The 57,671-nt window shown below is 53.3% G+C and carries 48 protein-coding genes, 1 rRNA gene and 1 riboswitch (1 of these 50 running past the window's edge); of the genes, 37 read left to right on the forward strand and 12 right to left on the reverse strand.

Annotated elements, in window-relative coordinates; translation table 11 throughout:
• Window positions 1–185 precede the first annotated feature (185 nt).
• The 5 genes from rrf (at window position 186) to aceK (ending at window position 6,639) form a co-directional block, all read left to right on the forward strand.
• Window positions 186–301, forward strand: a 5S ribosomal RNA gene (gene rrf / locus D6C13_RS03555).
• A gap of 293 nt (window positions 302–594) precedes the next feature.
• Entirely contained in the window at window positions 595–1,524 is a 930-nt protein-coding gene (gene metA, locus D6C13_RS03560; protein WP_120131466.1) for a homoserine O-acetyltransferase MetA, read from the forward strand.
• Window positions 1,525–1,898: 374 nt separating this feature from the next.
• Window positions 1,899–3,497: a malate synthase A gene (gene aceB, locus D6C13_RS03565; RefSeq protein ID WP_120131467.1), complete on the forward strand. Its 1,599-nt coding sequence runs from the start codon at window positions 1,899–1,901 to the stop codon at window positions 3,495–3,497.
• A 40-nt stretch (window positions 3,498–3,537) separates the two neighbouring features.
• Window positions 3,538–4,860: an isocitrate lyase gene (aceA, locus tag D6C13_RS03570; RefSeq protein ID WP_120131468.1), complete on the forward strand. Its 1,323-nt coding sequence runs from the start codon at window positions 3,538–3,540 to the stop codon at window positions 4,858–4,860.
• Window positions 4,861–4,926: 66 nt separating this feature from the next.
• Window positions 4,927–6,639, forward strand: a complete 1,713-nt coding sequence (gene aceK / locus D6C13_RS03575; RefSeq protein ID WP_120131469.1) for a bifunctional isocitrate dehydrogenase kinase/phosphatase — start codon at window positions 4,927–4,929, stop codon at window positions 6,637–6,639.
• Window positions 6,640–6,685: 46 nt separating this feature from the next.
• Here the strand turns inward: aceK and iclR are convergent, their stop codons facing one another.
• Window positions 6,686–7,522, reverse strand: coding sequence for a glyoxylate bypass operon transcriptional repressor IclR (gene iclR, locus D6C13_RS03580; RefSeq protein WP_167457984.1), 837 nt, complete (start codon window positions 7,520–7,522; stop codon window positions 6,686–6,688).
• Window positions 7,523–7,793: 271 nt separating this feature from the next.
• On the opposite strand from iclR, the gene metH reads away from it, so the two are divergent.
• On the forward strand, window positions 7,794–11,477 hold the full coding sequence (gene metH / locus D6C13_RS03585) for a methionine synthase (protein ID WP_120131661.1): 3,684 nt from the start codon (window positions 7,794–7,796) through the stop codon (window positions 11,475–11,477).
• A 106-nt stretch (window positions 11,478–11,583) separates the two neighbouring features.
• On the opposite strand, the gene D6C13_RS03590 is transcribed toward metH, so the two are convergent.
• Window positions 11,584–12,294, reverse strand: coding sequence for a UTRA domain-containing protein (locus D6C13_RS03590; RefSeq protein WP_120131471.1), 711 nt, complete (start codon window positions 12,292–12,294; stop codon window positions 11,584–11,586).
• Between the two features lie 204 nt (window positions 12,295–12,498).
• Here D6C13_RS03590 and D6C13_RS03595 point away from each other — a divergent pair, with 204 nt between their 5' ends.
• From D6C13_RS03595 to D6C13_RS03625, 7 genes are all read left to right on the forward strand, one after another.
• A complete protein-coding gene (locus tag D6C13_RS03595) occupies window positions 12,499–13,557 on the forward strand; it encodes an ABC transporter substrate-binding protein (protein ID WP_120131472.1) in 1,059 nt (352 codons plus the stop codon).
• Between the two features lie 85 nt (window positions 13,558–13,642).
• A complete protein-coding gene (locus D6C13_RS03600) occupies window positions 13,643–14,440 on the forward strand; it encodes an alkaline phosphatase family protein (RefSeq protein ID WP_120131473.1) in 798 nt (265 codons plus the stop codon).
• Between the two features lie 26 nt (window positions 14,441–14,466).
• Entirely contained in the window at window positions 14,467–15,309 is an 843-nt protein-coding gene (locus D6C13_RS03605; RefSeq protein ID WP_120131474.1) for an ABC transporter permease, read from the forward strand.
• 22 nt (window positions 15,310–15,331) lie between these two features.
• Complete coding sequence (locus tag D6C13_RS03610; protein WP_113876665.1) at window positions 15,332–16,117, forward strand: ABC transporter permease; 786 nt, start codon at window positions 15,332–15,334, stop codon at window positions 16,115–16,117.
• Window positions 16,118–16,119: 2 nt separating this feature from the next.
• The gene (locus tag D6C13_RS03615; RefSeq protein ID WP_120131475.1) at window positions 16,120–17,112 is read left to right on the forward strand and encodes an ABC transporter ATP-binding protein; all 993 of its coding nucleotides are present in this window, start codon (window positions 16,120–16,122) and stop codon (window positions 17,110–17,112) included.
• Window positions 17,109–17,765 carry an HAD family hydrolase gene (locus D6C13_RS03620; RefSeq protein ID WP_120131476.1) on the forward strand — a complete coding sequence of 219 codons (657 nt, stop codon included), beginning with the start codon at window positions 17,109–17,111 and terminating at the stop codon, window positions 17,763–17,765. The genes D6C13_RS03615 and D6C13_RS03620 overlap by 4 nt, the downstream gene beginning before the upstream one ends.
• A gap of 15 nt (window positions 17,766–17,780) precedes the next feature.
• On the forward strand, window positions 17,781–19,433 hold the full coding sequence (locus tag D6C13_RS03625) for a Na/Pi cotransporter family protein (RefSeq protein ID WP_120131477.1): 1,653 nt from the start codon (window positions 17,781–17,783) through the stop codon (window positions 19,431–19,433).
• Between the two features lie 78 nt (window positions 19,434–19,511).
• Here the strand turns inward: D6C13_RS03625 and panS are convergent, their stop codons facing one another.
• Both panS and lysC read right to left on the reverse strand, forming a co-directional pair.
• Entirely contained in the window at window positions 19,512–20,429 is a 918-nt protein-coding gene (panS, locus tag D6C13_RS03630) for a ketopantoate/pantoate/pantothenate transporter PanS (RefSeq protein ID WP_120131478.1), read from the reverse strand.
• Between the two features lie 92 nt (window positions 20,430–20,521).
• Complete coding sequence (gene lysC / locus D6C13_RS03635; protein ID WP_120131662.1) at window positions 20,522–21,910, reverse strand: lysine-sensitive aspartokinase 3; 1,389 nt, start codon at window positions 21,908–21,910, stop codon at window positions 20,522–20,524.
• A gap of 110 nt (window positions 21,911–22,020) precedes the next feature.
• Window positions 22,021–22,208: riboswitch (Lysine riboswitch) on the reverse strand.
• A 228-nt stretch (window positions 22,209–22,436) separates the two neighbouring features.
• Between lysC and pgi the strand changes: the two genes are divergently transcribed.
• From pgi to ubiA, 4 genes are all read left to right on the forward strand, one after another.
• Window positions 22,437–24,083: a glucose-6-phosphate isomerase gene (gene pgi, locus D6C13_RS03640; protein ID WP_120131479.1), complete on the forward strand. Its 1,647-nt coding sequence runs from the start codon at window positions 22,437–22,439 to the stop codon at window positions 24,081–24,083.
• Between the two features lie 243 nt (window positions 24,084–24,326).
• Window positions 24,327–24,734, forward strand: coding sequence for a phosphate-starvation-inducible protein PsiE (psiE, locus tag D6C13_RS03645; protein WP_120131480.1), 408 nt, complete (start codon window positions 24,327–24,329; stop codon window positions 24,732–24,734).
• Window positions 24,735–24,823: 89 nt separating this feature from the next.
• Window positions 24,824–25,363 (forward strand): chorismate lyase, encoded by a 540-nt coding sequence (gene ubiC, locus D6C13_RS03650; RefSeq protein WP_120131481.1) that lies wholly within the window; start codon window positions 24,824–24,826, stop codon window positions 25,361–25,363.
• A gap of 41 nt (window positions 25,364–25,404) precedes the next feature.
• A complete protein-coding gene (ubiA, locus tag D6C13_RS03655; RefSeq protein ID WP_208642858.1) occupies window positions 25,405–26,271 on the forward strand; it encodes a 4-hydroxybenzoate octaprenyltransferase in 867 nt (288 codons plus the stop codon).
• A 119-nt stretch (window positions 26,272–26,390) separates the two neighbouring features.
• On the opposite strand, the gene plsB is transcribed toward ubiA, so the two are convergent.
• Window positions 26,391–28,874 (reverse strand): glycerol-3-phosphate 1-O-acyltransferase PlsB, encoded by a 2,484-nt coding sequence (gene plsB, locus D6C13_RS03660; protein ID WP_120131483.1) that lies wholly within the window; start codon window positions 28,872–28,874, stop codon window positions 26,391–26,393.
• Window positions 28,875–29,004: 130 nt separating this feature from the next.
• Here plsB and D6C13_RS03665 point away from each other — a divergent pair, with 130 nt between their 5' ends.
• The 4 genes from D6C13_RS03665 to D6C13_RS03680 all read left to right on the forward strand — a co-directional run bounded on the left by D6C13_RS03665 (window position 29,005) and on the right by D6C13_RS03680 (window position 32,166).
• Window positions 29,005–29,373, forward strand: a complete 369-nt coding sequence (locus D6C13_RS03665; protein ID WP_120131484.1) for a diacylglycerol kinase — start codon at window positions 29,005–29,007, stop codon at window positions 29,371–29,373.
• 119 nt (window positions 29,374–29,492) lie between these two features.
• Window positions 29,493–30,101, forward strand: coding sequence for a transcriptional repressor LexA (lexA, locus tag D6C13_RS03670; RefSeq protein WP_047605531.1), 609 nt, complete (start codon window positions 29,493–29,495; stop codon window positions 30,099–30,101).
• A gap of 299 nt (window positions 30,102–30,400) precedes the next feature.
• Entirely contained in the window at window positions 30,401–31,765 is a 1,365-nt protein-coding gene (gene dinF, locus D6C13_RS03675) for an MATE family efflux transporter DinF (protein WP_120131485.1), read from the forward strand.
• 191 nt (window positions 31,766–31,956) lie between these two features.
• Complete coding sequence (locus D6C13_RS03680) at window positions 31,957–32,166, forward strand: CsbD family protein (protein ID WP_112287077.1); 210 nt, start codon at window positions 31,957–31,959, stop codon at window positions 32,164–32,166.
• Between the two features lie 144 nt (window positions 32,167–32,310).
• Here the strand turns inward: D6C13_RS03680 and zur are convergent, their stop codons facing one another.
• A complete protein-coding gene (gene zur / locus D6C13_RS03685) occupies window positions 32,311–32,820 on the reverse strand; it encodes a zinc uptake transcriptional repressor Zur (protein WP_120131486.1) in 510 nt (169 codons plus the stop codon).
• A gap of 99 nt (window positions 32,821–32,919) precedes the next feature.
• Entirely contained in the window at window positions 32,920–34,107 is a 1,188-nt protein-coding gene (locus tag D6C13_RS03690; RefSeq protein WP_120131487.1) for an ROK family protein, read from the reverse strand.
• 109 nt (window positions 34,108–34,216) lie between these two features.
• Between D6C13_RS03690 and D6C13_RS03695 the strand changes: the two genes are divergently transcribed.
• The 8 genes from D6C13_RS03695 to pspG all read left to right on the forward strand — a co-directional run bounded on the left by D6C13_RS03695 (window position 34,217) and on the right by pspG (window position 44,983).
• The gene (locus D6C13_RS03695; protein ID WP_120131488.1) at window positions 34,217–37,495 is read left to right on the forward strand and encodes a DUF5107 domain-containing protein; all 3,279 of its coding nucleotides are present in this window, start codon (window positions 34,217–34,219) and stop codon (window positions 37,493–37,495) included.
• Window positions 37,496–37,655: 160 nt separating this feature from the next.
• Window positions 37,656–38,642, forward strand: a complete 987-nt coding sequence (locus D6C13_RS03700; protein ID WP_120131489.1) for a substrate-binding domain-containing protein — start codon at window positions 37,656–37,658, stop codon at window positions 38,640–38,642.
• A 14-nt stretch (window positions 38,643–38,656) separates the two neighbouring features.
• Window positions 38,657–40,198 carry a sugar ABC transporter ATP-binding protein gene (locus D6C13_RS03705; RefSeq protein WP_120131490.1) on the forward strand — a complete coding sequence of 514 codons (1,542 nt, stop codon included), beginning with the start codon at window positions 38,657–38,659 and terminating at the stop codon, window positions 40,196–40,198.
• Window positions 40,199–40,300: 102 nt separating this feature from the next.
• Entirely contained in the window at window positions 40,301–41,299 is a 999-nt protein-coding gene (locus tag D6C13_RS03710; RefSeq protein WP_244212629.1) for an ABC transporter permease, read from the forward strand.
• 89 nt (window positions 41,300–41,388) lie between these two features.
• Window positions 41,389–42,450 carry a zinc-dependent alcohol dehydrogenase family protein gene (locus D6C13_RS03715; RefSeq protein ID WP_120131492.1) on the forward strand — a complete coding sequence of 354 codons (1,062 nt, stop codon included), beginning with the start codon at window positions 41,389–41,391 and terminating at the stop codon, window positions 42,448–42,450.
• An 18-nt stretch (window positions 42,451–42,468) separates the two neighbouring features.
• A complete protein-coding gene (locus tag D6C13_RS03720) occupies window positions 42,469–43,362 on the forward strand; it encodes an aldose 1-epimerase (protein WP_120131493.1) in 894 nt (297 codons plus the stop codon).
• A 184-nt stretch (window positions 43,363–43,546) separates the two neighbouring features.
• Complete coding sequence (dusA, locus tag D6C13_RS03725; protein WP_120131494.1) at window positions 43,547–44,554, forward strand: tRNA dihydrouridine(20/20a) synthase DusA; 1,008 nt, start codon at window positions 43,547–43,549, stop codon at window positions 44,552–44,554.
• Window positions 44,555–44,746: 192 nt separating this feature from the next.
• Window positions 44,747–44,983 carry an envelope stress response protein PspG gene (gene pspG, locus D6C13_RS03730; RefSeq protein ID WP_120131495.1) on the forward strand — a complete coding sequence of 79 codons (237 nt, stop codon included), beginning with the start codon at window positions 44,747–44,749 and terminating at the stop codon, window positions 44,981–44,983.
• Between the two features lie 509 nt (window positions 44,984–45,492).
• Here pspG and D6C13_RS03735 read toward each other — a convergent pair.
• Window positions 45,493–46,476, reverse strand: a complete 984-nt coding sequence (locus tag D6C13_RS03735; RefSeq protein WP_120131496.1) for a quinone oxidoreductase — start codon at window positions 46,474–46,476, stop codon at window positions 45,493–45,495.
• Between the two features lie 182 nt (window positions 46,477–46,658).
• Here D6C13_RS03735 and dnaB point away from each other — a divergent pair, with 182 nt between their 5' ends.
• Together dnaB and alr are read left to right on the forward strand one after the other, a co-directional pair.
• Complete coding sequence (dnaB, locus tag D6C13_RS03740; RefSeq protein ID WP_013577363.1) at window positions 46,659–48,065, forward strand: replicative DNA helicase; 1,407 nt, start codon at window positions 46,659–46,661, stop codon at window positions 48,063–48,065.
• Between the two features lie 172 nt (window positions 48,066–48,237).
• On the forward strand, window positions 48,238–49,317 hold the full coding sequence (gene alr / locus D6C13_RS03745; RefSeq protein ID WP_120131497.1) for an alanine racemase: 1,080 nt from the start codon (window positions 48,238–48,240) through the stop codon (window positions 49,315–49,317).
• 3 nt (window positions 49,318–49,320) lie between these two features.
• Here the strand turns inward: alr and D6C13_RS03750 are convergent, their stop codons facing one another.
• The gene (locus D6C13_RS03750; protein ID WP_120131498.1) at window positions 49,321–50,100 is read right to left on the reverse strand and encodes a transporter substrate-binding domain-containing protein; all 780 of its coding nucleotides are present in this window, start codon (window positions 50,098–50,100) and stop codon (window positions 49,321–49,323) included.
• Between the two features lie 146 nt (window positions 50,101–50,246).
• On the opposite strand from D6C13_RS03750, the gene D6C13_RS03755 reads away from it, so the two are divergent.
• Together D6C13_RS03755 and D6C13_RS03760 are read left to right on the forward strand one after the other, a co-directional pair.
• Window positions 50,247–50,711, forward strand: coding sequence for an Lrp/AsnC family transcriptional regulator (locus D6C13_RS03755; RefSeq protein ID WP_120131499.1), 465 nt, complete (start codon window positions 50,247–50,249; stop codon window positions 50,709–50,711).
• Window positions 50,712–50,956: 245 nt separating this feature from the next.
• Window positions 50,957–51,589 carry a YitT family protein gene (locus D6C13_RS03760; protein WP_120131500.1) on the forward strand — a complete coding sequence of 211 codons (633 nt, stop codon included), beginning with the start codon at window positions 50,957–50,959 and terminating at the stop codon, window positions 51,587–51,589.
• Window positions 51,590–51,655: 66 nt separating this feature from the next.
• On the opposite strand, the gene D6C13_RS03765 is transcribed toward D6C13_RS03760, so the two are convergent.
• Entirely contained in the window at window positions 51,656–52,405 is a 750-nt protein-coding gene (locus D6C13_RS03765; protein ID WP_120131501.1) for a 3-oxoacyl-ACP reductase family protein, read from the reverse strand.
• Window positions 52,406–52,630: 225 nt separating this feature from the next.
• Between D6C13_RS03765 and D6C13_RS03770 the strand changes: the two genes are divergently transcribed.
• Both D6C13_RS03770 and D6C13_RS03775 read left to right on the forward strand, forming a co-directional pair.
• Window positions 52,631–53,824: an amino acid aminotransferase gene (locus D6C13_RS03770; RefSeq protein WP_120131663.1), complete on the forward strand. Its 1,194-nt coding sequence runs from the start codon at window positions 52,631–52,633 to the stop codon at window positions 53,822–53,824.
• Window positions 53,825–54,035: 211 nt separating this feature from the next.
• On the forward strand, window positions 54,036–54,389 hold the full coding sequence (locus D6C13_RS03775; protein ID WP_120131502.1) for an MmcQ/YjbR family DNA-binding protein: 354 nt from the start codon (window positions 54,036–54,038) through the stop codon (window positions 54,387–54,389).
• Here the strand turns inward: D6C13_RS03775 and D6C13_RS03780 are convergent.
• On the reverse strand, window positions 54,371–55,291 hold the full coding sequence (locus D6C13_RS03780; RefSeq protein WP_120131664.1) for a pyridoxamine 5'-phosphate oxidase family protein: 921 nt from the start codon (window positions 55,289–55,291) through the stop codon (window positions 54,371–54,373). The two genes, D6C13_RS03775 and D6C13_RS03780, sit on opposite strands and share 19 nt — an antisense overlap.
• Before the next feature lie 5 nt (window positions 55,292–55,296).
• Entirely contained in the window at window positions 55,297–55,917 is a 621-nt protein-coding gene (locus D6C13_RS03785) for a glutathione S-transferase family protein (protein WP_120131503.1), read from the reverse strand.
• A gap of 101 nt (window positions 55,918–56,018) precedes the next feature.
• Between D6C13_RS03785 and D6C13_RS03790 the strand changes: the two genes are divergently transcribed.
• Window positions 56,019–56,936 carry a LysR family transcriptional regulator gene (locus tag D6C13_RS03790; protein ID WP_120131504.1) on the forward strand — a complete coding sequence of 306 codons (918 nt, stop codon included), beginning with the start codon at window positions 56,019–56,021 and terminating at the stop codon, window positions 56,934–56,936.
• A 115-nt stretch (window positions 56,937–57,051) separates the two neighbouring features.
• Window positions 57,052–57,671: the 5' portion of an alpha/beta hydrolase-fold protein gene (locus D6C13_RS03795; RefSeq protein ID WP_120131505.1), read on the forward strand. It continues 562 nt past the right edge of the window; only the first 620 of its 1,182 coding nucleotides appear in the window; the start codon lies at window positions 57,052–57,054; the stop codon falls past the right edge of the window.

Here is a 57,671-nt window from a genome sequence, read left to right on the forward strand (position 1 = left end):
TGTAAGTGCAGCGATGCATTGAGCTAACCAGTACTAATGACCCGAGAGGCTTAACCTTACAACACCAAAGGTGTTTTTGATTTGAGAGACAGGCTCGCAAGAGTAGATTTTCAGCTGAATGTTCCGAGATTGGTTCGTAGTGCAATCCTGATTTAAGGTGAGCGGTATGAATGAAACAGAATTTGCCTGGCGGCAGTAGCGCGGTGGTCCCACCTGACCCCATGCCGAACTCAGAAGTGAAACGCCGTAGCGCCGATGGTAGTGTGGGGTCTCCCCATGCGAGAGTAGGGAACTGCCAGGCATCAAATAAAGACAAAAGCCCCGTACGAAAGTGCGGGGCTTTTTTCTATGGAAAATTTGGTGGTTTTTGTTCGAAACCTGTTCGAAATGTTCATATATCTACCGATTTAACCCCGGTTTTTTATCGCGACTTTCTCCTCATCTCTCATCATTTATAACCAAAACATCTAAATTAATAACTGAAGCTGAAACATTTTCACTTACCACTTGCACGCTCGACATCTTAATCAAAACCCGTTATCTTCGGCTATCTAGAAGTCTAAACGTATAAATGGATGCAGTGAGGAAGTTGTTATGCCGATCCGGGTTCCAGATGAACTACCAGCCGTGAATTTCTTGCGCCATGAGAACGTCTTTGTCATGACGTCATCACGTGCGAAAACGCAGGAGATCCGTCCTCTTAAGGTGCTGGTTCTCAACCTGATGCCGAAGAAAATTGAGACAGAAAATCAGTTTTTACGGCTGCTTTCGAACTCTCCTCTGCAGATTGATGTGCAGCTGCTGCGCATTGATAGCCGCGAATCTAAAAATACCCCGGCTGAGCACCTGAATAACTTCTATTGTGATTTTGAAGACATTCAGCATGACAACTATGACGGCCTGATCGTCACCGGCGCGCCTCTGGGATTGGTCGATTTTTGCGACGTGGCTTACTGGCCTGAAATTGAGCGTGTCATTCACTGGGCGAAAGAGCATGTGACATCGACCCTGTTTGTTTGCTGGGCGGTCCAGGCTGCACTGAATGTGCTTTACGGGCTGCCAAAAATGACCCGCGACGCGAAGCTTTCAGGGGTTTACCCTCATCAGACGCTGCAACCACTGGCATTACTAACGCGTGGATTTGATGAAAGCTTTCTGGCACCTCATTCCCGTTATGCAGATTTTCCGGCTGATGTGCTCCGCCAGCATACTGATCTGGATATTTTCGCTGAATCTGAGGAGGCGGGAGCCTACCTCTTTGCCACGAAAGATAAACGCATGGCCTTTGTCACCGGCCATCCTGAATACGATGCAGGAACGCTGGCAGGTGAGTATCTGCGCGATGTGGCGGCGGGTTTATCGCCGGAAATGCCCTACAACTATTTTCCGCAGGATAACGCCGAGCTGTCACCGAAGGCAACCTGGCGGAGTCACGGACACCTGCTGTTCACTAACTGGCTGAATTATTACGTTTATCAGATCACGCCGTTTGATCTGCGGCAGATGAATCCAACCCTCGAGTAACTCTCTTTTTAATATTTGAGCAGACGATCTTAACGGTCGTCTGTTTACACTCTTTTTATCCCTGTGATCCTTTGGTCTGACCCCTGCCTTCTATACGCGCCTCTCTCCTGTTCGAAACCCATTACCATTTTATGGAAAAATAATTTCCCTCTATCTTATTGATTAAAAATAACACTTTTTTATTTTAAAAATAAAATGGAAATCGTTTTTGATTTTATGAGATTCCTGATTACGCTTAAATCTGTCGGGCAATAAATGACCAGAGAAAAATCGCCTCAGGATCATGAGTGCATCTCCGGTGTGTTTTCAACCGTAACAGCATCTGTTCAGTGAAGCGGTCTGGCAGATTAAGCAGATAAATCAGGAGAAAAACGATGTCAGAGCAAATTACCCGCAGTCAGCTTGGCTTCACGCGTCGTTTTGGTGAGAACGAAGCGCAAATTCTGACCGAAGAGGCCGTGGATTTTTTGTCCGAGCTGGTCGTGCGTTTTACCCCGCTGCGTAACCGCTTACTGGCCGATCGGATTGCCGTGCAGCAGAAGATAGATCAGGGCACGCTGCCTGATTTTATTTCGGAAACTCATTCCATAAAAAATTCAACCTGGAAAATACGCGGGATCCCGGCTGATTTGTTAGATCGCCGCGTAGAAATCACCGGTCCTGTCGAACGCAAAATGGTGATCAATGCGCTGAATGCCAATGTAAAAGTGTTTATGGCGGACTTTGAGGATTCGCTGGCTCCGGACTGGCAGAAAGTCATCGAAGGACAAATCAACTTACGCGATGCGGTGAACGGCACCATCAGCCACACCAATGAAGCCGGAAAGATTTATCAGCTCAAGCCCGATCCGGCAGTATTGATTTGCCGTGTGCGTGGTCTGCATTTGCCTGAAAAGCATGTGACCTGGCAGGGCGAGGCCATCCCCGGTTCACTGTTTGATTTTGTTTTGTACTTTTTCCACAACCACCGTGCCTTGCTGGCTAAAGGCAGCGGCCCCTATTTCTACCTGCCCAAAATGCAGTCTTATCATGAGGCTGACTGGTGGAGCCAGGTCTTCAGCTTTGCGGAGGAATACGCCGGATTATCCCGTGGGACGATCAAAGCCACAGTGCTGATTGAAACTCTGCCTGCTGTTTTCCAAATGGATGAAATCCTTTATCACCTGCGGGATCACATCGTCGGCCTGAACTGCGGTCGATGGGATTACATCTTCAGTTATATCAAAACGCTGAAAAATCACGCGAATCGCGTATTGCCTGACCGTCAGTCGGTGACCATGACTCAGCCTTTCCTGAACGCCTATTCCCGTTTGCTGATCAAAACCTGTCACCGCCGTGGCGCATTTGCGATGGGGGGCATGGCGGCATTTATCCCCAGCAAAGACGTTAAGCGTAACGAATGGGTGCTCAACAAAGTCCGTACCGACAAAGAGCTGGAAGCGAATAACGGACATGACGGTACCTGGATTGCACACCCGGGGTTGGCGGATACGGTACTCGAAGTGTTCGATAAGGCGCTGGGAACCCGCTCAAACCAGCTGAACGTATTACGCGAAGAAGATGCTGAAATCACCGCCGGACAATTGCTCGAACCTTGTCACGGCGAACGCACCGAAGAGGGCATGCGTGCCAATATTCGTGTGGCTGTGCAATACATTGAGGCCTGGATCTCCGGTAACGGCTGCGTGCCGATTTACGGGCTGATGGAAGATGCTGCTACCGCTGAAATCTCCCGCACGTCGATCTGGCAGTGGATCCATCATGGCAAAGCGCTCAATGACGGTCAGCCGGTCACCAAACCGCTGTTCCGCCGCATGCTCAACGAAGAAATTCTTGTGATCCAGCAGGAACTGGGAGAACAGCGTTTCAGCGCCGGTCGTTTTACACAGGCCGCCGCATTGATGGAAAAAATCACCACACAGGATGAACTGATCGACTTCCTGACACTGCCGGGCTATCAGCTGCTGGCCTGAGTTTTCTTACCCTACACATAAAAAGACCGGAGCATTTGCCATGAAAACGACCCGTACTCAGCAAATTCAGCAGCTTGAAGAAACCTGGAACCAGCCGCGCTGGAAAAATATCACCCGCCCTTACACAGCGGCAGAAGTGATCAGCCTGCGTGGCTCGGTCAATCCTGAATGCACGCTGGCCCAGCATGGCGCATCCCGCCTGTGGAATTTACTGCACGGCGCTTCACGAAAAGGCTATGTGAATTGCCTCGGCGCGCTGACCGGCGGGCAGGCTTTACAGCAGGCGAAAGCCGGGATAGAAGCCATTTATCTGTCCGGATGGCAGGTGGCTGCCGATGCCAATACGGCCTCCAGTATGTATCCCGATCAGTCGTTGTATCCGGTGAATTCGGTGCCTGAAGTGGTCGCGCGGATTAACAACACCTTTCGCCGTGCGGATCAGATCCAGTGGGCGAATAACATTGAGCCTGGTCAGCAGGGGTATACCGACTATTTTCTGCCGATTGTGGCCGATGCGGAAGCCGGTTTTGGTGGTGTACTCAATGCGTTTGAGTTGATGAAATCCATGATTGAAGCGGGTGCTGCTGCGGTTCATTTTGAAGATCAGCTTGCTGCCGTGAAAAAGTGCGGACATATGGGCGGCAAAGTTTTGGTGCCAACACAGGAAGCGGTGCAGAAGCTGGTTTCCGCACGCCTTGCCGCTGATGTTCTCGGTGTACCGACGCTTCTGGTGGCGCGTACCGATGCAGATGCCGCAGATTTACTGACATCCGACTGCGACCCTTATGACAGCCAGTTTATTACCGGCGAGAGAACGCATGAGGGGTTCTACAGAACGCATGCGGGTATTGAACAGGCTATCAGCCGCGGGCTGGCGTATGCGCCGTACGCTGACGTAGTGTGGTGCGAAACATCCACGCCAGACCTCAAACTGGCGCAGCGGTTTGCCCAAGCTATCCATGCCAAATTCCCGGGCAAACTGCTGGCCTACAACTGTTCGCCATCGTTTAACTGGAAGAAAAATCTCGACGATAAAACCATCGCCAGTTTCCAGGAGCAACTGGCCGCGATGGGATATCAGTACCAGTTCATCACGCTGGCGGGCATTCACAGCATGTGGTTCAACATGTTCGACCTGGCACATGCCTATGCACAAGGCGAAGGGATGAAACACTACGTTGAGAAAGTGCAGGAGCCGGAATTTGCAGCGGTCAGCCGTGGCTACACCTTTGCTTCGCATCAGCAGGAAGTGGGCACCGGTTATTTCGATAAAGTGACCAACATCATTCAGGGAGGACGATCTTCGGTGACTGCCTTAACCGGTTCTACCGAAGAACAGCAATTCTCCTCCACGTCGCACTGACTGCCTGTTACTGACTGTCTGTCGGCCCGGCGAAATCCGGGCCTTTTCCCTTATGGAGCCGCCATTATGCGTATAGAACTGTTGATTGCGCAGACTATTTTGCAGGGATTCGACGCACAGTATGGCCGTTTTCTCGAGGTGACAGCGGGGGCGCAACAACGCTTTGAAAATGCCAGCTGGCCGGCGGTACAGGCTGCGATGAAGCAGCGTATTCATTTGTATGACCACCATGTCGGACTGGTCGTCGCTCAGCTTAAATGCATCACCGGTCAGCACTTTTATGATGCTGCATTCCTGATCCGCATAAAGGAATGTTACTCCGAATTACTGCCTGATTATCCCCGGGCTGAAATCGCCGAAAGTTTCTTTAATTCAGTCTATTGCCGGATATTCAAACATCGTGATCTGACGGCGGACAAACTGTTTATTTTCAGCGAACAGCCCGCCCGGCGACCACAAATTTGCACCCGTCCCTTGTCACGCCAGTATCCGGTTCAGGGCAATCTGATCGCAGTATTATCAAAAGTGCTTAATGATTTGCCAGTGCGTTTATCGTGGGAAGATGCGAACCGCGACGTAGATTATATGGCTACGGCGTTGCAGCAGCGGTTTCCAACAGACTGGCTGGCGAGTGCTGATATTGAGATTGCCACCGAAATCTTTTATCGCAATAAGGCTGCGTGGATCATCGGGAAAATCCGCTCGGGTTCACGGGTATTTCCGTTGTTATTGCCGGTGCATCTGAGCCATCAGAGCCAGCTGTTTGTTGATGCCTGCCTGACCGATGGTCACGACGCCAGTATCGTTTTCGGTTTTGCCCGTTCGTATTTCATGGTTTATGCCCCTCAGCCCGGTGCGCTGGTGGAATGGCTGCGTGAGATTTTACCGGCGAAAACGACCGCTGAACTTTACAGCGCTATCGGCTGCCAGAAACATGCAAAAACAGAGTGTTACCGAGAGCATCTGCGCTTTATGGCGCAATCCGACGAGTCTTTTATTATTGCGCCTGGCGTCAAAGGTATGGTCATGCTGGTATTCACTCTGCCTGGCAGTGACCGCGTTTTCAAAGTGATAAAAGATAATTTTGCACCGCAGAAAGAAGTCACTGAAACACAGGTCATGGCCTGCTATCAGTTAGTGAAAGAGCATGATCGTGTAGGGCGGATGGCTGACACTCAGGAGTTCGAACATTTTGTTCTGCCGAAGAAAAATATCAGCCCGGAACTGATGGCCGAATTGCGACGCGAAGTGCCTGCCAAAATCGTAGATCTGGGTGACAGCATAGCGCTGCGCCATCTGTACATCGAACGGCGTATGACGCCGCTGAATTTATATCTGGAGCACGCCAGTGAGGCGCAGCTACATGATGTGATTGAAGAATACGGTAATGCCATCAAACAACTGGCCGCGGCGAATATTTTTCCCGGCGATATGTTGTTTAAGAATTTTGGCGTGACCCGTCATGGCCGGGTGGTATTTTATGACTACGACGAAATCTGCTACATGACTGAAGTAAATTTTCGCGATATCCCCGCGCCACGTTATCCGGAGGATGAACTGGCCAGTGAGCCCTGGTACAGCATTGCGCCGGGCGATGTTTTTCCGGAAGAATTCCGGCATTTTCTGTGCAGCGATAAACGTCTCGCTCAGATTTTTGAGTCACTACACGACGACCTGTTCAGCGCTGACTACTGGCGCGGTTTGCAGCAGCGGATCAGCGAAGGCCATGTCGAAGATGTCTTTGCTTATCGCCGTTCCCAGCGCTTTAGCCGTCGCTAAAGTGCGTCATCATCCCGCCACACTCCGGCGGGATATCAGCCTTCTGTCAGTGTTTCCCGCCACCGTAGGCCTGCGTAATTTCTTTTGCCGCATGAATAACCAGCGCACCCAACTCCGTCACCCGGTCATCGGTTATCCGCGAGAGGGGGCCTGAAATAGAAATCGCTGCGTACGCGTCGTTATGCTCGTCGTAAATGCAGGTCGCCACGCAGCGCAGCCCGAGCGCATGTTCTTCATCATCAAAGGCATAGCCGCGTTTACGTGTATCCGCCAGCTCCTGTTTCAGGTTTGCCGGAGATGTTTTTGTCAGCGGCGTATAACTGTGCAGACCAATTTTATGCAGCAACTTCACCAAACGTTCTTCCGGTAACGTCGAAAGAAACGCTTTACCGGCACCCGACGCATGCATCGGTAATTTCCCGCCAATCGGCGCTGACATTCTCATCAGCGCATTACACTGCACCTGATCGATGATGATTGCCTGATAATCACTGTGATCCAGCACCGCCAGATTCACGGTTTCGCCGGATTCTTCCATCAGGCGGCGTAACATCGGATGCACCATCGCCAGTAAATTCCGGCTTTGCAGGAAACTGCTGCCGACCACAAAAGCATGCGAACCAATGGTCCACAGGCCCAGATCACCAACCTGACGGACAAACCCTTGTTGCTGCATAGTCGTCAGCAAGCGGTGGGTGGTGGAATTAGGTAAACCGGCCTGTTGGGCCAGATCAGTCAGCGCTACGCTGCCCTGCGCTTCAGCAATGTATTCCAGTAACTTAAGGCCACGTGTCAGGGACTGAACCTGCCCGGTCGCGGCGCTGCCTGTTGCGGCAGCGGCTTTGGTTTTCTTAGCACGTTTGGCCGGAGCCGATACGGACATTGCCATGAGCCTGTTCCTTGTAAGATGCGCCAAACGCTGGCGAATAAAAGTCATTTTTGGAATTGGTTTTCGTTTTTACAGTATGGATCGCAACCTGCCTTTGCGCTCATCCGATGTGTTGCACTGTATTTGCGGGATGTCTTCCCGAATTGAAAAAGTCTCACGTCTGCGCGGGCTTTTGGCTGAGGAAGGTATGCTAGGATGTTGACCATAATTTCCGGTGCATGAATGAACAATTTGCCGGGTGTGAGTGACGGGTGATGAGGTGAAAGTGACAAATCGAGTTGAAGCGCTACACAAGCAACTGGCAGAGCGCATTTTGGTTCTGGACGGCGGCATGGGCACCATGATCCAAAGCTATCGCCTGGAAGAGGAAGATTACCGCGGCGAACGTTTTGCTGACTGGGAAAGCGATCTTAAAGGTAACAACGATCTTCTGGTGCTCTCAAAGCCTGAAGTGATCGTCGAGATCCATAACGGTTATCTTGCTGCTGGCGCCGATATCCTCGAAACCAACACTTTCAACTCCACCACGATTGCGATGGCTGATTACCATATGGAATCGCTGTCGGCTGAAATTAACTATCAGGCCGCGCGGCTGGCGCGGCAGTGCGCCGATGAATGGACTGCCCGCACGCCGGATAAACCCCGTTACGTCGCCGGCGTACTAGGCCCGACCAACCGCACGGCGTCGATTTCGCCTGACGTTAACGATCCCGCTTTCCGTAATGTGTCTTTCGATCAGCTGGTAGAAGCCTACCGCGAATCGACGCGCGCGCTGATTGAGGGCGGCGCAGATCTCATCATGATCGAAACCGTCTTCGATACGCTCAACGCCAAAGCCGCCACATTCGCCGTAGAAAGCGAGTTTGAAGCGATGGGCATCGTCTTGCCGGTGATGGTCTCCGGGACGATAACCGATGCTTCTGGTCGAACATTATCCGGCCAGACCACGGAAGCTTTTTACAACTCGCTGCGCCACGTTAAACCGCTCACTTTCGGTCTGAACTGTGCCCTGGGCCCGGATGAGTTGCGTCAGTATGTCGCTGAATTGTCGCGTATTGCAGAATGTTATGTCACGGCTCACCCGAACGCCGGGCTGCCTAACGCCTTCGGTGAATACGATCTGGAAGCCAAAGAAATGGCGGAGCACATAGCCGAATGGGCGCGCTCGGGTTTCCTGAATATTGTGGGTGGTTGCTGTGGTACCACGCCTGCGCATATTGCGGCGATGGTGAAAGCCGTCGAAGGTGTGCCGCCGCGTGCATTACCGACCATTCCTGTTGCCTGCCGCCTGGCGGGTCTGGAACCACTGACTATTGATCCCCAGACGCTGTTTGTGAACGTCGGCGAACGTACCAACGTCACCGGTTCTGCGCGCTTTAAACGACTGATCAAAGAAGAGAAGTATTCTGAAGCACTGGCCGTTGCCCGCCAGCAGGTTGAAAGTGGCGCGCAGATCATCGACATCAACATGGATGAAGGGATGCTCGACGCCGAAGCGGCGATGGTTCGTTTCCTCAGCCTGATTGCTGGTGAGCCGGATATCGCCCGTGTGCCAATCATGATCGACTCCTCCAAATGGGATGTCATTGAAAAAGGCCTGAAATGCATTCAGGGCAAAGGCATCGTTAACTCCATTTCGATGAAAGAGGGTGAGGAAGCCTTCCTGCATCACGCCCGCCTGGTTCGCCGCTATGGGGCCGCCGTGGTGGTCATGGCATTCGATGAAACCGGACAGGCGGATACCCGCGCCCGCAAAATTGAAATCTGCCGCCGTGCCTACAAATTGCTGACGGAAAAAGTCGGCTTCCCGCCGGAAGACATTATTTTCGACCCGAATATCTTTGCCGTCGCTACCGGCATTGAGGAACACAACAACTACGCCGTCGATTTCATCGAAGCCTGCGCCGATATCAAAGCACAACTGCCGCACGCGCTGATTTCAGGTGGTGTTTCCAACGTTTCATTCTCGTTCCGCGGTAACGAACCGGTGCGAGAAGCCATTCACGCCGTGTTCCTGTACCACGCTATCCGCAACGGCATGGATATGGGCATTGTCAACGCCGGTCAGTTGGCGATTTATGATGACTTACCGGCTGAACTGCGCGACGCCGTTGAAGACGTGATCCTCAACCGCCGTGACGATGGTACCGAGCGTCTGCTCGAAATGGCCGAAAAATACCGTGGCAGTAAGGACGATGGCGAAGCGAACAAACAGCAGGCGGAGTGGCGCAGCTGGGAAGTCAAAAAACGCCTCGAATACTCGCTGGTGAAAGGCATTACCGAATTTATCGAACTGGATACTGAAGAGTGCCGCCAGCTGGCTGCACGTCCTATCGAAGTGATCGAAGGCCCGCTGATGGACGGTATGAACGTCGTCGGTGACCTGTTTGGTGCCGGTAAAATGTTCCTGCCGCAGGTGGTCAAATCCGCACGCGTGATGAAACAGGCGGTGGCCTATCTGGAACCGTACATTGAAGCCAGCAAGGAAAAGGGCCAGACCAACGGCAAAATCCTGCTCGCGACGGTAAAAGGCGACGTGCATGACATCGGCAAAAATATCGTCGGCGTGGTGCTGCAATGTAATAACTACGAGATCATTGATCTCGGGGTGATGGTGCCGACCGACAAAATCCTGAAAACCGCCATCGAAGAAAACGTCGATATCATCGGACTTTCCGGGCTGATTACGCCGTCGCTCGACGAAATGGTTAACGTGGCGAAAGAAATGGAACGCCGTGGCTTTACCATGCCTTTGCTGATTGGCGGTGCGACCACATCCAAAGCGCACACCGCGGTTAAAATCGAACAAAACTACAGTGGCGCGACCTGCTACGTGCAAAACGCCTCGCGCTCTGTCGGCGTGGTATCTGCGTTGCTGTCAAAAGAGCAGCGTGACGCATTTATCGAACGGACGCGCAAAGAGTACGACACCGTGCGTATCCAGCATGCACGTAAAAAGCCGCGTACACCGCCGGTCAGTCTCGACGTGGCCCGCGATAACGCGACGACTATCGACTGGGATGATTACACGCCGCCGGTTGCCCATCGGCTGGGCATTCAGAAAGTGGAAGCCAGCATTGAAACGCTGCGTAATTACATCGACTGGACGCCGTTCTTCATGACCTGGTCGCTGGCCGGTAAATATCCGCGCATTCTGGAAGATGAAGTGGTCGGCGAAGAAGCGAAACGGCTGTTCCAGGATGCCAATGATCTGCTCGATAAACTCTCCGCAGAGAAGCTACTGAACCCGCGTGGTGTCGTCGGATTGTTCCCTGCGAACCGTAAAGGCGACGACATCGAAATCTACAGCGATGAACGCCGTACAGACGTGCTGGTGGTCAGCCATCATCTGCGTCAGCAAACGGAAAAAACAGATTTCGCCAACTACTGTCTGGCGGACTTTGTTGCGCCGAAATCCAGCGGTAAAAAAGATTACATGGGAGCGTTCGCCGTCACCGGCGGGCTGGAAGAAGATGCGCTGGCTGAGGCGTATGACAAGCAGCATGATGACTACAATAAAATCATGATTAAGGCGCTGGCAGACCGTCTGGCCGAAGCTTTCGCGGAATATCTGCATGAGAAAGTGCGTAAGGTTTACTGGGGTTTTGCGCCGACAGAAAACCTGAGCAATGAAGAGCTGATCCGCGAGAATTATCAGGGAATTCGCCCGGCTCCGGGTTATCCGGCCTGTCCTGAACACACTGAAAAAGGCCAGATCTGGAAACTGCTCGATGTTGAAACTAACACCGGTATGCAGCTGACCGAATCCTTTGCGATGTGGCCGGGCGCTGCGGTATCCGGCTGGTATTTCAGCCATCCTGACAGCAAATACTTCGCCGTGGCGCAGATTCAGCGCGATCAGGTCGAAGATTACGCCGCGCGTAAAAATATGCCAATTGGCGAAGTTGAACGCTGGCTGGCGCCAAACTTAGGTTACGACGCCGACTGATCCAGAATACTTCCGCTCTCTGGACGTGAAAACAGGCAGCAGAGTAAAGCGTCCGCGCCATGGATGGCGCAGTTCGGGCCCTCGTCCGGTTTCACCTTTCTTTAAATTAATTCACTTCCACATCAATGTGCAGCGCGTCATAGCGCCAGTATTCCAGATCGCAGTCGATCACCCGGTCATGCTGGTCACGGTTAATACGCGTGATAAACAGCGCCGGACTGCCTGAAGCCACTCTCAGCGCATGCGATGCTTCCTGAGGCAGCAACGTCGGCACCATATCGAACCGCACGCGTCCGTAATGAATGTCATAACGGGAAGCGTATAAATCTGTCAGCGATGTCGTGAGATCCGCATCGAGAATGCCCTGAAAATACACCGGATTAAGGTAATGCTCGACATACAGCACCGGGCGCTTGTCGATATAACGCAACCGGCGGATACAAATCACCTCGCTCCCTGACGGCAACAGCAGCTTCTGGCTGACCGTTTCACTGGCAACGCAGTTTTTCGCATCGATGACTTCGGTTTGCGCATGACGTCCCTGGTCTTTCGCCATCGCGTGAAAATGACTTCTTTGCAGCGGGTTGTAAACAATGCGCGGTGGGGAAACAAACCAGCCACGGCGTACTTCCCGGTAGATCAGCCCCTGCGCCTCGAGCTGGCTTAATGCTTCCCGTAATGTGATTCGGGTAGTGGAAAATTGTTCACTTAACGCCCGCTCAGAAGGCAGCCTTCCCTCGGCAGAAAATGCCCCGGTCGCAATACTTTCGCTCAATGCCTTGCAGATGACAGCAAGGGTGGTCTGCGATTCACTCATCGGTCAGCAAGCCTCATTTCAGTGCGTTTTTGCACCAATCCGACCCTTTGTCGTGTCAATAATGTGCGCCTGTTAACAGCTATAAGCTTAAAACTGCTGCTTTTTCACGCTGACATATAATTATCACAATTGAGCGTTAGATTGGCTTGGTTCTTGCTGGACTAGACCAGCACTTCACACACACTACCATCCGGAGCATCCGTTATGAAACAGTTGTTCGCTTCTGTGTTAACCAGCGCGCTTGTCCTCTCCGCTTCTTCGGCATTTGCCGCTGAACCCCCTGCTGCACTCCTCAAAGCGGCGCAAGCCGAAGGAACCGTAAACAGCGTCGGTATGCCTGATGACTGGGCAAACTGGAAAGCCACCTGGAGTGATCTGAATACCAAATACGGCCTGAAACACAGCGATACCGACATGAGCTCCGCACAGGAAATCGCGAAATTCCTCGCTGAAAAAGACAATGCCAGCGCTGATATTGGTGATGTGGGGGCGGCCTTTGGCCCGGTCGCGGTGTCGAAAGGCGTCACTCAGCCGTATAAACCGACCACCTGGGATCAGGTGCCTGACTGGGCAAAAGATAAAGACGGTATGTGGGCACTCGCTTACACCGGCACTATCGCGTTCATCATCGATAAGTCTCAGGTCAAAGACGAGCCGCACAGCTGGGCTGACCTGCTGAACAGCAAATACAAAGTCACCATCGGTGATGTGAGTACGGCGGCGCAGGCCGCGAACGGCGTGCTGGCGGCAACGTATGCGATGGGCGGGGATGAAAAGGATCTGAAACCAGGTCTGGAATATTTCGGCAAACTGGCGAAAGCAGGGCGTCTTAGCCTGACTAACCCGGTCATTGCTTCTCTGGAAAAAGGTGAAGTGCAGGTTGGCGTGGTCTGGGACTTCAACGGTCTGAGCTATCGCGACAAAATTGATAAAACCCGCTTTGACGTAGTGATCCCATCGGATGGCTCCATCACTTCCGGCTATACCACCATCATCAACAAATTCGGCAAGCACCCGAACGCCGCCAAACTGGCGCGTGAATACATCTTCTCAGATGCCGGTCAGATTAACTTAGCGCAGGGTTACGCCCGCCCAATCCGTGCTGATCACATCACTCTGCCAGAGGATGCAAAAGCCAAACTGCTGCCATCCAGCGAATACAAAAATGCTCATCCGATTGCCGATCCGGCTGCCTGGGATAAGAGCGCCAAAACCTTGCCTCGTCTGTGGCAGGAAAACGTCATGATCAACATGCAGCAGTAAGCCATTAAGAATTAATAAGAAAAACCGGACAGCGAAAGCATTGGTTCAATTACAACACCTGTTTGAGACGAAAGGCATACGCGTAATGAAGAGCATTCTGGTAGTACTCGACGGTCTGAATTATCAGGTCGCCAAAGACGCAATGGGTTATTTACAGGCCCAGTGTGCCGCAGGACGCGGCCGCTTGTATCAACTGGAGTGTGAACTGCCATCGCTGTCCCGGCCGCTTTATGAATGCATTCTCACCGGCATCACGCCGGTGGTGAGTGGCATTGTGCATAACCACGTTGACCGGTTATCGACACAACGCAGTATTTTCCACTATGCCCGTGATGCGGGCCTGACCACGGCTGCAGCGGCTTATCACTGGGTCAGCGAATTGTATAACCGCACGCCGTTTGACCCGCCGCGTGACCGCCATACCAGCGATGAATCGCTGGCCATTCAGCACGGTCATTTTTATTACGACGACGGCTACCCTGACTCACATTTGTTCGACGACGCAGAAAGCCTGCGCCGTCGCCACAATCCTGATTTTCTGCTGATCCACCCGATGAACATTGATGACGCGGGCCATAAATTTGGCCTGTCGACGCCGCAATACCGCAACAAAGCGCGGACGGCGGACGGCATACTTTCGTGCTATCTGGGCGACTGGCTGGAGGGGGGTTATCAGGTAATCGTGACCGCCGATCACGGCATGAACGATGACCGCAGCCACGGCGGTATTTTGCCGGAAGAGCGCCAGGTGCCGCTGTTTGTATTCGGCAGCGCGTTCAGTTTTAAAGACGCCGCACCGTTGCAAACTGAGCTGTGCGGAACCGTTTGTCAGATACTTAATATTGCCCACGACAAGCCACATTGCGCGGCATTACTGGCCTGAATCCCTTCACTTTTAAAGGATAACCGATGAAAGCTAAGTGGATTGCAGCGCTGTTTATGTTGCCGTTTCTGGTGTTTTTCGTCGCATTTCAGCTGGCGCCACTGGCCTGGATTGCGGTGAGCAGCTTTTACAGCGAAACCTATGAAGCCTGGGGACTGGGCAATTACAGCGACATTCTGACTTCTCCGTTTTATTTACAGGCGATGCGTTTCTCGCTGGATATCTCGATCTGGTCGAGTTTGTACGGTTTGATTATCGCGTTAGTGGGCAGTTACTCACTTCGCCAGCTAGGCCCGACAAAGCTTCATGATTTCGTCATGTCGTTCACCAACATGACCAGCAACTTCGCGGGCGTGCCGCTGGCTTTTGCTTTCGTCATTCTGCTTGGCCTGAACGGCTGTCTGACGTTGCTGCTGCGCAAATATGGGCTGATGGAGCATTTCGACCTGTATTCGAAAGACGGGCTGATAGTGCTCTATACCTATTTCCAGATCCCGCTTGGCGTATTGCTGATGTATCCGGCGTTCGATGCCCTGCGCGAAGACTGGCGCGAATCGGCGGCATTACTCGGTGCGGGGCGCTGGAGTTACTGGCGATATATCGGCATGCCGGTTCTGTTCCCGGCTCTGCTGGGGACCTTTGTGATTTTGCTCGCAAACGCACTGGGTGCGTACGCCACGGTCTACGCACTGACGACCGGTAATTTCAACGTGGTACCGGTACGTATCGCTGCGCTGGTGTCGGGAGATATTTCTCTCGACCCGAATATGGGCAGTGCGCTGGCAATGTTACTGGTGGTGCTGATGGCGTTTATCACGCTTGTCCATCAGTGGCTATTGCGTAAAAGTTATCTCAGTCAGCGCAGCTGATTGCCGGAAAAAGGAACGTAAGATGTCGCGGTCTGAAGCGATTTACCACCGTGTGGTGATCTGGGTTTTACTGATTGTTCTGATGCTGCCGCTGCTGGCGACGCTGGTGTATGCGCTGGTGCTGGAGTGGGGCGCCACCATTTTGCCCAGCGGCTTTACGCTCAAATGGCTGGTGGAACTGTGGAGCGATCCGCGTTTCCTGATTGCACTCTGGCACTCGCTGCTGGTGTGTTTCGGCACGCTTTTCCTGTCGCTGGTGCTGATCCTGCCCCTGATGTTTGTGATTGCTTACTATTTCCCGAAGCTCGACGCACTGATGAATATCCTGATCCTGCTGCCGTTCGCCGTGCCGCCGGTGGTGTCATCTGTGGGGCTGATGCAGCTCTATTCCGCTGAGCCGCTGGCGCTGACCGGTACGCCGTGGATCCTGATTGGCTGTTACTTCACCATCGCGCTGCCGTTTATCTATCGTGCCATCTCCAACAACATGCAGGCCATCAATCTGCGCGACCTGATGGATGCGGCACATCTTCTCGGTGCCAGCACCTGGAAGGCCGCGCTGCTGGTGGTGTTACCGAACTTACGCAAGGGCGGAATGATCGCCGTATTGCTGTCGTTCTCGTTCCTGATCGGGGAATTTGTGTTCGCCAACCTGCTGGCGGGCAGCCGTTATGAAACGGTGCAGGTTTATCTCTATAACATGCGCAATGGCAGCGGCCATTTCACCAGCGCATTGGTCATCTCCTATTTCATGGTTGTCCTGATTTTCACCTGGGTGGCGAACATGCTGAACAAAGGAAAGAGCTGATTATGTCGTATTTGCAGGTCACTCAACTCAACAAGTCTTACGGTCCGACGCAGATTTTCAATAACATTGATTTCTCGGCTGAAGAAGGCGAATTCGTCACGTTGCTGGGGCCAAGCGGCTGCGGCAAATCCACTCTGCTGCGCTGTCTGGCCGGGCTGACGTCGGTCGATAGCGGAAAAATTGTGATTCAGGGGCAGGATATTGTGCCCCTGCCGCCACAGCAGCGCGGCATCGGCATGGTCTTCCAGAGCTATGCGCTGTTCCCGAATATGACGGTGGAAGCTAATGTCGCGTTTGGTTTGAAAATGCAGAGGATACCGGCTTGCGACCTGCATCGCCGCGTCGGTGATGTGCTGGAACTGGTGGAAATGAACGATTACGCCAAACGTTATCCGCATCAGCTTTCAGGTGGTCAGTGTCAGCGTGTGGCGCTGGCACGCTCGCTGGTGACGCAGCCGCGCCTGCTGCTGCTCGATGAGCCCCTTTCTGCGCTCGATGCCCGTATCCGTAGGCATCTGCGCGAGCAAATTCGCCGTATTCAGCGCGAAATGAACCTGACGGCGATTTTCGTGACTCACGATCAGGAAGAGGCGCTGACCATGTCAGACCGGATTGTGCTGATGAACAAAGGACAAATCGTCCAAAATGCCGATGCCGAAACCCTGTATACTGAACCAGTGGATGCTTTTGCAGCAGGCTTTATCGGCAGCTACAACCTGCTGAGCGCTGAACAGGCGATGGCGCTGACCGGCATTACTTACGCGGGCCGCGTCGCCATCCGTCCGGAGTCGGTCACGATAAGTGAGCTCAATGAAGGCATTCCGGCTAAAATTCTCAGTCACAGTCTGCTCGGCAACGTGGTGCGCTATCGTGTATTAGCGCACGGTGTCGAGCTTTCTGTGGATGTCTTAAACCGTTCTGTGGCCTCACTTCGCGCCGATGGCAGCGATATTGGTCTACAGTTAGATCTTGTTACGTTACGGGAAGTTGCATGAAACTGGCGCTGTTTGATCTCGATGAAACCCTGATTAGCGGCGACTGTTCCAGTCTCTGGTCTGCCTACATGGTGGCGAATGGCTGGGTGGCGGATGAGCAGGCTTTCCTGCAACAAGATGCTGCGCTTATGCAACAATATGCCCGGGGTAAGATGGATATGCAGGAGTACATGCGATGTACTCTGGTGCCGCTTACCGGACGCAGCGAAACTGACGTGGCGGCGATGGTCGCAGGTTATATTCAGGATATTATTGCACCGCGCATTTATGCGCAGGCGCGTGAGTGTCTGGCCGCTCACCGCGCACAGGGCGACCGGACGGTGATTATTTCCGCCTCCGGCGAGCATCTGGTGCAGCCGATTGCCCGTTTTCTCGGTGTTAAGGAAACGCTGGCGATTGGTGTGGAAATTAAAGACGGGCGCTTTACCGGCGCCACGCAGGGGACGATGACCTATCGCGAAGGTAAAGTGTCGCGTTTAATGGAACTCATCAATCAGGACGATTCCCTGCTGCAACAAGCCAGTTTCTATTCGGATTCTCATAATGATCTGCCCTTGCTGACCCGTGTCGGTCAGCCGGTGGCCGTGAATCCGGACGCCATCCTGCTCAAGCACGCCCGGCAGGCAGGATGGCCGGTCTATGCCTGGCGTTAATGGAGCTGTTTTTTCGTGTTAACCCTTTTGCATCTGTTGTCTGCTATTTCTTTGCTCGTATGGGGTACGCACATCGTGCGTACCGGCATCATGCGTGTTTTTGGCGCCAATCTGCGCCGTGTTCTGAGTAACAGCGTCGAGAAAAAGCCCCTGGCGTTCGTCGCCGGTATTGGCGTGACCGCACTGGTACAAAGCAGCAATGCGACGGCGCTGCTGGTCACTTCTTTTGTTTCACAAGGGCTGGTTGCTCTGGCACCGGCGCTGGTGATTATTCTCGGTGCTGACGTCGGGACCGCCGTGATGGCGCGTATCCTGACTTTCGATCTCTCCTGGCTTTCCCCGCTGCTGATTTTTGTCGGCGTGGCCTTCTTCCTCAGCCGTAAGCAAACCCGCGCCGGACAAATGGGGCGCGTCTGTATCGGGCTGGGTCTGATTTTGCTGGCGCTGGAACTGATTGTGGGCGCCGCGACGCCGATCATGCAGGCATCCGGCGTGAAAGTGCTGTTCTCTTCTCTCACCGGTGACGTGTTGCTGGATGCGCTGACCGGCGCAGTGTTTGCCATCATCAGTTATTCCAGTCTCGCGGCAGTTTTGCTGACGGCCACCCTCGCGGCGACCGGCGTTATCTCGCTCAAAGTCTCCTTATGTCTGGTGATCGGTGCCAACCTTGGCAGCGGGCTGCTGGCGATGATTAACGCCAGTAAAATGAACGCCGCAGGGCGACGTGTGGCGCTGGGCAGTACGCTGTTTAAACTGATTGGTTTAGTGATTGTGCTGCCCTTTATCGGGCCGCTTTCTAATCAGCTGGCGCGCCTCGGTATACCGGATGAAGAGCTGGTGATCTATTTTCACATGTTCTACAACCTGATCCGCTGTCTGGCGATGGTGCCGCTGACTGCGCCGATGGCAAAAGTCTGCGAGATGATGATTGCCGACGTGCCGGAAGACGATCCGCGTCTGCGCCCGCGTCACCTGGACGTCAGCGCGATTGATACGCCGACGCTGGCGCTGTCTAATGCCGCCCGGGAAACCCTGCGCATGGGCGACGTCGTGGAACATATGCTGATCCTCAACCGCGAAGTGATGCATGGCAAACTGGCACAGGATCGCGAAGTGCGGCGTCTCGATGACGATGTGGATGTGCTGTATACCGCCATCAAACTTTATCTGGCGCAAATCAATAAAGAAGGTCTGGGCGAAGATGATTCGCGCCGCTGGGCTGAAATCATTGAGATGGCGCTGAACCTTGAACAGGCCGGTGACATCATCGAGCGCATGACCGGCGATATCACCGCCAAATCCCACGCCACGCGCCGTGCATTCTCACCGGAAGGGCTGGTGGAGCTGGAAGCCCTGCATGAAAAACTTCTGGATAACCTGCGTCTGAGTCTGGGTGTTTTCCTGTCGAATGACCTGACCAGTGCGCGGCGTCTGCGCCGTTCCAAGCACCGTTTCCGTATTCTTGACCGGCGTTATGCACACGCCCACGTTGACCGTTTGCATCAGCATAACGTGCAAAGCATCGAAACCAGTTCGCTGCACCTCGGGTTGCTGGGTGACATGAAGCGTCTGAATTCTCTGTTCTGTGCGGTGGCGTATAACGTGCTGGATCAGGACGAGCAGGAAGATGAAATGCGTGAACCGAATGACGATATGAAACGGGTGTAATATCAGCTTTCATGAGTAAATAAAACGGGTGCTGAGGATGCACCCGTTTTTATTTCACGTCTCAGAGACTGTCTGAAATCAGTCTTTTTTAACCGGCTTACCGGACCAGTAACCGGCCAGCAACGAGCCTGACAGATTGTGCCAGACCGAGAACAGTGCGCCCGGCAACGCGGCCAGCGGGGTGAAGTAGATTTTCCCGAGCGTCGCAGCTAAACCGGAGTTCTGCATACCCACTTCCATCGCCAGCGTGCGGCAGGTGGTTTCGTCAAAGCCAAACAGCTTCCCGCCCCAGTAACCGCTCAGCAGACCAATACCGTTGTGCAGGATCACCGCCACAATCACGATAAGGCCTACGGAACCAATAAAGCCCTGACTGCCCGCCACCACGGCGCTGATAATTGCCACGATGCACACCATTGAGAAAAGCGGCAGCAGCGGTTCAATGCGTTTCACGGTCTTCGTGAACAGATGATGAATAATCAGACCGGCTAAAATCGGGATGACCACGATCTGCAAAATGCTCAGCAGCATGCCTTCCACATCCACTTTGATATGCGTATCGACATACAGACGCGTCAGCAACGGCGTGGCGAAAACGCCGACCAGCGTGGAGACGGCAGAAATCGTCACGGAAAGCGCAACGTCGCCTTTGGCAAGGTAAATCATGACGTTAGAAGCAGTACCACTGGCGACGCTGCCCACTAAAATCATACCCGCCGATAAATCCGCAGGCATATGGAAAAGTTTTGCCAGCACCCAGGCAGCCAGAGGCATCACCAGATAATGCAGGAAAGTGGCAGCGGCGACCGGGCCCGGACGCGACAGAACGCGCTTGAAATCGCCGAATTCGAGGGTGACGCCCATCGCGAACATGATCAGCATTAAAAGGGTGGAGACATGAGGGCCGATCGGGGTGAACGTGCCCGGCGAATAATAGGCTGCGACGGATAACAGCACGGCCCACAGCGGGAACAGGCGGGTTATTATGGCTAACATTGAGGATGATCCTTGTCTTTGTTGTTTTGCAAAAGTACAGACAAAAAAAGACCGGGCACATGGCCCGGTCTTCACAGATACCGCGCCCGATATTATTCGAATAGGTTGCGGTGTAGAGTTTTGACGACCTGATCGGCATCGTTGCCCGGCACCAGGAAGCACAGGTTGTAGCTGCTTGCGCCGTAGCAAATCATGCGGATATTGAACGGATCCAGCACCCCGAAGACTTCTTTGCCGACGCCACAAGCCTGCGACAGCTTGTTGCCGATGATGGCGACCAGCGCCAGATTTTCTTCCACTTCCACGCGACACAGTGAGGATAATTCTGTCAGCAGCGAAGTAGTCAGCAGGCTGGCATCAGAAGAGGTGGAACCGGTGGTATCCAGCGTCAGCGCCACGCTGACTTCTGAGGTCGTGATGAGATCCACGGAAATACTGTGACGCGCCAGAATGCCAAACACTTCGGCGAGGAAACCGCGTGAATGCAACATGCTCAGGCTGTGCAGGGTGACCAGCGTTTGTCTGCGACGCAGCGCTATCGCGCGAAACAGCGGCGGATTATTAGTGGTATCACAGACTAAAGTGCCGCCGCCCGACGGATCTTTGCTCGAGCCGACAAACACCGGAATACCGCGGCGTACCGCAGGCAATAACGTGGCGGGATGCAGAACTTTTGCACCAAATGTCGCCATTTCAGCGGCTTCTTCAAAAGCGATACGATCAATGCGTTTTGCTGCCGGCACCAGACGCGGGTCGGTGGTGTAAATTCCCGGTACGTCGGTCCAGATATCCACACGTACCGCGCTCAGCGCTTCGCCCAGCAAGGCTGCCGTGTAATCGCTGCCGCCGCGGCCAAGCGTGGTGGTGCGGCCTTTGCCTTCTGAACCGATAAAGCCTTGCGTGATAACCAGCGCGTCCTGCAGGCGCGGTTGCAGCTGCGAAACGGTGAGCTCGCTCAGGGCCTGCGTGTCCGGTTCTGCACGACCGAAACGATCGTTGGTGCGCATGATTTTACGCACGTCAAACCATTCCACCGGCACATTGCGCTGACGGATGATTTCAACAAACAGCAGGGTGGACATCAGTTCGCCGTGGCTGACCAGTTCGTCGGTCAGTGCCGTTGATGTCGCGAGGCTGGCCGCTTCGGACAGCATGGCGATGTTTTCCAGCATGCGGACCAGCTCTTCGCGGATCACCGTCGGATTCTCCAGACGGTCAATAATGGCATTCTGGATACGGCGAATTTCATCAAGCAGAAACGCCCGGCGCTCAGCTTCTTTGCCTTCGGCCAGCTCGACTAATAAATTGGTGACGCCCGCAGAGGCGGAGAGAACAACCAGACGCACTTCAGGGCGCGACAGAACGATGTCTGCACTGCGGTTCATGGCGTCGAAATCCGCTACGCTGGTACCGCCGAATTTGGCGACGATAACGTTGCCCAGAGGCTGCGGGTTGGCGTTGCGGGATGCTGCGTAATTCATGTAAAACCTCGTGTCAGGGTCGTCATACCAGACGGCCATCTATTCCATAATTCTATAAGAATTGGCACAAGGGGAGAGCGGGAAGGGGGCAGACGTAGAGATGCTACGATACACCCAGAAGCGCCCCACCTTGTTGACATCCTCGCGGATGTCCGGTGACAACCCAGGGGATTCAGCCCCTGTAGTCGATCCTATGCCTGCCGCGGGCTTCAGACCTCGGCGTCGCTCCCCCTGATGCACCTTCGTAGGATTCGGCTCCTCCGATACACTTCCTGGGCGACGCGCCTCTTCTGGCTCACGCGACACGCGCGCGAGTTAGGTGCTTAGGAATAACGGGTTATGGCGCGTCTGTCAACGGTCTCGCAGCCCATGCGCCACATTTTGAACGATTCTCATCTAATATTGTTCTCTGTCATTGTGATTTAGCAGATCTGACCTATCGCAAGAAAAGGCATCTCATCTCGGGAAGTTCAGGATACAATCGGGACAGTTACCTCATATTTATTCTCAGCCTAAGAGCATTGCTATGAAAAATATCAATCCAACTCAGACCGCTGCCTGGCAAGCCCTGCAGCAGCATTTCGACAAGATGAAAGATGTGCAGATTAGCCATCTGTTTGCTGAAGATGGTGATCGTTTCTCCAAGTTCTCTGCCACGTTTGAAGACCAGATGCTGGTCGATTTCTCCAAAAACCGCATCACTACCGAGACGCTGGACAAACTGCAGGCGCTGGCGAAAGAAACCGATCTTCAGGGCGCAATCAAATCGATGTTCTCTGGCGAGAAGATCAACCGCACCGAAGACCGCGCCGTGCTGCATGTTGCCCTGCGTAACCGCAGCAACACGCCGATCGTCGTGGACGGCAAAGATGTGATGCCAGAAGTGAATGCAGTTCTGGCGAAAATCAAAGGTTTCACCGAGCGCGTTATTGGCGGCGAGTGGAAAGGTTATACCGGCAAAGCCATCACTGACGTGGTGAACATCGGTATCGGCGGTTCAGACCTCGGCCCGTTCATGGTGACCGAAGCGCTGCGTCCGTACAAAAACCACCTGAATATGCATTTCGTCTCCAACGTGGATGGCACACACATTGCCGAAACGCTGAAAGATTTGTCACCGGAAACCACACTGTTCCTGGTCGCATCAAAAACTTTCACCACCCAGGAAACCATGACCAACGCCCACAGCGCGCGTGACTGGTTCCTGAAAACCGCAGGCGATGACAAACACGTGGCGAAACACTTCGCGGCGCTGTCTACCAACGGTAAAGCGGTGAGCGAATTTGGTATCGATACCGACAACATGTTCGAGTTCTGGGACTGGGTCGGCGGTCGTTATTCACTGTGGTCTGCAATTGGTCTGTCCATCGCCCTGTCTGTTGGTTTCGATAACTTCGAACAGCTGCTGAGCGGTGCACACGCGATGGATAAACACTTCGCCAATACTCCGGCTGAGAAAAACCTGCCGGTTCTGCTGGCGCTGATCGGTATCTGGTACAACGATTTCTACGGCACTGAAACCGAAGCTATCCTGCCATACGACCAGTACATGCACCGTTTTGCTGCTTACTTCCAGCAGGGCAACATGGAATCTAACGGTAAGTTCGTTGACCGTAACGGCAACCCGGTGGATTACCAGACTGGCCCGATCATCTGGGGTGAACCAGGCACCAACGGCCAGCACGCGTTTTATCAGCTGATTCACCAGGGAACCAAAATCATCCCTTGTGACTTCATCGCACCGGCCATCAGCCATAACCCGCTGAGTGATCACCACGCGAAACTGCTGTCTAACTTCTTCGCACAGACAGAAGCGCTGGCGTTCGGTAAATCTCTGAACGTCGTCGAGAAAGAATTCGCCGATCAGGGTAAAAAACCGGAAGACGTGAAACACGTTGCTCCGTTCAAAGTGTTCGAAGGTAACCGTCCGACTAACTCCATCCTGCTGCGTGAAATCACGCCTTACAGCCTGGGTGCGTTGATCGCGATGTACGAGCACAAAATCTTTACTCAGGGCGCTATCCTGAACATCTACACCTTCGACCAATGGGGTGTGGAACTGGGTAAACAGCTGGCAAACCGTATCCTGCCAGAGCTCGAGGGTGATAAAGATGTTACCGGCCACGACAGTTCAACTAACGGCCTGATCAACCGCTTCAAAAACTGGCGTTAATCCCTCGTCATCCTTCAGCGCTGGCTGCGTGAACTCACCCCGGTCACTTACTTATGTAAGCTCCCGGGGATTCATTCAGTTGCCGCCTGGATGCAGCCCGAATGATTTAGGGCAAAAAGGTATTTAATACGCCAAAATAAAAGGGTTAGCTTTCACCGGCTGACCCTTTTTTAATGGCGCTTTGCCGGTGCGGACTCTGTGGTATTCTGCGGGTATTCATAACAAAAGTGGGATGTAGATCACATGGCAGGATCAAAACGCGCAATGATGATATCCGTCATTATGCAGCGAATCTTGAACGTTTTCTTATTGGGACTGGCCGCGATCCTGATGATTTTTATCGGGCGTGAAACTTATCATTTAGCCATGGTGTTGTTCGTTAATAACGACCAGTCTTCGTCGTATCTGCTGATAGAGGGGATTGTGATTTACTTCCTCTATTTCGAGTTTATTGCGCTGATTATCAAATATTTTTCCTCGGGTTATCACTTCCCGCTGCGCTATTTTATTTACATCGGTATTACCGCGATTATCCGTCTGATTATCGTCGACCACAAAAGTCCTTATGACACACTGGTTTACGCCTGCGCCATCCTCGTGCTGGTCGTGACGCTGTTCCTTGCCAACAGCGAACGTCTGCGCCGCGAATAAAACAGGCCATTACTGCCTCGCATTCATGCGCTAGAATGCGGGGCAGATAATTCATTGGAGGTATGAATACCTTCATTACGGAGCCGTTGATGTCTGATTCCCATTCCCCTGAACAATCCCCGATCCACTGGTTTGACGATCCCTCGCAGGTGCCTGCGGATGTGGCTGACTGGCTGATGGAAATGGGATCCATGACCCGCCGGTTTGAAAAGCAGGGTGTTACCGTCACCGTGAAGCCGCAAAATGAATGTTTTGTCAGCCGCGATGAACTGGGTGAAAGTGAAGCGCAGCAGTTGCCGGAAAGTGCCCGTTACTGGATCCGCGAAATCGTGCTGTTTGGGGATGCCGAACCCTGGTTGCTGGGCCGCACAGTCATTCCTGAAGAAACGCTGACCGGGCCGGATCTGGCACTGGTTGATTTGGGCACTGTGCCGCTCGGACGCTATCTGTTTAGCGGTAATAACCTGACCCGCGATTACATCCATTTAGGGCAATTGCAGAGTGAACAGGGCGACTTATGGGCGCGTCGTTCCCGTCTGCGGCTTTCAGATAAACCGCTGTTACTGACTGAAATTTTCCTGCCGGACTCACCGTTGCATCGCCCGCAAAATAAGGTGGGGCAGCAATGAGTCAGACGAATCAACAAGGAGAACAGAGAGTGTCAGGAAGTATGACGCAGGGCACATGGCGGGATTACTGCCGCCTGATGCGTATTGATAAGCCGATCGGCTCGCTGCTGCTGCTGTGGCCAACATTATGGGCTTTGTGGGTCGCCGGTGGCGGACTGCCTTCGGCAAAGATTTTGCTGGTTTTCGTGCTGGGCGTGTTCTTTATGCGTGCAGCCGGTTGCGTGGTGAACGACTACGCCGATCGTAAATTTGACGGTCATGTAAAACGCACTGCAAACCGTCCGCTGCCGAGCGGAGCCATTTCCGGTAAACAGGCTAAAATGCTTTTCGTCGGGCTGGTGCTGGTGTCCTTCCTGCTGGTGCTGCTGCTCAACCGCATGACGATTTTGCTGTCCCTGGCCGGGCTGGCGCTGGCATGGATTTATCCGTTTATGAAACGGGTCAGCCATTTGCCACAGGTGGTGTTAGGCGCTGCGTTTGGCTGGGCCATTCCGATGGCTTACGCGGCGGTGAGCGAAAGCGTACCGCTCAGTTGCTGGCTGATGTTTGCCGCCAATATCTGCTGGACGGTGGCATACGACACGCAATATGCGATGGTAGACCGTGACGATGATTTGAAAATCGGCGTGAAATCTACAGCGATTTTGTTTGGCCGTTTTGACACGCTGATTATCGGCCTGCTGCAACTGGCGACGTTAGTGCTGATGGGCATTGTCGGTCATCTTTCGCAGCTTGGCGCGCCGTTCTACTGGTCGCTGCTGCTGGCTGCTGCACTGTTTGTGCATCAGCAGAAGCTGATTGCGAAACGTGAACGTGATGCCTGTTTCCTGGCTTTTCGTCAGAACAACTATGTCGGCCTGGTGCTGTTCCTCGGCATCCTGATGAGCCTGTCAGCCTTCACGTTGTAAGATTTTCTTAACTGATTCAGCGCCCATAAAAAACGCCCGGACTCTGTAAAAAGTCCGGGCGTTTTGTTTTTGCCGCCTGATGGCTGGCGCAACTTTATGGCTGGTGCCACTAATGCCGGTTAATGATCGGTATCGCGGACATCCATCTTCGGCTCAGCCGGTGGCTCAGTTGCTTGCGGCAGCTCAGAAGGCATGCCCGCACTTTCAATGGTGAGCTTGATATCCGGCGTCATCAAATCGCTGAGCATGATGTAAATCTCACGCGTTTGTTCCTGAATCGCATCACCGCTGTCGCTGATATAACCTTCAGCGCGTAAGGTGCCGACCAGCGTGGAGAACACCGCTTTGTCGAAGAATTCAGGTGCATTGATACCGTGCAACACGGACAAACGCTGCGCCATAATCCGGCTCTCTTTTTCCAGTGCACCACGGTTGATGCTTGGATTATTAGTGAGCAGCGAGAAGGTAATCGCGTAGCGTTGCAGCGTTTCACGCACACCTGCCGCCAGCAGCTGCAATGTGCGGATACGCGCCGGGTTCAGCGTCAGTTCATCATCTTCCAGATGAATGATTTGCTGACGTGCCAGTTCCAGCGTCAGGACATCCAGCACCTGAGGCAGTTCTGACTTATCAAAGTGCATGAACAGTTCAGCTTTGAGCATTGGATAAATCAGCTCTACCTGACGCAGTAATTCTGCGCGGGTGACCTGACGGTGATGCATGACAATGCTTGAAATCAGGGACGGCAACACCAGCATGTGATGGATGTTGTTGCGGTAATACGTCATCAGCACCGCCTGCTCGCGCGGCAGAATGATGATGTCACCGATGTTGTCTTTATCAACCTGGAACTTGTTCATGTTAAGCGCGTGATCGAGCAACTGATCGGCGGTCAGATCAGGCACCGTTGAATCCGCGTTATACGGCACGTTACGCAGCAATTGCAGATAGCAGTCGATTTGTTCAGTGAGCTGTTCGCGGGTCAGCGAGCGCTGACGCGAAGCCAGCAGCGCGGTACAACACAGGTTCATGGCGTTAGCCGCGGCTGAGTTGTTGATACGCACCATGATCTGCTCGGCCAGATCCTGCACCGTTGGCGTCAGCCAGCTCGGGCGTTGCGCTTCAATCGGGTCGATCGCTTCACGCCAGGTCGGCACGTTCTGGTTCAGGTAAGTGGTCAGATGCAGCGGCTCACCGAAGTTCACATAGCCCTGACCGAGGTTACGCAGCTTGCGCAGCCCGTTCAGCATCTGCGTCAGGCTTTCTTTCTCTTTGGTCGCACCGCGTAATTCTTTGGCGTAAGTGCCCACTTCCATCACGTGTTCATAACCGATGTAAATCGGCACTAACGTAATCGGACGTGAACCGCCGCGCAGCATGGCCTGAATGGTCATCGCCAGCGTACCGGTTTTCGGTTCCAGCAGGCGTCCGGTGCGTGAACGGCCACCTTCGACAAAGTATTCAACCGAATAACCGCGGCTGAACAATTCGCCCAGATATTCGCGGAAAACGGTGGAATAAAGTTTGTTGCCTTTAAAAGTACGGCGGATGAAGAACGCGCCCAGACGGCGAAAAATCGGGCCAGCCGGCCAGAAGTTCAGGTTAATACCGGCAGCGATATGTGGCGGCACCAGCCCCTGGTGATAGAGCACGTAAGACAGCAGCAGGTAGTCCATGTGGCTGCGGTGGCAGGGCACATACACAATTTCCTGACCATCAAGCGCCAGCTGACGAACGCGCTCAGCATTATTGACGTTGATGCCTTTATATAAACGGTTCCACGTCCAGCTCAGCACGCGGTCTGAAAGACGAACGGCTTCATAAGAGAAGTTCGCCGCGATTTCTTCCATCAGTGCGATAGCATTCTGCTGGGCTTTTTCGTGGGAAATTTTCTTGCTGCGGGCTTCGTCTTCAATCGCTTTTTCGATGGCTTTGGAAGCCAGTAATTTATTGAATAAATCCTGACGGGCAGGAAGACGCGGGCCGACTGCCGCCAGACGCTGACGGGAGAAATGCATACGCGCCACGCGTGCCAGTTTCTGGGCAATGGTTTTGTCGGTGCCGTGTTCCGTTGCCATATAACGCAGGGAAACGGTATTAGAGAAACGAACAAAACTGTCACGCCCGAGCCACAGCACGGCGAAAAATTTCTGAATGCCGTTCAGCACGCGCAGATGTGGTGTATCGTCCTGACCTTCGCGGCCCGGCGCACGACCAAACATCACGGATACCGGCAACATCTGAATGTCTAAATCCGGATTGTTACGGTGCAAATCCAGATAGTCGTGGAACAGTTTTACGGATTCCTGCTTTGGCGTGTAATACGAGAATACGCGCGGGCCTTCAGCGATGAATACATGGCTTGGCAGCAGGGTTCCGTCGATTTCCAGCGGAATAAGGGGATCGGGCAGATTCTCTGCCAGACATTGCACACGCAACGTCAGCAAATCTGCCTTGGAATTGTAAGGCAATACGTACAAAATCGGGCGCGTCGGGTCTAAATGCAACTCGCTAACCGGATCTGAAGGTATGACCTTGCTCTTTACCAGCAATGAGAGTGGTAAATTCAATAATGTGTAATAAAGTCTACGCCAACCTGACATAAAAACGTGAAGCCTCTTGTTAGCAATTTCGCCGCAAGGATACCAGAAAGATCCGTGGAGATCTGTGGTCATATAAAAGCTAAAATACGGCACACTTCTAAGGATAACCCTTCAAGGATCAGTACCCCAAATGGCGAACCAAGTCACTGGATTTACCCGAATTTATAAAGCGGCCGGATATTCCTGGAAAGGATTGAAAGCGGCATGGCAAAACGAAGCGGCTTTTCGCCAGGAAGCCAGCGTAGCTATCCCGCTAATTTTGTTATCTTTCTGGTTTGATGTCAGCACAGTAGAACGCATTCTGCTTATCGGTTCCGTGGTGCTGGTTTGCGTCACTGAACTGCTCAACAGTGCGGTGGAATGTGCGATTGACCGTATCGGCTCTGAATTTCACGAGCTTTCAGGACGCGCAAAAGATATCGGCTCTGCTGCCGTGCTTCTGACCATCATATTGGCGATTTTTGTCTGGGTCAGTATCTTTTGGCCGCGATGGTTCTGATCTGGAATCTGTATTCCAGGAATCACCGTTATGCCCTGTTTTTATTCAATCTTAGGTTTTCATTGACCGTTTAGCTGTATATACTCACAGCACGACTGTATAAACAACCAGGGGGCGGAATGAAAGCTTTAACGACCAGACAACAAGAGGTCTACGACCTTATTCGCGATCATATCTCCACCACCGGTATGCCACCAACCCGCGCCGAGATTGCATCGCGTCTGGGTTTCCGCTCTCCTAATGCGGCGGAAGAACACCTGAAAGCGCTGGCACGTAAAGGCGTTATCGAGATCGTTTCCGGTGCATCTCGTGGTATCCGTCTGCTGATGGAAGAAGAAGAAGGTTTACCGCTGATCGGCCGCGTTGCCGCCGGTGAACCGCTGCTGGCTCAGCAACATATCGAAGGCCATTACCAGGTTGATCCGGCGATGTTCAAGCCGAGCGCCGATTTCCTGCTGCGCGTCAGCGGCATGTCGATGCGTGATATCGGTATCCTCGACGGTGATTTGCTGGCCGTGCATAAAACTCAGGACGTGCGTAATGGTCAGGTTGTGGTGGCCCGCATCGATGACGAAGTCACCGTAAAGCGCCTGAAAAAACAGGGCAGCGTGGTGCAGTTATTGCCTGAGAACAGCGAATTCCAGCCGATCGTGGTGGATTTGCGCGAGCAGAATTTCAGCATTGAAGGGCTTGCGGTAGGCGTCATCCGCAACGGTGACTGGATCTGACCTTCGTACTTCGAGCTGCAGATGCGTTGGCTGCGCGCGTTCACCCGAATCACTGACTAATGTCAGCTCATCGGGATTCATTTGCTTGCCGCCTTCCTGCAACTCGAATTACTCGGTCAAATATTGCTGGTTCAGGTATTGCTGGGTCAGATTTAGAAGACCAAAAACTTATTGAATATGGATGGCGGCCGCCCTGGCATCCATGTGAATTCAAAGAGAAATGCGTTTCTCTCATCGTCGCCCCTTTCGGGGCGATGTCATTTCCAGGCATAACCTGAAGCTCCGTTATGAGATTCTCTATGCAACATCATTCCCTGCGACAAGCATTCAAAAACACCTTTTTAAGCCCTGCCGATAAAGCACTCTGGATGCTGGCGTTGCCGATGATATTTTCAAATATCACAGTGCCTCTTCTGGGCCTGGTGGATACCGCGGTGATCGGTCATCTCGACAGTGCGGATTATCTCGGTGGCGTGGCGGTCGGGTCGATGATCACTACGTTCCTCTTCATGATGCTGCTGTTTCTGCGCATGAGCACTACCGGCATGACCGCACAGGCACTGGGCGCGAAAGATAATCAGCGGCTGGCGCGCGCTTTCGTGCAGCCCTTTTTGCTGGCGGTACTGGCGGGGGTCATCATCTTATTATTCCGTCATCCGCTGATGGAGCTGGCATTTCACGTCGTCGGTGGCAGTCAGTCGGTGCTTGAACAGGCGAGGCTGTTTATCGAAATCCGCTGGTACAGTGCGCCTGCTTCTCTGGCGAATCTGGTGATCCTCGGCTGGTTGCTGGGTATCCAATATATTCGCGGGCCGGTGATTTTGCTGATTGCCGGAAACCTGCTGAATATTATTCTGGATATCTGGCTGGTGATGGGGCTGGGACTGAACGTGCGCGGCGCGGCGATGGCCACGGCCAGTTCGGAGTATTTCACGTTATTCATCGGGCTGTATTTTGTCTGGCGTGTGATGAAACGACGCGGTATCACCGGCACAGAAATCACCTCTGCGTGGCGCGGTAATCTGCGTCGTCTGCTCGGACTTAACCGCGACATCATGCTGCGCTCATTGCTGTTGCAGCTGTGCTTTGCCTCGCTGACCGTACTGGGCGCGCGACTGGGCAGCCACATTGTGGCCGTCAACGCTGTGCTGATGAATCTGCTGACCTTTACCGCGTTCGCACTCGACGGCTTTGCTTATGCCATCGAAGCCCATTCCGGTGAAGCATTCGGCGCACGCAATCGGGAAAAACTGCTGAATGTATGGCACGCCGCGTGCCGTCAGGCAGGGCTGGTAGCACTGGCTTTTGCGCTGATTTATGCCCTGGCAGGCGAGACTATTATTAATGCGCTGACGTCACTCCCCGAATTACGAGAGCTGGCTGACCATTATCTTGGCTGGCAAATTGTACTGCCGCTGGTGGCGGTCTGGTGTTACCTGCTCGACGGTATGTTTATCGGCGCAACGCGCGGGCGGGATATGCGTAACAGTATGGTGGTAGCTGCGCTCGGTTACGGGCTGACGCTTCTGACCTTGCCGGTACTCGGAAACCACGCGTTGTGGCTGGCGCTGACTGTTTTCCTCGGGTTGAGAGGGATTTCACTGGGCTGGATTTGGCGTCGTTACTGGCAGCGTGATACGTGGTTTTCCTCTCCGGGACACTGAGTTCGCAGTGTTTTATCAAAGAGATAAATCCCCTGTTGCCGTTATTTCCTGCTTTGGAATAATCCTAATAGTGGTCTTAATCTCTGTCGGGGGAGGATTAATCCAGATTCTCTACTAACCTTAGAAGTGTTAAGGACGAGCTGCCAGCACAAAACGCAGCTCCATAAACCCAAGGTAACAGGAGATATTTTATGAATAAGGACCAAGCCGACGGTAACTGGAAGCAGTTCAAAGGGAAAGTGAAAGAAAAATGGGGCAAACTGACCGATGACGACCTGACAGTGGTTGAGGGTAAACGTGATCAGTTAGTTGGTAAAATTCAGGAGCGTTACGGCTATCAGAAAGATCAGGCCGAGAAAGAGCTCAAGGAATGGGAAACCAGCAACAAATATCACTGGTAATACGCGACTCCCCCTCGCGTGTCAGTGACGTATCCTGAAGAATTATAGCTGCTCCTACCCGGAACGCTTTTCAGGATACGGGTACAAGGATGTACCCAACTTCTTAGTAACATCCCCGTATTACGCCACAAACTCTCAAATCGCCTAGCGCTTTTTCACCACAATACTGTGGTCATGATCGCAGTGATCGTGGCTTTCGCACGTCTCTACCACTTTACACTCACCGCATAAGCCATGGGCTTCTACCACAGAATGTCGAAGCTCAAATCCTGATTCCGCTGCCAGTTTCGCCAGCCGTTCTTCAATACCGTCAGTGGTTTGTTCCGTCACCAGTCCGCAACGGTCACAAATAAAGAGCGCCGACGTGTGACTCGGCTCTTCAAAATGATGGCAAAGCACGTAGCTGTTAGCTGATTCAACCCGATGGATAAACCCTTGTTCCAGCAGAAAATCCAGCGCGCGGTAAACGGTTGGAGGTTTCGCCTGCGGTTCCGTCACGCGCAGCAAATCAAGCAAATCATAGGCGCTGATGGCACCGGGTTGTTGCGCCATCAGACGCAGTACTTCCAGCCGCTGCGGGGTAAGGCGAACATTGCGCTGCTGGCAAAGTTCTTCAGCTTGTGAAAGTAATTTTTCCGGATTATTCAGGGTCATAGCAACGTTCTCTGAGCGCAGATTGGGATTGATAGGCCACATCATGCGACCATTGTTGATTTTACCATGCTTGCGCTAAAACGACGAATTATGCGCCATTCAGTCCGCCATCGCGTCCAGCGCCTTTTCCACATACAAATACCCTATACCCATAATTTGCTGCTCCCGGCTCAGCGTCCCCGGTGCAATATGCGTCGCCTGGGTTTTGACATGATCGGTACGATCAAAAGGATTGAGGCCGCTTTGTCCGCAGACAGTTTTCAGCCACGCATCGCCAAAACCGCAACTGCGACCATAAAGATAAATGTGATTGATATTCAAAATGTTGAGGAAGTTATACAGACTCAACCCCAGTGCGCGGGCACCTTCCATCACCTGCTGGCAAATGGCGCTTTCGCCCTGATGATAGCGGTCTAGCAGCTCCTGAGTTGAAGGCGTTCGCCTCGTCGGATCCGCAGGCTCCAGCAGGCGTGCTTTTTTCTTTAATGCTGACAATGAGGCCAGCGTTTCGAGGCAACCATACCGCCCGCAGGCGCACCGGTCGCCGTGAGGATCAATGATGGTATGGCCGATTTGTCCGCTGCCAAACAGATTACCGCGATAAATTTGCTGGTTAATCACGAAGGAAGAGCCGATACCGTAATCGACATTGATCACACAAAAATCCTGATGATAATTGGTATTTTGCCATTTCTCCGCCAGTGCCAGCATGATGCAGTCATTGTCCATCAGGATGTCAGTTTGCAGCTTTTCTTCCAGCAGATACTTAATCTCTATTTCACTCGTCCAGGGTGCCTGCGGCATACGTTGTGATACGCCGGTGGTCGGATTGACCTGTCCGTGGATCGCCAGCGCCAGCCGGATTTTCAGGCCGGGATAGTTTTTTTTGTACTGATGAAAGCAGGCTTCAATTTGTGCCAGCAAGGCTTCCGGTGTTTTGACTGAAATCTCAGTCATCTGATAGTCACTCAGTGGCAAGACCAGCCTGCTGACCAGAATACTTTCGATGCGGTAAGGCGTGATATTCATACAAAGGATGGCGCTCTCATCGTGGGTTGCCTGATAGCTGCCCCCTCCCAGGCCCCGTTTATGCAAATTCACCGGACTGTGCGCGATCAGATTGTCGCCTTGCAGATCATCCAGGATCTGGCTGATGGCTGGGATCGACAACCGAGAAAGTTGAGATAGCATTGATTTGCTGGCAATTTTTTCCCGGTAAAGCAGAGTCATCAGCACTTTTTTATTGAACTGGCGTACCCGTAGATTATTTAAACCGGTGAGTTGCATTTACTAAACTCCGTTTACTGAATCGCGTGACCATAGCGTATTCATTCACTGCTTACGCTGCGTAAACTCTCGAAATTGAATTTTCAGCATTCATTAGTGTGAGGAACGCATGAGCGGAAACGTAAAAGTCTGGCAGGAGCAGGTCGAACTACCGACGTATCTCGTGGGTAAGCAAGATACTCATCCGATGTTTTTGTCCCATCGGGTTTATCAGGGCTCGTCGGGAAACGTGTATCCCTATGGCGTTACTGACCAACTGACCGGTGAAAAGAAGATACTGCCCTATCAGGCTCTTTATCTGGAAAATGATTACGTAAAAATCATGTTGCTGCCTGAATTAGGTGGCCGCGTGCACCGTGCCTGGGACAAGATTAAACAGCGTGATTTTGTCTATCACAATGAAGTGATCAAGCCCGCGCTGGTCGGTTTACTCGGACCATGGATTTCCGGGGGTATCGAATTTAACTGGCCGCAGCATCACCGGCCGACCACTTTTATGCCGGTAGATTTCACCGTGCAGGCGCACGATAACGGCGCACAAACCGTCTGGATGGGCGAAGTCGAACCGATGCGCGGTTTACAGGTCATGACCGGTTTTACCCTCTATCCCGATAAAGCGTTGCTGGAAATCAGCGCCAAAATTTACAACGGCAATCCGACGCCGCGCCATTTCCTGTGGTGGGCTAATCCGGCAGTTACCGGCGGAGACGGTCATCAGAGCGTATTTCCGCCGGATGTCACTGCGGTTTTCGATCACGGCAAACGCGATGTTTCTTCCTTCCCGATTGCGACCGGCACCTACTACAAAGTGGATTATTCGGCGGGCGTGGATATCTCGCGCTACAAAAACATTCCCGTCCCGACGTCCTACATGGCCGACAAATCTGACTATGACTTTGTCGGTGCGTACGATCACGACCAGCAGGGCGGATTGCTGCATATCGCCGACCATCATGTGTCGCCGGGCAAAAAGCAGTGGACGTGGGGCAACTGCGATTTTGGTCGGGCGTGGGATCGTAATCTGACCGATAACAACGGGCCTTACATTGAGCTGATGACCGGCGTATTCACCGACAATCAGCCGGATTTCACCTGGCTGGATGCCTATGAGGAGAAGTGTTTCGTTCAAAACTTCCTGCCTTACAGCGAGCTGGGCACGGTGCAGAATGCCTCTGAACAGGCGGTGATCAAGCTTGAACGCCACGGGCAAAAACGGGTGTGGGGCGTTTATGCGGTCAGCCCGTTGCAGGCTGCAAAAATCAGTATCGCTTCTGAAGATGGCACGCAAATTCTGCTGGAAAAGGACATTAATTTGCAGCCGGGCGACGTGCTTCAGGGCGAACTGAGTGGTGAATTCCCGGCGCGTCTTCGGTTACGTTTGCGCGATGATCAGGGGCAGGAATTGTTGTCCTATCTGGAACATCAGGCCAGCGAGACGCCGTTGCCATCGCCTGCCAGCGCGCCATTGCCCGCGCAGGACATCACCTCTGCCGACGAAGCCTGGTTTATCGGCCAGCACCTTGAGCAATACAATCATGCCAGTCAGGGAGCGGTGAATTATTACCGGCGTGGCGTGGAACTGGACGCGCTGGATTATCGCTGCAATCTGGCGCTGGCGACGCTCAGCTACAATCAGGCGAGTTTTACTCAGGCGCTGGCTTTTGCTGATGCGGCGCTGAGCCGGGCGCACCGGCTGAATAAGAATCCGCAATGCGGTCTGGCGAGCCTCGTTCGTGCGAATACGCTTGAGCAAACCGGCGATTTTGACGCGGCGTTTGACAGTTATTATCGCGCTGTATGGAGCGGTAACGCCAAATCCGGTGGTTACTTCGGGCTGGCGCGGATTGCCACCCGCCGGGAGCAGTATCCGCAGGCGCTGAGTTTCTGTGAGCAGGGGCTGGCGACGCAGGCGAATCATTACGGCCTGATCGGTCTGAAAGCCACGTTGCTGTACCTGATGGGTCAGGACGCCCCGGCGTATATCGAAGACCATTTACAACGCTACCCCCTGCATTACCTTCTGCACTTCCTGCGCTATCACCTATCGCCTGATGATAAATCGGCAGCGCAACTGCGGCATGTCACCGGTCAGCGTGGCGAAAACGCCATGAATATTGCCAGTCAGCTGACCGGTTGCGGGCTGGATGCGCTGGCACTGGAAGCGCTGAACGTGCTGAATAGTCAGGAAACGCTGCCGCTGTATTTACAGGCTTCCCTGCAAAAAGAAGGGCGCGAGGCATTGTGTCTGGCCGCGCGAAATGCCTTTGCGCAGTATGTCCGTTTCCCGCAATGGCTGGCAGAAGTCCGCATGCTTGAGGCTTTCCCTGATGACGCGTTTGCCCTGCATTTACTGGCCTCTTTCCATTACAGCAAAGGGAATACACCAACGGCGGTCGCCTGCTGGCAACGTTGTCTGGTACTGGAACCGGACTTTGCGGATGCATGGCGCGGGCTGGGGATTGATGCGTGGAATCATCAGCAGGATGGCGCAAAAGCGCACCGCTGTCTGGAAGAAGCGTGCCGGTTACAGCCACAGGATGCGCGGCTGTTATTTGAATCCGATCTGCTTAACCGTCTGACCGGCGTAGCACCGCAAATCCGTCTGGCGCGGCTGGAAAAAGTGCTGTCCGTCGCCACACAGCGTGATGACCTGACAGCTGAACTTCTCAGTTTATATAACCAGTGCGGCCAGTTACAGGCAGCACAGGCGCTGCTGGCTGACCGGAAATTCCATCCGTGGGAAGGCGGTGAAGGGCGCATCACCGGTCAGTATCTGCTCAATGTCCAGCTCCGAACCCTGAAGTTGCTTGAAAGCGGGAATGCCCGAGATGCACAAACCCTCTTACTGACGGGACTCACTTATCCGCTCAATCTCGGTGAAGGGCGGTTGGTCGGACAAACCGACAATGACCTCTATTACTGGTTGGGTATCACTGCGGACAAAATGGGGCAACCGGATCAGGCGCAGCAGTGGTTTGAACGGGCAGCGCAGGGCGATAAAGGTATCAGCGAACGTCGTTACTATAACGATCAGCCGGTTGATTACCTGTTCTGGCAGGGTATGGCGTTACGTCGTCTGGATCAGCATTCCGCTGCCGATGCGTTATTCCACCGGATGCTCCTTTGGGCTGAGGAGGCCAGCGAAGAGACGGGGGGGGCCGATTTCTTTGCCGTCTCACTGCCGGATTTACTGGTACTCAACAGTGACCGCGAGAAAACGCATCGCGAGCATCTGTTGTTAGTCAAAGGATTGGCAGAACTAGGCACCGGAGATCATCGGGCCGCCTCTACTCTGAAACAAGTGCTGCAAGGGGATCCCTCCAGTAACAAAGCACAGCTTTTTCTGCATCTTGCCTTGAACGGAAAGGATTTACTAAACACTGTTTAGTTTAATCCGTGATCATGAAGAATAACCGCACAGCGAGTATGTTTTATTTTATCCTCGCTGTGTTAACAAAAAATAATCATTAATTTCACAATTACAACGATGACGGTCTGACATCGTTTTTAAAGATAAACCACGCCAACCCAGGAAATCCGGAGGGATCATGTTCTTCAATAATAAAAGAATTGCTCTGACTACCGCCTTACTTACCGGTCTTTTGTCATTGTCTGCGGCGCAGGCACAAACCGGTAAGCCGCTGACAATTGGCGCGATTTACCTTGATACACAGGGTTATTACGCGGGCGTTAAAGCGGGCGTGCAGCAAAGTGCCGATGCGTACGGCGAGAATATTAATCTTATCGAAACCAACGCGCAGGGGGATATCTCCAAAGAAAGTACCTTCATCGATACTCTGATTGCTCGTAATGTTGACGCAATTATTCTGTCAGCGGTGTCTGAGCAAGGCAGTCGACGGGCCATTCAGCGTGCCAGCGAAGCGAATATTCCGGTGATTTGCTACAACACCTGCATCAGCGCTAAAGGCGTCGAAAAATATGTGTCCGCTTATCTGGTGGGCGATCCGCTGGAGTTTGGGCGTAAAGCCGGTAATGCGGCGTCCGACTATTTTATTGCCAACAAAATCACAGCGCCAAAAATCGCGGTGATTAACTGTGAGGCGTTCGAAGTTTGTGTACAACGACGAAAAGGTTTTGTAGAGGCGCTGAAACAACGGGTGCCGGGCATGACGATTGTCGCCAATCAGGAAGGAACGGTGATTGATAAAGCGATTTCCGTTGGCGAAAAATTGCTCATCTCCCAACCTGACCTCGACGCTATTTTCGGTGAATCCGGTGGCGCCACGCTTGGAGCGGTTAAAGCGGTGCGTAACCAGAATCGTGTCGGCAAAACGGTGGTCTTCGGAGCTGATATGACCACCGAAATTGCGCAGGAACTGAATAAAAATCAGGTGCTCAAAGCCGTTGTCGATATCTCCGGTAAGAAAATGGGCGATCAGGTCTTCGCCAAAACGTTACAGGCCATCAATAAAACCCTGCCGGCTGAAAAAGTGGTTCAGGTACCGATTGACCTGTACACCACCGCGGCTCAGGGCCAGGGCTGGCTGGACATCCATCAGGACGGATTACCTTAATCTGAGGGCCTGCTATGTCAGCATTTGCACACGAACAATACATCGCATCCCTGTCTGAAGATGACACTGATAATGTTGCGGCAATTCGCGGCGGCTATAAAGAATATCCGGGCGTCATCGCGCTGGAAAATGTGGATTTTACGCTAAAACGCGGTGAGATCCGTGCCTTATTGGGGAAGAACGGTGCGGGGAAATCCACGCTTATCCGCTTACTCACTGGCAGTGAAAAACCAGACCGCGGAACCGTGATGCTGGGCGGGCAGCTTCTGTCTGGTAGTGATGCCCGGCTCACCCGTCGCGCTGCCGAACTGGGAGTGCGTGCGGTGTATCAGGAGCTCAGCCTGGTGGACGGCTTGAGTGTGGCGGAAAACCTCTACCTTGGTGAATGGCCACGCAGCGGTGGCATTATTGATACCCAAAAAATGGTGCAGCAGGCGCAACATTGCCTTGCTCATCTGGGGGTGGACATCGACCCGTTACAGAGGGTCGAAAACCTCAGCACTGCGCAAAAACAGTTGGTGGAAATTGCCCGCGTGATGAAAGGGCATCCGCAGGTGGTGATCCTCGACGAACCTACCAGTTCGCTAGCCTCAAACGAAGTCGAGTTGGTAATTGCGGCGGTAAGGTCCATGTCTGAAGCCGGCATTGCGGTGGTATATGTCAGCCACCGGATGAGTGAGATCCGCCGTCTGGCATCCAGCGCGACCATCATGCGCGACGGTAAGGTCGCGGGAAATGTACAACTCGCTGATGCCTCTACCCGTGAGATTGTTGCCCTGATGCTGGGTCACAGTGACCATCAGAATAATCAGGTGACACAATCGCAGGGGGGCGAACCGGTGCTGACCGTGCGCGGCATGAGCCTACCTCCCAAACTTCATGATATCCATTTCGAACTGCGCCGTGGCGAGGTGTTGGGCATCGCCGGATTGCTGGGCTCAGGCAGAACGGAACTGCTTAATGCTCTGGCGGGGCTGGCGCCTTCTGGTGACGGTGTAATAGAAATTGACGGACAGGTGATCCGCAAACCGACTTATGCGCGGATGTTGGCACTCGGGTTGGGATATACCCCTGAAAACCGTAAAGATGCGGGGATCATGCCGCTGCTGGGTGTTGATGAAAATACGGTGATGACTAACCGACACCGTGTCAGTCGTTTTGGCATTCTGCAATGGCCGAAAGTCCGGCTGTTTACGCAGGAAATCATTGAACGCATGCGGATTAAAACCGCGAGTACAACAACACCCATTGGCACGCTTTCGGGGGGGAATCAGCAAAAAGTGGTTATTGGCCGCTGGGTATATGCAGGAAGTCGGGTGTTGCTGCTTGATGAACCCACCCGTGGTGTGGATGTGGAAGCTAAAAATCAGATTTACCAGATTGTCCGTCAGCTGGCTAGCGAGGGGAAAAGCATCATCTTTGTCTCGAGCGAAATTGAGGAGTTACCCCTGGTCTGTGACCGCATCCTGTTGCTACAAAAGGGCACACTGACCCGAACCCTGACCTCACCCGTCAACACCGAAACACTCATGGCTGAAATATTGGCATCACATTGACCGGTCAGACCGTGAAATATGGCACGGCAACCCGTGTTTATATTTTTAATGAATTAATGTTATCCCCTGCTGATGGGAATAATATGGAGTGATGAAATGACAATGACGACATTAACGTATTCTCATGAAAAAGGAAGTTTGCGCCGTGCCTTTATTTCGGCCCATATAAATGCCATTGGTTTGCTGGTCGTTATTGCACTGCTCTATCTGGTATTTTCATTTTATGCACCAGGTTTTATTTCACTCAGTAACCAGATGAATATCCTGCGTGATGCGGCGACCATCGGCATTGCAGCCTGGGCGATGACGCTGGTCATTATTGCCGGTGAAATCGATGTCAGTGTTGGCCCGACGGTGGCGTTTGTCTCCGTCTGTCTGGCATACCTGATGCAGGCGCAGGTTCCGCTGGCCGCTTCAATAGTACTGGTGCTGTTCCTCGGTGCGGTGTGCGGTACGCTGGCAGGTTTTCTTCGCGGCTGGTTTAACGTCCCCAGCTTTGTGGCCACGCTGGGATTATGGAGTGCGTTGCGCGGGCTGGGTTTGTTCATGACGGATGCTTTACCTGTGCCCATTGATGAAAATAGCATCATGGACTGGCTCGGTGGACAAGTCGTGGGGATTCCTGTGTCGGCGCTAATCATGCTGATTTTATTTGTTATTTTCCTTTTTGTTAGTCGCAAAACGGCGTTTGGTCGCTCCGTTTATGCTGTGGGCGGGAATGCGGCGGCGGCACAGCTATGCGGTATCAACGTTAAACGCGTACGCGTGTTGATCTTCACACTTTCCGGCCTGTTAGCCGCGGTCACTGGAATTTTGCTGGCTGCCCGTTTGGGGTCCGGCAATGCAGGGGCGGCGAGCGGACTGGAGTTTGATGTGATTGCCGCCGTAGTGGTAGGTGGCACAGCATTGTCTGGTGGTCGTGGTTCCCTGCTCGGTACGTTGCTCGGCGTGCTTGTCATTACCCTGATAGGTAACGGATTAGTGTTGCTGGGCATTAACTCCTTTTTCCAGGAGGTGGTCCGTGGCGTCATTATCGTCGTCGCCGTACTGGCGAATATCCTGCTGACTGAGCGAAATAATCGTGTCCGCTCGAAAAAATAATGTGTCTCATCACGCCTTGCAACGAAAGTTTGCGGGGCATGATGGCAAAAATAATATGCACACTTTTTAAATTTAGAGAGAGTAATAATATGAAAACCATGTTGGCTGCTTACCTGCCGGGTAATTCCAGCGTTGAGCTTCGCGAAGTGCCGATCCCACAGCCTGGTATTGGTCAGGTATTAATTAAAATGAAGTCTTCGGGTATTTGTGGCAGTGATGTTCATTATATTTATCATGAACATCGGGCCACGGCGGCGGCACCGGATAAACCGCTTTATCAGGGGTTTATTAATGGTCATGAGCCCTCCGGGCAAATTATCAGCCTGGGCGCCGGTTGCCGCCATTTTAAAGAAGCCGACCGTGTGTTGGTCTACCATATCTCCGGCTGTGGATTTTGCCCAAACTGCCGCAAAGGTTTTCCTATTTCATGCACCGGCGAAGGGAAAGCAGCCTATGGCTGGCAGCGGGACGGTGGCCACGCCGAATATCTGCTGGCTGAAGAAAAAGACCTGATCCATCTGCCAGATTCACTGAGCTATGAAGATGGTGCGTTTATCTCCTGCGGTGTGGGCACGGCTTACGAAGGGATTTTACGCGGGAATGTTTCAGGCAGCGACAATGTGCTGGTGGTGGGTCTCGGGCCGGTGGGCATGATGGCCATGATGCTGGCAAAAGGGCGCGGTGCTAAACGCGTTATCGGCGTGGATGTACAGCCTGAGCGGTTGGCAACGGCACAAAAGCTGGGGCTGATGGATCACGGATTTCTCGCAACAGGTGAAAATCTGATCCCGACTCTCATGGAACTCACTCGAGGCGGAGCGGATGTTGCGCTGGATTGTTCCGGTAATGCACAGGGACGTCTGCTTGCGCTTCAGGCTACTGCAGACTGGGGGCGGGTGGTGTATATCGGTGAAACTGGCAAAGTGGAATTTGAAGTCAGTGCCGATTTAATGCACCACCAGCGGCAAATTATTGGCTCGTGGGTCACCAGTCTCTACAACATGGAAAAATGTTGTGGCGACCTGCATGACTGGAAAATGCGCCCGCAAAATGCCATTACGCATCGCTTTACACTGAAACAGGCGGGTGAAGCATATGCACTGATGGCCAGCGGTAAATGCGGAAAAGTGGTCATTAACTTTGCAGAGTGATAGCTCAGGGAGAGCCCGATGTCTTTGTTTACACTGGCAGGTTCAAAATTATCGCTGATCGTGTCTACGCATGGCGGCAGTATCGTAAAACTCGTGGCGCATCATCCTGAAGGCGACCAGCCCTTGTTGCGCCCCGCGGTGGTGGCACCGGAAACACCGCCGCTCGAATCGTGCTGTTTTCCGTTGGTTCCTTTTGGCAATCGGGTAAACGGGAATACTTTCGAATTCGACGGAATATCTTATCCGCTTGTGCCAAATACCGGCTGGGATGCGCATTATCTGCATGGTGATGGCTGGCTTAATGAATGGCATTGCCCAGAACACTCCGCAAGGCATGTATTGCTGGAATACGTGCATACGCAAGGCGCATATCAGTATCACGCCCGTCAGTTTTTTGAACTCGATGATAACAAAATCACGGTGACGCTCAGTGTCACCAATCTTGCTCAAAAAGAGATGCCATTTGGTCTGGGGTGGCATCCCTATTTCCCACTGGCAGCGGATACTTTGTTACAGGCCAATGCCAACGGGTATTGGCAGGAAGGGGCGCAGTGGCTGGCGGGTGAACATGACACGAATATCCCGGCTGATTTGTGTTTCGCCACCGCTCAACCTTTACCGCGCCGCTGGGTGAACAACGGTTTTTCTGGCTGGGACGGACGGGCGAAAATCACCTGGCCGCAACATCAGCAGCAACTCCTTCTCACCACTGAACCTGCCTGCCCGGTCTGTTTTATCTTTGTTTCCGATCCTGTTTTTGACCCCGGCTATGATTTTGATTTCTTCTGCTTCGAACCCATGAGTCATGCTGCGAATGCTCATAACATGCCGGATCTTGGGGGGCTTAAGGTGCTTCAGCCACAGCAAACGCTCACTCAATGTATGACGCTATCTGCACAAACGCTGACGTGACGTAATAATGTTGTGTGGATTACGGGGAGAAGTGATGGACATCTAAAGCAGCTCAGCAGCGCGAGATGCCGAATCTTTGTTCTGTGGTATAATCAGTGATTACCTTCCCTCTGGCGTTGCGCCGGAGGGAGCGCCACGTACCCCTTCAGCGAATGTCAGGCCGATGTCAGAAACTCAACACGCAATGCCTCAGACCACTCCGTTTTCCCCCCAGCGTTTTTCCGTTGCGCCGATGCTCGACTGGACCGATCGCCACTGTCGCCATTTTCACCGGCTGATGACCGGTCAGACGTTGCTGTATACCGAAATGGTCACCACCGGTGCCATTATTCACGGCAAAGGGGATTATCTCGGGTTTGGCGACGCTGAACATTCGGTGTCATTGCAGCTTGGCGGCAGCAATCCGGCTGACCTTGCGCATTGCGCGAAACTGGCAGAAGAACGGGGTTATGACGAAATTAACCTCAACGTCGGTTGCCCGTCGGATCGCGTGCAGAACGGCATGTTTGGTGCCTGTCTGATGGGACAGGCGTCACTGGTGGCTGACTGCATCAAAGCCATGCGCGATGTGGTCTCGATTCCGGTCACGGTCAAAACCCGTATCGGTATTGACGAGCAGGACAGCTACGAATTCCTGTGCGATTTTATCCGTCAGGTTTCAGAAAACGGCGGCTGCGATACTTTCATTATCCATGCGCGCAAAGCCTGGCTTTCCGGTCTCAGCCCGAAAGAAAACCGTGAGATCCCGCCGCTGGATTACCCGCGCGTGTATCAGCTTAAGCGTGATTTCCCGCAGCTGACGATGGCGATTAACGGCGGTATTAAAACGCTCGAAGAAGCCAAAACGCACCTCCAGTTTATGGATGGCGTCATGGTCGGTCGCGAGGCTTACCAGAATCCAGGTATGTTGCTGAACGTGGATCGCGAGCTGTTTGGCTCCGACGCGCCGCTGAAAACTGGGCCTGATATCATCCGCGCGCTGTATCCATATATCGAAGCGGAACTGAGCAAAGGCACCTATCTGGGCCACATTACCCGTCATATTCTTGGTCTGTTCCAGGGCGTGCCGGGCGCGCGACAGTTCCGTCGTCACCTGAGTGAAAACGCACATAAAGCAGGCGCGGGCATTAATGTGGTTGAACAGGCATTGCAGATGGTCGCTCAGCAGCAGGAAATGGCTACTCAGGCTTAATTAACCGGTGAGCAAACTCACTATCTGTTAGTCAAATTTACTATCTTTTCGCAGGTCGTCCGTGCCTGCGAATTGTTTTTTCCTTATCATTCAATCAATTATTCATTTTGTCATGCTGGCACGTTTCTTGTAATAGTGAATGCGTGTTCTGACATCACGTCTTAATGCACATGGCTTATTAAGGAGCACCCGATGCTGGAAATTCTCTTCGTGCTTGGTTTTTTCTTTATGCTGATGCTGACCGGCATTTCGCTGCTGGGCATGGTCGCTGCGCTGATCGTGGCATTTGCTGTGATGATGTTGGGTGGGTTTCTGGCGATTGTTATAAAAATGTTGCCGTGGCTGGTTCTGGCCGTGGTCGTGGTGTGGATTTACCGGACATTCATTAAGCCGGATCAGCCAAAATATCGCCGCCGCCGTTTGCCGTAATTTCTGCTTCCGGTAATGGGTTTTCGTAACTGCATGAAATGCTGTTGATTAACGATGGTCTTTTAAACACAAAAAAATGTAACCGTTGCAGCGATAACTTTTGCTTATGTGCTAGCGATCACAGGCCGGGTCAGAATGTGCGGTGAAAGTGCATAAATCATATTTTTTAACATGGGTGACTGTTAGGATGGATTCCATTGCAGATTAACGTATCGCAAAACGAATTCATCAAGTCCGCTAAGGCACACAATAGTCGCATAAGTGACATCGCCCGGTGGATTTACCCGGCAGTACCCTACAGCAGTACCCGTCTGAAATCAGAGGTCGTCTGAGTCAGACAGTAAGAAAGGCTTCCATATTCTGGAAGCCTTTTTTGCATTCTTCCCCGTCGCCCTTGCCGCCACAGCTGTGTTAGCTGCACTCACTCACCCGAATCACTTACCTGAGTAAGCTCATCGGGACTCCTTCGTTTGCTGCCTTGCTGTAACGTCAATGGCTTAGGGAAACTGTTATGGAATGAGTAAACTCGAACCCTGCGTCACGCGGCTTTCCAGCGTTTCGTGTGCGCGTTTTGCCTCGGAGAGCGGGAATTTCTGTGCGTCGCTGACATCCACTTTTATCGCACCGCTGGCAATCAGGGAGAACAACTCGCTGCTCGCCTGCGCCAGTTCTTCACGGTTAGTCACGTAGCCATTCAGGGAAGGGCGCGTTACGAACAGTGAACCTTTCTGATTGAGGACAGCCAGATCCACGCCTTTTACCGGGCCGGAAGCGTTGCCGAAACTGACCAGTAAACCGCGACGTTTCAGGCTGTTCAGCGATTTCTCGAAGGTGTCTTTACCCACGGAGTCGTAAACCACCCCGACTTTTTCGCCGCCGGTCAGTTCTGCCACGCGTGCCGCGATATCTTCTTTCTGATAATTAATCGTTGCCCAGGCACCGGCTTGTTTCGCACGTTCGGCTTTTTCATCAGAACCGACAGTGCCGATCAGTTTCACGCCCAGTGCTTTTGCCCACTGGCAGGCAATCAGGCCCACGCCACCTGCGGCAGCATGGAACAAAATGGTTTCACCGGCCTGCACTTCGTGGGTCTGGCGCAGTAAATAGTAAACCGTCAGCCCTTTAAGGAAGGATGCCGCCGCCTGTTCAAAACTGATGGCGTCCGGCAGCAGGGCGATTTTTTCCTGCGGCACGTTATGGAATTCACTGTAAGCGCCGAGCGCCGATTGCGCGTAGACCACGCGGTCGCCCGGTTTAACAGCGGTCACGTCGCTGCCGACTTTACTGACAATCCCCGCCGCTTCGGTGCCTAAACCGGCCGGAAAACTGGCGGGCGGATACAGACCGCTGCGCACGTACGTATCGATATAGTTGATACCGATGGCTTTATTCTCGACCTGAACTTCGCCAGCCTGCGGATCTTGTGGCTGATAATCAACGTATTGCAGAACGTCAGGGGTGCCTGTTTCAGAAAACTGGATGCGCTTTGCCATGTTTTTCCCTCGTGATGGAGTCTGATTTCAACCCTAGGCTAAATGTCCGGGACAATCCAGATTTTCGGCACTAAGGGTTAATACCCTTTTGAAATGGTTTATACTGTCGCGCGAGTCTGGCTCCTAATTTTGGAAACCCGACGCTCATAAAACAGGCGCTTAGAGCAGGAACTAATCCACAGATGGCAGCAAAAAAACCGACCAATCAACAGAACGAAAACCGCGATCGCCAGATGGAAGGATTGAAACTTCCGCCGCATTCGCTGGAAGCTGAACAATCCGTTCTGGGCGGGCTGATGCTGGACAACGAACGCTGGGATAACGTCGCCGAGCGCGTGGTCAGCAATGACTTCTTCAGCCGCCCGCATCGCCTGATTTTTACTGAAATGCAGCGTTTGCTGGAAATGAGCAAACCGATTGACCTGATTACGCTTTCTGAATCTCTGGAACAGAAAGGGGATCTGGACTCTGTCGGCGGTTTTGCGTATCTGGCAGAACTCTCGAAAAACACCCCAAGTGCGGCGAACATCGGCGCGTATGCCGACATCGTGCGTGAACGCGCGGTGGTGCGGGAAATGATCTCCGTCGCCAATGAAATTGCCGATGCGGGTTACGACCCTCAGGGGCGCAGCAGCGAAGACCTGCTGGATTTAGCCGAATCCCGCGTATTCCAGATTGCCGAAAGCCGCGCCAGTAAAGACGAAGGCCCGAAAAGCATCGACCGCATTCTGGAAAGCACCGTGTCCCGTATCGAAGAACTGTTCCAGCGCCCGCACGACGGCGTGACCGGTGTGTCTACCGGCTATGCGGATCTCGACAAGAAAACAGCCGGTCTGCAAAAATCGGATCTCATCATCGTGGCTGCGCGTCCGTCGATGGGTAAAACCACATTTGCGATGAACCTCGCCGAAAACGCCGCGATGATGCAGGATAAACCGGTCTTAATCTTCAGTCTGGAGATGCCCGGCGACCAGATCATGATGCGTATGCTGGCGTCGCTTTCCCGCGTTGACCAGACAAAAATCCGTACCGGTCAGCTTGATGATGAAGACTGGGCGCGAATCTCCAGCACCATGGGCATTTTGCTCGAAAAACGTAACATGTATATCGATGACTCGTCCGGCCTGACGCCAACCGAAGTCCGTTCGCGTGCGCGACGTATCTTCCGCGAGCACGGCGGCCTGAGTCTGATCATGATCGACTACCTCCAGCTGATGCGCGTTCCGGCGCTGTCCGATAACCGTACCTTGGAAATTGCCGAAATCTCCCGCTCTCTGAAAGCGCTGGCGAAAGAATTGCAGGTGCCGGTGGTAGCGCTGTCGCAGCTCAACCGAAGCCTGGAGCAGCGTGCCGATAAGCGCCCGGTCAACTCCGACTTACGTGAATCCGGCTCCATCGAGCAGGACGCCGACTTAATCATGTTCATCTATCGTGACGAGGTCTATCACGATAACAGTGAAGAAAAAGGCATTGCGCAAATCATCCTCGGTAAACAACGTAACGGCCCGATCGGTACCGTCCGCCTGACCTTTAACGGTCAGTGGTCGCGGTTTGATAACTATGGCGGCCCGCAATACGACGAAGACTAGTGCGGAGCTAGCTTACTTGCCATTTTGAACCCGGGCAGTGCTCAAAATCCTCACGTACTTTGTGTACGCTCCGGTTTTTCCGCGCTGGCCGTGTCCAAACTGGCCGCGACGCTGACGCCCCTAAACATTAGCGGTTAGGTTAACACTCTCAATTTCATGCAAAGGACTCAAAATGAAAGCGGCTACGGCTGTCATTGATCGCCGCGCTCTGCGACACAATCTGCAACGGGTGCGTCATTTGGCGCCACAAAGTCGTCTGGTTGCGGTAGTCAAAGCAAATGCTTATGGGCATGGTCTGTTAGAGACGGTGCACAGTCTGCAGGACGCCGATTATTACGGCGTTTCCCGGCTCAGTGAGGCGCTGACACTGCGCAAAGCCGGTATCGTGAAACCGATTCTTCTGCTCGAAGGCTTCTTTTCCGCCAGCGAATTACCCCTGCTGACTGAACATCAGCTCGATACCGCCATTCATAGCATTGAACAGTTGGAAGCGCTGGAAAGCGCTGACCTTGCGCGTCCGCTGAATGTCTGGCTGAAAATCGACACCGGAATGCACCGTCTGGGGGTTCATCCTGCACAGGCAGAGGCGTTTTATCAGCGCCTGGGTGCCTGCAAAAATGTCGTACAGCCAGTCAATATGATGAGTCATTTCTGCCGCGCCGATGAACCCGAAAGCGACGCCACAACGAAACAGCTGAACAGCTTTAACGCGTTCGCCGACGGCAAGCCGGGGCAGAAATCGATCGCGGCTTCCGGCGGGATTTTGCTGTGGCCGGAATCGCATATGAATCTGGTTCGTCCTGGCATTATTTTGTACGGTGTATCGCCAATGGAAACCGGCACGGCCAGCGATTTCGGGCTGCAACCGGCAATGACGCTGACCTCCAGCCTCATCGCCGTGCGCGACCATTTCGCCGGTGAACCGGTCGGTTACGGCAGTACCTGGGTCAGCGACCGTGATACGCGTTTGGGCGTGGTCGCGATGGGGTATGGCGACGGCTATCCGCGCAGTGCGCCGAACGGCACGCCGGTGCGGATCAATGGTCGCGAAGTGCCGATTGCCGGGCGCGTGTCTATGGACATGATCACCGTCGATTTGGGGCCGCAAGCGAAAGATAAAGTCGGTGATGAAGTGATTTTCTGGGGCGATAAATTACCGGCTGAGCGCATTGCGCAGGCAACCGGTATCAGTGCGTATGAGCTGATTACTCAGCTCAGCGAGCGCGTGGCCCGCCTTTATATCAACGACTAGATCTTACTTCTTTACCGCCAGCCACTGGCTGACAATCTTCTGATAATCGCCGGTGGCTTTACTCAGGTGCAGCCACTGGTCGACATACATCTTCCAGCTCACGTCATCACGCGGCAGCATGTAGGCCTTCTCGCCATATTGCAGCGGCTTTTTCGGGTTCACCGCGCACAGCTTCGGATAACGTTTCTGCTGATACAGCGCTTCCGACGCATCCGTAATCATCACATCCGCTTTCTTATCCACCAGCTTCTGGAAGATGGTCACATTATCGCTCAGCGTCAGCGTGCCTTTTGGCAGATGGCTGTGGACAAAGGCCTCATTGGTGCCGCCCGCCGGTTCAATCAGGCGCACGGACGGCCGGTTCAGCTGGTCAACGGTCTGGTACTGACGCACATTTTCGCAGCGCACTAACGGGATTTTCCCGTCCTGATCCAACACGTTAGCAAACCAGGCTTTCTGCTGGCGCTTCAGCGTGACGGAAATCCCGCCCATCGCGATATCACAATGACCTGCGTTCATTTCATCCGGCAGGGATTTCCAGGTGACCGGCACCCAGTTCACTTTTACGTCCAGACTTGCCGCCAGTGATTGCGCCATCGCGATATCAATCCCTTCATATTCCCCGTTTTCTTTCAAAAACGTATACGGCTTATAGTCGCCGGTAGTGCAGACATTCAGCGAGCCTTTTTGTAATACGCGCTCAAGATGGGAAGATGTGGTATCCGCTTTTGCGAAAGCGGGTAAAGCAGACAGTAAGGCGAGAGAGTAGAGTACTTTTTTCATTATTCTTTCCTTGTGTTTAAATCATGCGCAAGTATAAGAAAAAACAGCCGATAAGTATTTATAACTCGTTATTGTGGGAATGTTTTTTGCAATGCCTTTGCAATAAAAATCCGACACATAAAAATTAAAACGACAGGAAAGGTGCCATGTATAGCGTTGATGATTATGACCTGAAAATTCTGACCTTATTACAAGCCAACGGAAGACTGACCAATCAGGAACTGAGTGAACTGGTCGGGCTGTCAGCTTCGCAATGTTCACGTCGCCGGATTGGTCTGGAACAGGCTCAGATGATCCTCGGCTATCACGCGCGTCTGGCCCCTGAAGCGCTGGGTCTTGGCATGATCGGGTTGATTGAAGTCAGGCTTATCAACCATTTGCCTGCACAGGTCGACGCCTTTCACAGTATGCTGGGGGAAGTGGCTGCCATCATTGACGCCTATAAAACCACCGGCGATGCCGATTATTTGCTAAAGGTCGCCGTAAAAGATTTAGCCGGTTTGAGCACGTTGATAAGCCAAATCCTGTCAGTGCATAAAAGTGTGGCGCATGTGAAAACGTCGGTAGTCCTTAACCGGTTAAAAGAAATCGGATTATTAACACTGGGCTAAGTAATATAACCCGGTCTTTTGTGCGCACTGTTATGGTGATTTGTTTTGGTGCAAGCTCACTTTAATAGTGCATTATTTTGAATTAATATGCGCATTCTGTGCATGTAAAGATTAATTAACGCGTCATAAAATCTTATTTTCAATTTTTAATGCAAATTTTGTGCGTGAATATTGCCTTAATTTCCCATCTCATTAATTATCTCAAAATCAGTCTTAAGAAATATTATTTTGGGGTACGGGGAATTATGGAAAGTGCAGACGACATCAAACAGCCGGCTGAGCAACCGCGCATCGGGCATACGCTGGTGGAAGATGCGCTGGCGATCATTATCGGTACGCTGATGGTCTCTTTTGGCGTGGTGATGTTGCGGCAGGTCGGCGCGCTGACTGGTGGTACGGCAGGAATGGCGTTTCTGGCGCATTACGTGACACAGATTTCGTTCGGCACCGCGTTCTTTATCATCAACTTACCCTTTTATTACCTCTCTTTCCGCCGTATGGGTTTGCAGTTCACGCTGAAAACCTTCGCCGCGGTCGCACTGGTTTCCGTGTTTTCTGACCTGCATCCGCTGTTTGTGCATTTCGATCATCTTCAGCCGTTCTACGCCACATTGTTTGCCAATGTGATTATGGGCATCGGTTTCATTGTGCTGTTCCGCCATAAAGCCAGCCTCGGCGGCGTGAACATTCTGGCGCTGTTTCTGCAGGATAAATACGGTATCCGCGCCGGTAAACTGCAAATGGGCGTGGACTGCTGCATCGTGCTGGCGTCGCTTTTCGTGGTGAGTTACGAAATGCTGATTGCCTCGGTACTGGGCGCGGTGATCGTCAATCTGATCATCGCGATGAACCATCGTCCGGGGCGCTACAGCGTCTGACGAAATGAATAAAGAATGGCGCAAACAGCGCCATTCTTTTAGTGAGTTGCGGTGGTTTTCGATGAACTATGCGCCGAAGCCGCCGTCAATCGTCAGGTTCGCGCCGGTGATGTAACCCGCTTCAGGGCCGGAAAGATAGGCCACAAAGCTGGCGATTTCGCTGTCTTTACCGTAGCGGTTGAGCGCCATATAGGAACGCATACCCTCAGCCATTTCGCCATCTGCCGGATTCATATCGGTATCCACCGGGCCCGGTTGCACGTTATTTACGGTAATGCCGCGTGGGCCTAAATCACGTGCCAGACCTTTGGTCAGGCCGACGATAGCGGATTTACTCATGGCATACACCGCGCCGCCCTGGAACGGCATCCGGTCGGCGTTGACACTGCCGATGGTGATGATGCGCCCGCCGTCAGGCATATGGCGCGCAGCCTGCTGGCTGGCGACAAATACGCTGCGCACGTTGATGGCGATGGAACGGTCGAAATCATCCATGGTCAGCGCATCGATTTCGCCAAAGGCCAGTACACCGGCGTTATTCACCAGAATATCGATTTTGCCGAATGCTTTGGCGGCGCTGTCAATAGCTGTGCGCACGCTGCTTTCATCGGCGCTGTCTGCTTTAATCGCCAGTGCTTTGCCGCCGCTGGCTTCAATACTTTTTACCAGCGCCTGTGCTTTATCTTCAGAAGAAACATAGGTGAAGGCCACGCTGGCACCTTCACGGGACAGACGCTGAACGATGGCGGCACCGATGCCGCGTGAACCACCCTGTACAAAAGCGGCTTTACCCTGCAGTGAGTGTTGTGTGGTCATGTTGAGATGCTCCGGAAGGTGAGATGACTGTATGATCGTAGACTAAATGAGCAGAACAGCATCTCAGGCGAACGGGCGGTTTGATATGCAGGATGTGCCCGACAAATGACAACATAGTTGTCATCTTTTTTAACGAACTTTGATAGTCTGTGAAACAGTCGCGATGCACCGGGCTACCGGGGGCTGATCGCTGCGCTACTTAACCCTACCAAGGAGATGTATACCGTGTTCGAACATGTCGATGCTTATGCCGGTGACCCGATTTTGTCGCTGATGGAAAGCTTCAAAACCGATCCGAGACAAGATAAGGTAAACCTGAGCATCGGTCTTTATTACGACGAGCAGGGTATTATTCCGCAACTGGCTGCGGTGGAAAATGCAGAAAACCACCTGAACGCCGGGCCGCAGGCCGCGTCAGTGTATCTGCCAATGGAAGGTCTGCCGGCATACCGTGCAGGCATTCAGGAACTGCTGTTTGGTGGCTGTCATCCGGCGCTGAAACAACAGCGTATCGCGACGATTCAAACTGTCGGCGGTTCCGGCGCGCTGAAAGTGGGTGCGGATTTCCTGAAGTTTTATTTCCCGAATTCAGAAGTTTATGTGAGTGACCCGACCTGGGAAAACCACGTGGCTATCTTTGGCGGCGCAGGCTTCAAAGTACATACCTATCCGTACTTTGACGCAGAAACGCTGGGTGTGAATTTCACCGCCATGATCGAACGCCTGAAAACCTTACCGGCGCAAAGCATCGTGCTGCTGCACCCATGCTGTCATAACCCGACGGGCTCTGACCTGACGCCAGCCCAGTGGGATCAGGTGATTGAAGTCACCAAACAGCGCGAGCTGATCCCGTTCCTCGATATCGCTTATCAGGGCTTTGGCGCAGGCATTGATGATGACGCTTACGCCATCCGCGCGATGGCGGCAGCGGGCGTGAACTGCTTCGTCAGCAACTCCTTCTCGAAAATTTTCTCCCTGTATGGCGAGCGCGTTGGCGGATTGTCTGTGGTTTGTGAAGACAGCGAAGCCGCAAGCCGCGTACTGGGTCAGCTGAAAGCGACCGTGCGCCGTAACTATTCCAGCCCGCCGAATTTCGGTGCGAAAGTGGTGGCGAAAGTCCTGAGTGACAGCGCCCTGAACGCCCAATGGAAAGCCGAAGTCGAGAAAATGCGTACCCGTATTCTCGAGATGCGCCACACGCTGGTCGATAGCCTGAAAACCGCCTTGCCGGGCCGCAATTTTGACTACCTGCTGCAACAGCGCGGGATGTTCAGCTACACCGGTTTCAGCGAAGCGCAGGTGGTTCGTCTGCGCGAAGAATTCGGCGTATACCTGATCCTCAGCGGTCGCGTCTGCATGGCGGGTCTGAATCACCATAATGTGAAACAGGTTGCTGAAGCCTTCGCTGCCGTTCAGTAAATCCCCGTCATACTTCGGGCTGCTGCTTCGTTGGTTACGCCTTGCTTCACCCCGAATTATTTAGGGGATTGGATAGGTATAGGGTCGACAGAAATGTCGGCCTTTTTTGTATTTGCGATCTGTTACCTTTCTTTTTCGCGATGTTGCTGCACACTAAATAGACGATTCCGGTTTGCGGGGTCGTCAACATCAGACAAGGAGAGAGGCCAAAATGACCAGTTCGGAATTGCTCGACTATTGCATGGGAAAACCTGGGGCAGAACAAAGTACCCAAAATCAGCTCGGTGCGAATCAGATAAAAGTGGGCGGCGTCATGTTCGCCATGTTCTGTGATTGCCAGGGACATGAAGCGGTATCGCTGAAAACCACCACCGGCATGGCCGGCAAGTTACGTGCCGAACATACCTGTATTCTTCCGGGTAAGAATCTCAATAAGGCGCACTGGAATACCGTGGTTCTCGACGGCACCCTGCCGGATTCTCAATTTTATTCCCTGATCGACAGTTCTTATCAGATGGTCGTCTCCGGCTTAGAGGAGCATCGCCGTCAGGAAATGGGCATCTGATCGCCTGACCAGTGGCCGGTTTTCAGCGTCGCGGGCGAGAAATCCGGTGATGCTGCACGCCACGGCAACGCGGCGCGAAAGCGCCACACGCGGGTGATATCCAGACTCCAGTAGCGTTCTGCCCCTGCCGGGCCGGGAAACGCTTCCGGCTGCCAGTGGATCTGCGTATGTCCCTGAAGATGCAGAATATCGCCGTTCTCGAAATCCATAAACAGCAGCGCTTCACGCGGTTCTGCCAGTAAATTTCCCAGCGTATTCATGTAGCGATTGCCGCGAAAATCCGGCACCCACAAACGGTTCCCGATCAGATGCGCAAACCCCGGCTGACCGCCGCGATGCGACACATCCGCGCCGCCATGCGCGTGGCTGGCGATGAAAAATGTGTCAGCGCGTGCAATCAGTGCGCGCGCGTCGGCATCCGGCTCCGTCATATCTTCCCTGGGAGGCAGCGGTAAACTGACCGGCGTATCCGTCAGTTTGCGGATCTGAATATACTGCGGACAATTGCCAAAACTCTGATCGACGACGATCTCGATCCGGTTTTTATCAATGCGCCCGATCCTGCCGTTCACCCGGTTACGCCGCCGGTTGGAAAAATCGATCCCCAGCCCGCCTGCCTGTTTCCCCGGCTGTAAGGCGGCCAGCGCCGGATCGTCCGCCCGCCTCGGGGCATTCACCCGCAAATGCGATGCATCAGGCGTGCGGATAAATCCGGCAGGCCCGGTCAGTAAGGTCGCCACCGGCCAGCCGTTTTCGTCCAGCGTTGAGATAAACAAATAGGGCAGAGCGGCGAAAAACAACCGGTGCTGTTCCGGCATCGCTTCACGGATGCCGTGTGCTTCGACGTCAAACCCTGCCATGTCCTGAGCCAGAATTTCGTCTGCATGGAAAGGGTTATTCATCATGTTTACCCCACAATTTCAGGCAAAGGTAACGCCGGCAGCGGCGTAAAGCCGGGCAGGCCTTCGATGCGCGCAAGCCAGCGCTGAATGGCCGGATAACCCGTCAGCGACACGCCGCCTTCCGGTGCGGTGGCCACGTAGCTGTAACAGGCCAGATCAGCAATGGTGGCGCGATCCGTTGCCAGAAACTCACGGTTTTCCAGATGTTCTTCCAGCTGTGGCAGGAATTTCGCAGCCACTTTCAGTGCACTTTCATACACTTCCGGCGCAGAAAACTGCTTCACCATACGCGCAGAGGCCGGGCCGTATCGCACTTCGCCGGCGGCACGGGACAGCCATTTTTGCACCTCGGCAGCCGGCAATGGATCTTCGGGTAACCAGTGACTGTCCGGCGCGTAGCGTTTCACCAGGTACACCAGAATCGCATTGCTGTCGGTAAGAACGTGCTCACCGTCGGTCAGCACCGGCACCTGTTGCAGCGGATTTAGCTGCGCGAACGCTGCGGTCTGGCGAACGTCCTTTCCGCCGTCCCGGGTTTCAAAAGGCAGGCTGAGCATATTCAGCAACAGGGTCACGCGGTGGCAGTGGCCGGAAAGCGGTGTGCTGTAAAGTTGGATGGCGGGCATGGGTTGTCTCCTTTATGTGTCTGACGTCAAGATTACTCTTGCACTAAACGATTGGGATCCACGAAGATTGAAATTGAGCGTTTCACTTTGTGGAAGAATTTATGGATCGTTTGGACGAAATGGCGATTTTTGTCGCTGTCCTTCAGTATGGCAGCCTGGCGGAAGCTGCCCGTAAACTTCACCGTTCGCCACCGGCAATCACCCGCGCCATTGCTTCGCTGGAACATCGTTTCGGCGCCAGACTGGTCGAGCGGACCACCCGCAGCCTGGCACCGACCGAGGCAGGCGCGCGGCTGGCAGAAAAGGCGAGGATTTTACTCAGCCAGTATCAGGACGCCGTCGAAGACACCGCAGAAACTCAGCTCAGTGGTCTGCTGCGTATTACCGCGCCGGTGCAGTTTGGCCGTAAACACATTGCGCCGCTGGTGATGGAATTTCTGGCGCAGCATCCTGACATGCAAATTGAGATGATGCTGAACGACCGGAATCTGGATCTGATCGACGAAGGTTTAGATCTGGCGGTGCGTATCGGGCATCAGGAAGACTCAGGTAAAGTGGCGCGTAAGGTGGCAGAAGTCACCCGCATACTGGTCGCCAGCCCGGCGTATCTGGCGTTACACGGCGAGCCACAGCATCCGTCTGAACTGGCATCGCATCAGACCGTGATGGGCACGCTGCGCACGCAAATCCGTGAATGGCGTTTCGGGCCGCATGAGGATGACCTGCGTGTGCGGCTGTCGCCGCGTTTGCTTTCCAATGACGTCGAATCGCAGCTTCTGGCGGTACGCAGCGGGCAGGGGATTGCGCGCTTGTTGTCGTATCAGGTGAGCGACGATTTACAGGCAGGCAGCATGGTACGGCTTCTGGCGGATTTCGAACCGTTGCCGCTGCCGGTACAACTGGTGGCGCAACAGGTGCAGCAGATGCCGCGCAAGGTGCGCACATTTTGGGATTTCACCTATCAGCGGCTGAGCGAACTTCCGCAACTTCATGCGCTGGACGCATCCTCTGAACAGTGACGCCGATCACGCTCGTGTGCGGTAAAAATAACCTACTCTGAGAGTTGTGCAAAAACAGTGAGTTACTTCAGGACAGGTTGTCCGTTTACTCACGCCAACCCAGAAGGAAAGGATGATGACCCGTAACCGGCTGAATCTTGCCACGCTTTTGATACTGGCGCTCAGCGCGCCGATCTCCATGACTGTCTCTGCGCAGAGTTTGCCGCAGGATCCTGATGCGTCGGTGCCTGCCAAAAACTACATCACGGCGGTAAATCCCGATTTAACCATCACTTACCGGCTGTATGCGCCGACTGCCGAACACGTTGACGTGGTAACCGGTGCGACGCCGGTGACGTACATTCCGCATCAGATGACCAAGGACGATAAAGGCGTCTGGAGCTGGACGTCGGATGCGCAGAAACCGAATCTCTACGAATATTTCTTCAACGTTGATGGCTTACGTATTGCCGATCCGGGCAGCGCGATGCCTAAGCCGCAGCGTCAGGTGAATACCAGCCTGATCCTGGTGCCGGGCAGTATTCTGGATGTGAAAAACGTGCCGCACGGCGAAGTCCGTACGCTGACTTATCATTCCGCCGCGCTGAATTCAGAGCGTCAGGTCGCGGTGTGGACACCGCCGGGTTACACCGACGCGTCACAGCCGCTGCCGGTGTTGTATTTCTATCACGGCTTTGGTGATACCGGCCGCTCGGCGCTGGATCAGGGACGTATTGCGCAAATCATGGATAACCT

Origin of the sequence: Rahnella woolbedingensis, assembly GCF_003602095.1 — a bacterium.
GTDB classification, from domain to species: Bacteria; Pseudomonadota; Gammaproteobacteria; order Enterobacterales; family Enterobacteriaceae; genus Rahnella; species Rahnella woolbedingensis.

What these genes read in the sequence shown, in the direction of transcription:
- metA (WP_120131466.1), top strand. Translation starts at nt 595, where the DNA reads ATGCCGATCCGGGTTCCAGATGAACTACCAGCCGTGAATTTCTTGCGC.
- aceB (WP_120131467.1), top strand. Translation starts at nt 1,899, where the DNA reads ATGTCAGAGCAAATTACCCGCAGTCAGCTTGGCTTCACGCGTCGTTTT.
- aceA (WP_120131468.1), top strand. Translation starts at nt 3,538, where the DNA reads ATGAAAACGACCCGTACTCAGCAAATTCAGCAGCTTGAAGAAACCTGG.
- aceK (WP_120131469.1), top strand. Translation starts at nt 4,927, where the DNA reads ATGCGTATAGAACTGTTGATTGCGCAGACTATTTTGCAGGGATTCGAC.
- iclR (WP_167457984.1), bottom strand. Translation starts at nt 7,522, where the DNA reads ATGTCCGTATCGGCTCCGGCCAAACGTGCTAAGAAAACCAAAGCCGCT.
- D6C13_RS03590 (WP_120131471.1), bottom strand. Translation starts at nt 12,294, where the DNA reads ATGAGTGAATCGCAGACCACCCTTGCTGTCATCTGCAAGGCATTGAGC.
- D6C13_RS03595 (WP_120131472.1), top strand. Translation starts at nt 12,499, where the DNA reads ATGAAACAGTTGTTCGCTTCTGTGTTAACCAGCGCGCTTGTCCTCTCC.
- D6C13_RS03600 (WP_120131473.1), top strand. Translation starts at nt 13,643, where the DNA reads ATGAAGAGCATTCTGGTAGTACTCGACGGTCTGAATTATCAGGTCGCC.
- D6C13_RS03605 (WP_120131474.1), top strand. Translation starts at nt 14,467, where the DNA reads ATGAAAGCTAAGTGGATTGCAGCGCTGTTTATGTTGCCGTTTCTGGTG.
- D6C13_RS03610 (WP_113876665.1), top strand. Translation starts at nt 15,332, where the DNA reads ATGTCGCGGTCTGAAGCGATTTACCACCGTGTGGTGATCTGGGTTTTA.
- D6C13_RS03615 (WP_120131475.1), top strand. Translation starts at nt 16,120, where the DNA reads ATGTCGTATTTGCAGGTCACTCAACTCAACAAGTCTTACGGTCCGACG.
- D6C13_RS03620 (WP_120131476.1), top strand. Translation starts at nt 17,109, where the DNA reads ATGAAACTGGCGCTGTTTGATCTCGATGAAACCCTGATTAGCGGCGAC.
- panS (WP_120131478.1), bottom strand. Translation starts at nt 20,429, where the DNA reads ATGTTAGCCATAATAACCCGCCTGTTCCCGCTGTGGGCCGTGCTGTTA.
- lysC (WP_120131662.1), bottom strand. Translation starts at nt 21,910, where the DNA reads ATGAATTACGCAGCATCCCGCAACGCCAACCCGCAGCCTCTGGGCAAC.
- pgi (WP_120131479.1), top strand. Translation starts at nt 22,437, where the DNA reads ATGAAAAATATCAATCCAACTCAGACCGCTGCCTGGCAAGCCCTGCAG.
- psiE (WP_120131480.1), top strand. Translation starts at nt 24,327, where the DNA reads ATGGCAGGATCAAAACGCGCAATGATGATATCCGTCATTATGCAGCGA.
- ubiC (WP_120131481.1), top strand. Translation starts at nt 24,824, where the DNA reads ATGTCTGATTCCCATTCCCCTGAACAATCCCCGATCCACTGGTTTGAC.
- ubiA (WP_208642858.1), top strand. Translation starts at nt 25,405, where the DNA reads ATGACGCAGGGCACATGGCGGGATTACTGCCGCCTGATGCGTATTGAT.
- plsB (WP_120131483.1), bottom strand. Translation starts at nt 28,874, where the DNA reads ATGTCAGGTTGGCGTAGACTTTATTACACATTATTGAATTTACCACTC.
- D6C13_RS03665 (WP_120131484.1), top strand. Translation starts at nt 29,005, where the DNA reads ATGGCGAACCAAGTCACTGGATTTACCCGAATTTATAAAGCGGCCGGA.
- lexA (WP_047605531.1), top strand. Translation starts at nt 29,493, where the DNA reads ATGAAAGCTTTAACGACCAGACAACAAGAGGTCTACGACCTTATTCGC.
- dinF (WP_120131485.1), top strand. Translation starts at nt 30,401, where the DNA reads ATGCAACATCATTCCCTGCGACAAGCATTCAAAAACACCTTTTTAAGC.
- D6C13_RS03680 (WP_112287077.1), top strand. Translation starts at nt 31,957, where the DNA reads ATGAATAAGGACCAAGCCGACGGTAACTGGAAGCAGTTCAAAGGGAAA.
- zur (WP_120131486.1), bottom strand. Translation starts at nt 32,820, where the DNA reads ATGACCCTGAATAATCCGGAAAAATTACTTTCACAAGCTGAAGAACTT.
- D6C13_RS03690 (WP_120131487.1), bottom strand. Translation starts at nt 34,107, where the DNA reads ATGCAACTCACCGGTTTAAATAATCTACGGGTACGCCAGTTCAATAAA.
- D6C13_RS03695 (WP_120131488.1), top strand. Translation starts at nt 34,217, where the DNA reads ATGAGCGGAAACGTAAAAGTCTGGCAGGAGCAGGTCGAACTACCGACG.
- D6C13_RS03700 (WP_120131489.1), top strand. Translation starts at nt 37,656, where the DNA reads ATGTTCTTCAATAATAAAAGAATTGCTCTGACTACCGCCTTACTTACC.
- D6C13_RS03705 (WP_120131490.1), top strand. Translation starts at nt 38,657, where the DNA reads ATGTCAGCATTTGCACACGAACAATACATCGCATCCCTGTCTGAAGAT.
- D6C13_RS03710 (WP_244212629.1), top strand. Translation starts at nt 40,301, where the DNA reads ATGACGACATTAACGTATTCTCATGAAAAAGGAAGTTTGCGCCGTGCC.
- D6C13_RS03715 (WP_120131492.1), top strand. Translation starts at nt 41,389, where the DNA reads ATGAAAACCATGTTGGCTGCTTACCTGCCGGGTAATTCCAGCGTTGAG.
- D6C13_RS03720 (WP_120131493.1), top strand. Translation starts at nt 42,469, where the DNA reads ATGTCTTTGTTTACACTGGCAGGTTCAAAATTATCGCTGATCGTGTCT.
- dusA (WP_120131494.1), top strand. Translation starts at nt 43,547, where the DNA reads ATGCCTCAGACCACTCCGTTTTCCCCCCAGCGTTTTTCCGTTGCGCCG.
- pspG (WP_120131495.1), top strand. Translation starts at nt 44,747, where the DNA reads ATGCTGGAAATTCTCTTCGTGCTTGGTTTTTTCTTTATGCTGATGCTG.
- D6C13_RS03735 (WP_120131496.1), bottom strand. Translation starts at nt 46,476, where the DNA reads ATGGCAAAGCGCATCCAGTTTTCTGAAACAGGCACCCCTGACGTTCTG.
- dnaB (WP_013577363.1), top strand. Translation starts at nt 46,659, where the DNA reads ATGGCAGCAAAAAAACCGACCAATCAACAGAACGAAAACCGCGATCGC.
- alr (WP_120131497.1), top strand. Translation starts at nt 48,238, where the DNA reads ATGAAAGCGGCTACGGCTGTCATTGATCGCCGCGCTCTGCGACACAAT.
- D6C13_RS03750 (WP_120131498.1), bottom strand. Translation starts at nt 50,100, where the DNA reads ATGAAAAAAGTACTCTACTCTCTCGCCTTACTGTCTGCTTTACCCGCT.
- D6C13_RS03755 (WP_120131499.1), top strand. Translation starts at nt 50,247, where the DNA reads ATGTATAGCGTTGATGATTATGACCTGAAAATTCTGACCTTATTACAA.
- D6C13_RS03760 (WP_120131500.1), top strand. Translation starts at nt 50,957, where the DNA reads ATGGAAAGTGCAGACGACATCAAACAGCCGGCTGAGCAACCGCGCATC.
- D6C13_RS03765 (WP_120131501.1), bottom strand. Translation starts at nt 52,405, where the DNA reads ATGACCACACAACACTCACTGCAGGGTAAAGCCGCTTTTGTACAGGGT.
- D6C13_RS03775 (WP_120131502.1), top strand. Translation starts at nt 54,036, where the DNA reads ATGACCAGTTCGGAATTGCTCGACTATTGCATGGGAAAACCTGGGGCA.
- D6C13_RS03780 (WP_120131664.1), bottom strand. Translation starts at nt 55,291, where the DNA reads ATGAATAACCCTTTCCATGCAGACGAAATTCTGGCTCAGGACATGGCA.
- D6C13_RS03785 (WP_120131503.1), bottom strand. Translation starts at nt 55,917, where the DNA reads ATGCCCGCCATCCAACTTTACAGCACACCGCTTTCCGGCCACTGCCAC.
- D6C13_RS03790 (WP_120131504.1), top strand. Translation starts at nt 56,019, where the DNA reads ATGGATCGTTTGGACGAAATGGCGATTTTTGTCGCTGTCCTTCAGTAT.